At 72.2% G+C, this 57398-nt stretch carries 50 protein-coding genes and 1 tRNA gene (1 of these 51 only partly in view); 21 read left to right on the top strand and 30 right to left on the bottom strand.

The window, feature by feature from the left end; translation table 11 throughout:
- On the top strand, positions 1-352 hold the end of the coding sequence (locus tag F1615_RS29815; protein WP_149552156.1) for a nitroreductase family protein. Its footprint begins 380 nt before the window's first position; 352 of the gene's 732 nt are visible here — the last part of the coding sequence; its start codon lies off the left edge, out of view; the stop codon is at positions 350-352.
- Positions 353-415: 63 nt separating this feature from the next.
- Here F1615_RS29815 and F1615_RS29810 read toward each other — a convergent pair whose 3' ends face one another.
- Entirely contained in the window at positions 416-955 is a 540-nt protein-coding gene (locus tag F1615_RS29810) for a GNAT family N-acetyltransferase (RefSeq protein ID WP_149552155.1), read from the bottom strand.
- 147 nt (positions 956-1102) lie between these two features.
- Between F1615_RS29810 and F1615_RS29805 the strand changes: the two genes are divergently transcribed.
- Positions 1103-2554 (top strand): membrane-associated oxidoreductase, encoded by a 1452-nt coding sequence (locus F1615_RS29805; protein ID WP_149552154.1) that lies wholly within the window; start codon positions 1103-1105, stop codon positions 2552-2554.
- 138 nt (positions 2555-2692) lie between these two features.
- On the opposite strand, the gene F1615_RS29800 is transcribed toward F1615_RS29805, so the two are convergent.
- Genes F1615_RS29800 through F1615_RS29785 form a run of 4 tightly spaced genes read right to left on the bottom strand, consistent with a single transcriptional unit; the run spans position 2693 to position 8151 of the window.
- Positions 2693-5068, bottom strand: coding sequence for a glycoside hydrolase family 3 N-terminal domain-containing protein (locus F1615_RS29800; protein ID WP_149552153.1), 2376 nt, complete (start codon positions 5066-5068; stop codon positions 2693-2695).
- Positions 5065-5883 (bottom strand): carbohydrate ABC transporter permease, encoded by an 819-nt coding sequence (locus tag F1615_RS29795; protein WP_149552152.1) that lies wholly within the window; start codon positions 5881-5883, stop codon positions 5065-5067. Before F1615_RS29795 ends, F1615_RS29800 begins: the two co-directional genes overlap by 4 nt.
- Positions 5880-6836: a carbohydrate ABC transporter permease gene (locus F1615_RS29790; RefSeq protein WP_149552151.1), complete on the bottom strand. Its 957-nt coding sequence runs from the start codon at positions 6834-6836 to the stop codon at positions 5880-5882. Before F1615_RS29790 ends, F1615_RS29795 begins: the two co-directional genes overlap by 4 nt.
- 10 nt (positions 6837-6846) lie before the next feature.
- Positions 6847-8151: an ABC transporter substrate-binding protein gene (locus F1615_RS29785; RefSeq protein ID WP_149552150.1), complete on the bottom strand. Its 1305-nt coding sequence runs from the start codon at positions 8149-8151 to the stop codon at positions 6847-6849.
- Positions 8152-8289: 138 nt separating this feature from the next.
- Between F1615_RS29785 and F1615_RS29780 the strand changes: the two genes are divergently transcribed.
- Positions 8290-9312 (top strand): LacI family DNA-binding transcriptional regulator, encoded by a 1023-nt coding sequence (locus F1615_RS29780; protein ID WP_149552149.1) that lies wholly within the window; start codon positions 8290-8292, stop codon positions 9310-9312.
- A gap of 130 nt (positions 9313-9442) precedes the next feature.
- Positions 9443-10276 (top strand): SDR family oxidoreductase, encoded by an 834-nt coding sequence (locus F1615_RS29775; protein ID WP_149552148.1) that lies wholly within the window; start codon positions 9443-9445, stop codon positions 10274-10276.
- A 47-nt stretch (positions 10277-10323) separates the two neighbouring features.
- On the opposite strand, the gene F1615_RS29770 is transcribed toward F1615_RS29775, so the two are convergent.
- A complete protein-coding gene (locus F1615_RS29770) occupies positions 10324-10659 on the bottom strand; it encodes a DUF6343 family protein (protein WP_167533895.1) in 336 nt (111 codons plus the stop codon).
- A gap of 183 nt (positions 10660-10842) precedes the next feature.
- Here F1615_RS29770 and F1615_RS29765 point away from each other — a divergent pair, with 183 nt between their 5' ends.
- Positions 10843-11241, top strand: a complete 399-nt coding sequence (locus tag F1615_RS29765) for a DUF2267 domain-containing protein (RefSeq protein ID WP_425385668.1) — start codon at positions 10843-10845, stop codon at positions 11239-11241.
- Positions 11242-11255: 14 nt separating this feature from the next.
- Positions 11256-11897, top strand: coding sequence for a dienelactone hydrolase family protein (locus F1615_RS29760; RefSeq protein WP_149552146.1), 642 nt, complete (start codon positions 11256-11258; stop codon positions 11895-11897).
- 51 nt (positions 11898-11948) lie between these two features.
- Here the strand turns inward: F1615_RS29760 and F1615_RS29755 are convergent, their stop codons facing one another.
- The 8 genes from F1615_RS29755 to F1615_RS29720 form a co-directional block, all read right to left on the bottom strand.
- Positions 11949-12947, bottom strand: coding sequence for a polysaccharide deacetylase family protein (locus F1615_RS29755; RefSeq protein WP_149552145.1), 999 nt, complete (start codon positions 12945-12947; stop codon positions 11949-11951).
- A gap of 25 nt (positions 12948-12972) precedes the next feature.
- A complete protein-coding gene (locus tag F1615_RS29750; protein ID WP_149552144.1) occupies positions 12973-13977 on the bottom strand; it encodes a glycoside hydrolase family 11 protein in 1005 nt (334 codons plus the stop codon).
- 307 nt (positions 13978-14284) lie between these two features.
- Positions 14285-15712, bottom strand: a complete 1428-nt coding sequence (locus tag F1615_RS29745) for a flotillin family protein (protein ID WP_149552143.1) — start codon at positions 15710-15712, stop codon at positions 14285-14287.
- A 135-nt stretch (positions 15713-15847) separates the two neighbouring features.
- The gene (locus F1615_RS29740; protein ID WP_149552142.1) at positions 15848-16357 is read right to left on the bottom strand and encodes a hypothetical protein; all 510 of its coding nucleotides are present in this window, start codon (positions 16355-16357) and stop codon (positions 15848-15850) included.
- A gap of 261 nt (positions 16358-16618) precedes the next feature.
- Entirely contained in the window at positions 16619-17242 is a 624-nt protein-coding gene (locus tag F1615_RS29735; protein WP_149552141.1) for an Rv1733c family protein, read from the bottom strand.
- Between the two features lie 43 nt (positions 17243-17285).
- Positions 17286-18089 (bottom strand): rod shape-determining protein, encoded by an 804-nt coding sequence (locus F1615_RS29730; RefSeq protein WP_167533894.1) that lies wholly within the window; start codon positions 18087-18089, stop codon positions 17286-17288.
- Positions 18086-18451 (bottom strand): TraR/DksA family transcriptional regulator, encoded by a 366-nt coding sequence (locus F1615_RS29725; RefSeq protein ID WP_244328897.1) that lies wholly within the window; start codon positions 18449-18451, stop codon positions 18086-18088. The genes F1615_RS29730 and F1615_RS29725 overlap by 4 nt, the downstream gene beginning before the upstream one ends.
- Positions 18452-18499: 48 nt before the next feature.
- Complete coding sequence (locus tag F1615_RS29720) at positions 18500-18826, bottom strand: TraR/DksA family transcriptional regulator (RefSeq protein WP_149552139.1); 327 nt, start codon at positions 18824-18826, stop codon at positions 18500-18502.
- 271 nt (positions 18827-19097) lie between these two features.
- Between F1615_RS29720 and F1615_RS29715 the strand changes: the two genes are divergently transcribed.
- Genes F1615_RS29715 through secD form a run of 4 tightly spaced genes read left to right on the top strand, consistent with a single transcriptional unit; the run spans position 19098 to position 23557 of the window.
- The gene (locus F1615_RS29715) at positions 19098-20084 is read left to right on the top strand and encodes a HAMP domain-containing sensor histidine kinase (RefSeq protein WP_149552138.1); all 987 of its coding nucleotides are present in this window, start codon (positions 19098-19100) and stop codon (positions 20082-20084) included.
- Positions 20081-20767, top strand: coding sequence for a response regulator (locus F1615_RS29710; RefSeq protein ID WP_149552137.1), 687 nt, complete (start codon positions 20081-20083; stop codon positions 20765-20767). The genes F1615_RS29715 and F1615_RS29710 overlap by 4 nt, the downstream gene beginning before the upstream one ends.
- On the top strand, positions 20764-21183 hold the full coding sequence (locus F1615_RS36555) for a hypothetical protein (protein WP_244328896.1): 420 nt from the start codon (positions 20764-20766) through the stop codon (positions 21181-21183). Before F1615_RS29710 ends, F1615_RS36555 begins: the two co-directional genes overlap by 4 nt.
- A 43-nt stretch (positions 21184-21226) precedes the next feature.
- The gene (gene secD / locus F1615_RS29700; RefSeq protein WP_167533893.1) at positions 21227-23557 is read left to right on the top strand and encodes a protein translocase subunit SecD; all 2331 of its coding nucleotides are present in this window, start codon (positions 21227-21229) and stop codon (positions 23555-23557) included.
- Positions 23558-23603: 46 nt separating this feature from the next.
- Here the strand turns inward: secD and F1615_RS29695 are convergent, their stop codons facing one another.
- Entirely contained in the window at positions 23604-25496 is a 1893-nt protein-coding gene (locus tag F1615_RS29695; RefSeq protein ID WP_149552183.1) for an ABC transporter ATP-binding protein, read from the bottom strand.
- 174 nt (positions 25497-25670) lie between these two features.
- On the opposite strand from F1615_RS29695, the gene F1615_RS29690 reads away from it, so the two are divergent.
- Both F1615_RS29690 and F1615_RS29685 read left to right on the top strand, forming a co-directional pair.
- Positions 25671-26570: a lysylphosphatidylglycerol synthase domain-containing protein gene (locus F1615_RS29690; protein ID WP_149552181.1), complete on the top strand. Its 900-nt coding sequence runs from the start codon at positions 25671-25673 to the stop codon at positions 26568-26570.
- Between the two features lie 265 nt (positions 26571-26835).
- Positions 26836-27933 (top strand): mechanosensitive ion channel family protein, encoded by a 1098-nt coding sequence (locus F1615_RS29685; protein ID WP_149552136.1) that lies wholly within the window; start codon positions 26836-26838, stop codon positions 27931-27933.
- Between the two features lie 161 nt (positions 27934-28094).
- On the opposite strand, the gene F1615_RS37195 is transcribed toward F1615_RS29685, so the two are convergent.
- The gene (locus F1615_RS37195) at positions 28095-31715 is read right to left on the bottom strand and encodes a SpoIIE family protein phosphatase (protein ID WP_425385667.1); all 3621 of its coding nucleotides are present in this window, start codon (positions 31713-31715) and stop codon (positions 28095-28097) included.
- 3 nt (positions 31716-31718) lie between these two features.
- A complete protein-coding gene (locus tag F1615_RS29675; protein WP_149552135.1) occupies positions 31719-31925 on the bottom strand; it encodes a hypothetical protein in 207 nt (68 codons plus the stop codon).
- Positions 31926-32397: 472 nt separating this feature from the next.
- Here F1615_RS29675 and F1615_RS29670 point away from each other — a divergent pair, with 472 nt between their 5' ends.
- Complete coding sequence (locus F1615_RS29670) at positions 32398-34617, top strand: NADP-dependent isocitrate dehydrogenase (RefSeq protein ID WP_149552134.1); 2220 nt, start codon at positions 32398-32400, stop codon at positions 34615-34617.
- A gap of 77 nt (positions 34618-34694) precedes the next feature.
- Here the strand turns inward: F1615_RS29670 and F1615_RS29665 are convergent, their stop codons facing one another.
- Positions 34695-35036 carry a DUF5713 family protein gene (locus F1615_RS29665; RefSeq protein WP_149552133.1) on the bottom strand — a complete coding sequence of 114 codons (342 nt, stop codon included), beginning with the start codon at positions 35034-35036 and terminating at the stop codon, positions 34695-34697.
- A gap of 86 nt (positions 35037-35122) precedes the next feature.
- On the opposite strand from F1615_RS29665, the gene F1615_RS29660 reads away from it, so the two are divergent.
- Entirely contained in the window at positions 35123-35920 is a 798-nt protein-coding gene (locus F1615_RS29660; RefSeq protein ID WP_149552132.1) for an N-formylglutamate amidohydrolase, read from the top strand.
- A 306-nt stretch (positions 35921-36226) separates the two neighbouring features.
- On the opposite strand, the gene F1615_RS29650 is transcribed toward F1615_RS29660, so the two are convergent.
- Genes F1615_RS29650 through F1615_RS29640 form a run of 3 tightly spaced genes read right to left on the bottom strand, consistent with a single transcriptional unit; the run spans position 36227 to position 38768 of the window.
- Complete coding sequence (locus tag F1615_RS29650; protein ID WP_149552130.1) at positions 36227-36706, bottom strand: hypothetical protein; 480 nt, start codon at positions 36704-36706, stop codon at positions 36227-36229.
- Entirely contained in the window at positions 36703-37278 is a 576-nt protein-coding gene (locus F1615_RS29645; RefSeq protein ID WP_149552129.1) for an RNA polymerase sigma factor, read from the bottom strand. The genes F1615_RS29650 and F1615_RS29645 overlap by 4 nt, the downstream gene beginning before the upstream one ends.
- Positions 37279-37337: 59 nt before the next feature.
- Positions 37338-38768, bottom strand: a complete 1431-nt coding sequence (locus tag F1615_RS29640; protein ID WP_149552128.1) for a S8/S53 family peptidase — start codon at positions 38766-38768, stop codon at positions 37338-37340.
- A 165-nt stretch (positions 38769-38933) separates the two neighbouring features.
- Here F1615_RS29640 and F1615_RS29635 point away from each other — a divergent pair, with 165 nt between their 5' ends.
- Positions 38934-41507 carry a CHAT domain-containing protein gene (locus tag F1615_RS29635; protein WP_149552179.1) on the top strand — a complete coding sequence of 858 codons (2574 nt, stop codon included), beginning with the start codon at positions 38934-38936 and terminating at the stop codon, positions 41505-41507.
- Positions 41508-41684: 177 nt separating this feature from the next.
- Here F1615_RS29635 and F1615_RS29630 read toward each other — a convergent pair whose 3' ends face one another.
- On the bottom strand, positions 41685-43400 hold the full coding sequence (locus F1615_RS29630; RefSeq protein ID WP_149552127.1) for a LuxR family transcriptional regulator: 1716 nt from the start codon (positions 43398-43400) through the stop codon (positions 41685-41687).
- Between the two features lie 96 nt (positions 43401-43496).
- On the opposite strand from F1615_RS29630, the gene F1615_RS29625 reads away from it, so the two are divergent.
- Positions 43497-44582: a M12 family metallopeptidase gene (locus tag F1615_RS29625; protein ID WP_149552126.1), complete on the top strand. Its 1086-nt coding sequence runs from the start codon at positions 43497-43499 to the stop codon at positions 44580-44582.
- A gap of 150 nt (positions 44583-44732) precedes the next feature.
- On the opposite strand, the gene F1615_RS29620 is transcribed toward F1615_RS29625, so the two are convergent.
- A tRNA-Pro gene (locus F1615_RS29620) sits at positions 44733-44806 on the bottom strand.
- Between the two features lie 210 nt (positions 44807-45016).
- On the opposite strand from F1615_RS29620, the gene F1615_RS29615 reads away from it, so the two are divergent.
- Positions 45017-46174, top strand: a complete 1158-nt coding sequence (locus tag F1615_RS29615; protein ID WP_149552125.1) for a Gfo/Idh/MocA family protein — start codon at positions 45017-45019, stop codon at positions 46172-46174.
- Positions 46175-46343: 169 nt separating this feature from the next.
- Here F1615_RS29615 and F1615_RS29610 read toward each other — a convergent pair whose 3' ends face one another.
- Both F1615_RS29610 and F1615_RS29605 read right to left on the bottom strand, forming a co-directional pair.
- Positions 46344-46949: a TMEM175 family protein gene (locus F1615_RS29610; RefSeq protein WP_244328895.1), complete on the bottom strand. Its 606-nt coding sequence runs from the start codon at positions 46947-46949 to the stop codon at positions 46344-46346.
- Between the two features lie 75 nt (positions 46950-47024).
- On the bottom strand, positions 47025-48059 hold the full coding sequence (locus F1615_RS29605) for a LacI family DNA-binding transcriptional regulator (RefSeq protein ID WP_149552124.1): 1035 nt from the start codon (positions 48057-48059) through the stop codon (positions 47025-47027).
- A gap of 109 nt (positions 48060-48168) precedes the next feature.
- On the opposite strand from F1615_RS29605, the gene F1615_RS29600 reads away from it, so the two are divergent.
- From F1615_RS29600 to F1615_RS29585, 4 genes are read left to right on the top strand one after another with little or no spacing between them, the layout of a single operon-like run.
- Positions 48169-49344, top strand: a complete 1176-nt coding sequence (locus F1615_RS29600) for a phytanoyl-CoA dioxygenase family protein (RefSeq protein ID WP_149552123.1) — start codon at positions 48169-48171, stop codon at positions 49342-49344.
- Positions 49345-49375: 31 nt separating this feature from the next.
- A complete protein-coding gene (locus F1615_RS29595; RefSeq protein ID WP_149552122.1) occupies positions 49376-50152 on the top strand; it encodes an SDR family oxidoreductase in 777 nt (258 codons plus the stop codon).
- 52 nt (positions 50153-50204) lie between these two features.
- Positions 50205-51209, top strand: a complete 1005-nt coding sequence (locus F1615_RS29590) for a Gfo/Idh/MocA family protein (protein ID WP_149552121.1) — start codon at positions 50205-50207, stop codon at positions 51207-51209.
- Positions 51206-52225: a Gfo/Idh/MocA family protein gene (locus tag F1615_RS29585; protein ID WP_149552120.1), complete on the top strand. Its 1020-nt coding sequence runs from the start codon at positions 51206-51208 to the stop codon at positions 52223-52225. Before F1615_RS29590 ends, F1615_RS29585 begins: the two co-directional genes overlap by 4 nt.
- Positions 52226-52284: 59 nt before the next feature.
- Here F1615_RS29585 and F1615_RS29580 read toward each other — a convergent pair whose 3' ends face one another.
- Genes F1615_RS29580 through F1615_RS29560 form a run of 5 tightly spaced genes read right to left on the bottom strand, consistent with a single transcriptional unit; the run spans position 52285 to position 57243 of the window.
- Positions 52285-53304, bottom strand: a complete 1020-nt coding sequence (locus F1615_RS29580; protein ID WP_149552119.1) for a Gfo/Idh/MocA family protein — start codon at positions 53302-53304, stop codon at positions 52285-52287.
- A gap of 22 nt (positions 53305-53326) precedes the next feature.
- Entirely contained in the window at positions 53327-54229 is a 903-nt protein-coding gene (locus F1615_RS29575; RefSeq protein ID WP_149552118.1) for a sugar phosphate isomerase/epimerase family protein, read from the bottom strand.
- Position 54230: 1 nt separating this feature from the next.
- Positions 54231-55142: an ATP-binding cassette domain-containing protein gene (locus tag F1615_RS29570; RefSeq protein WP_149552117.1), complete on the bottom strand. Its 912-nt coding sequence runs from the start codon at positions 55140-55142 to the stop codon at positions 54231-54233.
- A 5-nt stretch (positions 55143-55147) separates the two neighbouring features.
- Complete coding sequence (locus tag F1615_RS29565; protein WP_167533892.1) at positions 55148-56224, bottom strand: ABC transporter permease; 1077 nt, start codon at positions 56222-56224, stop codon at positions 55148-55150.
- Positions 56224-57243, bottom strand: a complete 1020-nt coding sequence (locus tag F1615_RS29560; RefSeq protein ID WP_149552115.1) for a sugar ABC transporter substrate-binding protein — start codon at positions 57241-57243, stop codon at positions 56224-56226. The genes F1615_RS29565 and F1615_RS29560 overlap by 1 nt, the downstream gene beginning before the upstream one ends.
- Positions 57244-57398: the final 155 nt, after the last annotated feature.

Here is a 57398-nt window from a genome sequence, read left to right as displayed (position 1 = left end):
CCGGTTCCCGGAGCCGAGGATCGAGGAGGAGGGGCTGCGCGTCTACGCCGAAGCGCTCGGGGCGGAGGCGACGGAGCGCATGGGGCGGATCCAGGACCGCTTCTCCGCCCTCGCGGAGGGTTCCTGCGTCTACCCGGGCGTGCAGAACCTGCTGCTCGCCGCGCGGGGCCTGGGCCTGGCCGCCAACATCACCATCTGGCACCTGTTCCTGGAGAGCGAGTGGAAGGCGGTCCTCGGCATTCCCGAGGACATGAACACCTTCGCGGCCATCCCGGTGGGGTGGCCACGCGGCAGGTTCGGTCCGGTGAGCCGCCGTCCGGTCGAAGAGGTCGTGCACCGCGACCGCTGGTAGGTCCATCGGACACCGGTGCCCCGGGCGGGGGCGCCCCGCCCGGGACACTTGTCGGGCGTGAGCTCAACCGGAGGGCTTGGCCGGGGAGCACCGGCCGAGCCACTGTTCGGCGTCCCAAGCCCGGAACCGCTCCACCTCCGTGAACCCCAACCGCGCGGCGAGGCGCATTGAGCGGACATTGGCAGTCTGGGTGGTGAGCACTACCGGCTCGCCGGGAAGGGCGCCGGCGAACCAGGCGAGTGCCGCTGCGCACGCCTCGGCGGCGTACCCGTACCCCCACACTCGCGGCAGGAACAGGTAGCCGAGATCGACGTTCCCCGCGGCGGCCGGGCGACAGTGCTCCGTTGCTCTCCTGAGCAGTATCTGGCCGATCATCGCCCCGTCGAGATCAACGACGAAACTCCCCGGCCACCGCTCGGGCACCCTGGGCATCTCGCGCTCAAGGTCGTCCCGCGGGCGTGCGCCGCCGAGGTAGGTGTGCACCTCCGGGGACGCCAGCAGTTCGATGAACACCCCACGGTCCCGGGCCTCGGGCTCACGGAGTACGAGCCTCTCGGTCCTGATCGGGGCAGGTGGCCAGGAGACGGATCCGAGCTCGGTCATGCCGGCCATGCAATCAGCGGGCTCAGCAGCGATCAAGGGGCAGGAGAAGGCGATGGACGGGCGTCACGAATTGTGCCGGTTACGGAAGTGGCCTGTGCCGACCGCCGGTTCACCTGGCAGCCGTACTCGACGGATAAGGTCCTGCAGATGGACAGCACAGACCTGACGCCTCTGGAACGTCGCATCTGGCAGGCGTTCCCTCGCGGTGCAGCGGTCGACGTCCGACGGGACGCGCGGGAGGATCCAGCGACTGTTCGGGGCACCGAGCGGACGGTTCGGGCCGAGGTCATCCGGACTCTCCTCCTGGGAGGTGCGTCGGAACCCGGTGAGGCGCCCGCTCTGCGCGTCGCCGGAGCGAGGATCACCGGCGTTCTCGACCTCCAGCACGCGGAGATACGCCATCCGATCCGTCTGACCTCCTGTCACTTCCGTGGCGCGCTGGAACTTGACGGGGCGCAGATCCGTCTGCTCGACCTCAGCGGGTCCTGCCTTCCTGCTCTGGCGGCTACGTCCCTCCGCGTCGACGGCGCACTCCGGCTCACGAACTGCCGTGCAGCGGGAGGCGTTCAGCTGAGCAACGCCCAGGTCTCCGGCGGGATCTTCCTGGATCACGCCCATGTCGGGACGGGTGACGGATGGGCGCTCCAACTCGATCACGCTTCCGTGGGTGCCGGGATACGGGCACCCGGCCTCGTGGCACTGGGTGGGGTCAGCCTCAGTACGGCGCATGTCGAAGGGGCGGTCGATCTGGAGGACGCCCACCTCAGGAACGCGAACGGCGATGCCCTCGACGCCGCGCGACTCGCCGTCGGAACCGTCCTCAACGCCGGCGGCCTCATCGCCGAGGGCCGCGTCAGGCTCACCGGCGCCAGGGTGGCAGGCTGGATTTCCTTCATCGAAGCCGAACTCAGCAACCCGGGCGGTGTCGCACTGGGCATCAGCAGCTGCGAAGCCACCCAGTTGACGTTGCGAGATGCACGACCGGTAACCGGCGACGTCAGAATGCAGTACGCCGGCTTCAAGGTCATCGAGGCGGCGCCACAGGTCTGGCCCGCCAGGGTACGCCTGGAGGGACTGACGTACGAGGCGCTTGCCCCGCGCCTTCCCGCCGCGGACCGGCTCGCCCTGCTGGATCGCGATGCGGACGGCTTCGTCCCCCACAGCTACGAGCAGCTCACAGCCTCCTACCGCCGCGTCGGTGATGACGCCGACGCCCGCACCGTCCAGCTTGCCCAGCAGCGTCGGCGCCGGGCGACTCTCTCCTGGTATGGCAAGCTGTGGGGCTATCTCCAGGACGCGGCTGTTGGCTACGGCTTCCGTCCCACACGTGCCGGCGGCTGGCTTCTCGCCCTGCTCATCATGGGCTCGGTCGCGTATGGAACGCACGAGCCACCTCCGGTCGAGCAGGGCAAGGGTCCGGAGTTCATTGCTCCCGTCTACACCTTGGACCTCCTGCTGCCGATCATCGATTTCGGTCAGCAGCGTGCCTTCGCACCCACAGGTGTGCACCAGTGGGTGTCCTACCTGCTGATCGCCGTCGGTTGGGTTCTCGCCACTACCGTCGTCGCCGGGATCACGCGCACCCTCAGCCGCCCGTAGCGCCCGCTCGCATGCTCAAGGACAGGGCTCGGCACGGTCTTCTCTTACGGCCGCCGCTGCACCAGGAGACGGTCCGAACCCCGGCCGGCCGGGACCGCGGGTGCGGTCCCGGCCGGCCGGGCGGAGTCCGGGCCGGTCCTACGCCGTCGGCTCCTGGGTGAACGCCGCGTGGAGGCGGCGGGTGTGGTCCACTCGGCGTTCCGGGCCCGTCAGGGTGACCGTCGCCGTGAGGCGCGCGTCCGTGCTCGATGCGGCCAGGCGGAGTTCCAGGTCCCCGGGTTCGACGACCCGGCGGCCGTCGCGGCCGGTGAAGGACGCCACGTCGGCCGGGACGGTGACGCGGACGCGGCGCGCCTCGCCCGGCTCCAGCGGCACCCGGGCGTAGCCGACGAGCCGCTGCACCGGCTGGACGACGGAGGCGACCGGGTCGTGCAGGTAGAGCTGGACGACCTCGGTGGCGGACCGGTCCCCGGTGTTGCGGACGGTGAGGGCGAGGGCGAACTCGCCGTCCGTCGGCGCCTCCCCGGCGTCCACGGCGAGGTCGCTCCAGGCGAACGTCGTGTACGTCAGGCCGTGGCCGAAGCCGAACGCCGGGGTCGGGTCGATGTTGGAGACCTCGCTGGCCTGGGCGAGCCGGGCACCGAGGTAGGTGGTCGGCTGGGATCCGGGGCCGCGCGGCACGCTGACCGGAAGCCGTCCGGAGGGGGCGGTGCGGCCGCTGAGCACTCCGGCGATCGCGTGGGTGCCCCCGACTCCGGGGAAGAAGGACTGCACGATCGCCGCGGACTCGGCGACGGCCCGGCCGAGCGCGTACGGCCGTCCGGCGAGCAGGACGGTCACCACCGGCCTGCCGGAGTCGAGCAGCGCGTCGAGCAGGTGCTGCTGGGCGCCGGGCAGGGCGAGGGACTCCGCGTCGCAGCCCTCCCCGCTGGTACCGCGGCCGAACAGGCCCGCGCGGTCGCCGAGGACCGCGATAACGATGTCCGCCTCCCTGGCCGCGTCCACCGCTTCGCCGATGCCGGAGAGGTCCCCGTCGTCGACGCCGGTGCCGCGCGCGACGGTGATGTCCGCGTCGGGGAACTCGGCGGCCAGGGTGTCCCGCAGGGTGGGCAGGTCGATCCCGACCGGGACGTCCGGGTGCTGCACGCCCACGTGCTGGGGGAAGGAGTAGCAGCCCAGTACGGCGGTGGCCTCGGTCGCGTTGGGGCCGACGAGGGCGATGCGGCGGGGCCGGGCGAGCGGCAGGGTGCCGTCGTTGGTGAGCAGGACGACCGCCTTCTCGGCGATCTCGCGGGCCAGTTCCCGGTTCTCCGGCCCGTCCAGGTCGATCCTGCCGCGCAGGGTGTCCGGGTCGTCCAGGTCGGCGCCTTCGAGCGCGGGCGGCACCGGGCTCCAGTCCGGGTCGAGCAGTCCGAGCATCGCCTTCTGGCCGAGGACGCGCCGCAGGGCGCGGTCGATGACCGCCTCCGGTACCCGGCCGTCGGCGACGGCCTCGGCGAGCGGTGCGCCGAACGTCTTGACGGTGGGCAGCTCGATGTCGACACCGGCCTTCAGCGCGGCGCCCGCGGCCTGGGCCCAGTCGCCCGCGACGCCGTGCAGGGTCTTGAGGAAGGCGATGCCGAAGTAGTCGGCGACGACGGTCCCCCCGAAGCCCCAGGTGTCGCGGAGCAGTCCGGTCAGCAGGCTCTCGTCGGCCGCGGCGGGGACGCCGTCGGTGTCGGTGTAGGAGTGCATCACGGAGCGGGCGCCGCCCTCGCGGATCGCCATCTCGAACGGCGGCAGCAGGACGTCGGCCCGTTCGCGGGCGCCCATGGGCGAGGGGGCGAGGTTGCGTCCGGCGCGGGAGGCCGAGTAGCCGACGAAGTGCTTGAGGGTGGCGACGATGCCGGTGGACTCCAGGCCCTGGACGTAGGCGGTGCCGATGGTGCCGACGAGGTAGGGGTCCTCGCCGATGGTCTCCTCCACCCGGCCCCAGCGGGCGTCGCGCACGACGTCGAGGACGGGCGCGAGCCCCTGGTGGACACCGACGGACCGCATGTCGCGGCCGATGGCGGCGGCCATGCGGCGCACCACGTCCGGGTCGAAGGTGGCGCCCCAGGACAGCGGGACGGGGTAGGCGGTGGCACCCCAGGCGGCGAAGCCGGCCAGGCACTCCTCGTGCGCGACGGCGGGGATGCCGAAGCGGTTGGCCGAGGCGATGCGGGACTGGGTGCGCAGCAGGGAGAGCGCGCCGAGCGCCGGGTCGACGGGCGCGGTGCCGAAGGGGCGGGTCAACTGGCCCAGTCCGTGGGGCAGAAGCGCGTCGAGGTCGACGGCCTCCTCCATGTCGTGCTGATGGGGGGCCACTTCGCCGCCGTTGGCGGACGCGCCGACCCACACGCCGTACAGCTGGGCGATCTTCTCGTCCAGGGTCATCGCGCCGATGAGCGCGTCGACTCTGGCGGTGACGGGGCGGTCGGGGTCGTTCCACAGGGGGATTTCGGGGGTGGTCTCTACGGCCACGTCGGCAGTCACTTTCCTCCGACACCCATCAGGCCCTGGACCAGGGCGCGACGGGCGAACAGGTAGACGAGCAGGATGGGCACCATGGACAGCACCACGGCTCCCAGCAGACCGGGGATGTCGATACCGTGTTCGGTCTGGAAGTTGTACAGACCCAGGGTGACCACCTTGGTGGAGTCGGACTGGGTCAGCACGAGCGGGAACAGGAAGCCGTTCCATGCCTGGAGCGCGGAGAAGACCACGATCGTGGACAGTCCGCCCCGGGACAGCGGCAGCACGAGCTGGAAGAACATGCGCCGCGGGCTGGCGCCGTCCATGGCCATGGCCTCGTACAGCTCCGGGGAGATGTCACGCATCGCGCCGCTGAGGATCAGCGCCGACATGGGCAGGCAGAACGCGGCCGTGGGCAGGATGACGCCGAGCAGGTTGTCGTACAGCCCGGCCTCGCTGATCAGGTAGAACATCGGCACGATCACGGCCTGGGCGGGGATGGCGAGTCCGAGCAGGAACAGCCGGAAGATCGCCGACGTGGTCCGGCCGCGGCTGCGGACGATCGCGTAGGCGAGCGGCGGAACCAGCAGCACCACGATGCCGATCACGCAGGCGGTGACGACGAGCGTGTTGACGAAGTACTGGCCGAAGCCCGAGTCGAAGGCGCCGGTGTAGTTGTCCAGGGTGAAGCTGTCCGGGATCGAGACGGGACCGTTCTCGGCGTAGTCCTGTCGGGTGCGCAGGGTCGCGGCGAGCATCACGTACAGCGGCAGGCCGACCAGGAAGAGCCAGAAGAGGGAGCCGGCGCCGGCCAGGTAGTTCGGTCGGCGCCTCATGACACACCCTCCATGGAGCTGCGCATCTTGTCGTAGCCGGAGACCCGGACGACGATCAGCGAGATGATCGTGGCCGCGACGACCAGCACCAGGGCGATCGCGGAGCCGGTGCCGTAGTCGAAGCTCTTGAACGCCTTGTCGTACATGTAGTAGGCGCTGATGGTGGTGTCGGTGCCGGGGCCGCCCTGGGTCAGGATGAGGACGGTCTCGAAGGTGGTCAGGCCGCCGACGATCATCAGGATCATCGAGGTGATCATCGCGTTGCGCAGCTGCGGCAGGGTGATGTGGAAGAACTGCCGGTAGCGGCCCGCGCCGTCGATCTCCGCGGCCTGGTAGAGCACGTGCGGGATCGCGCGGGCGGCGCCCTGGTAGATCAGGGTGTGGAACGGGGTGAACTGCCAGGTGCTGACGAACGCCAGCACTCCGATGGCGGTGGCCTGTTCACCGAACAGGTTGCCGTCGCCGAAGAGCCAGGAGGCGTCGGCCGGGATGCCGAAGTTCGGGTCGAGCAGCGCCCGCCACAGCACGGAGACGGCCGTCGCGGACAGCAGCAGCGGGATGAAGTAGATGACGGACAGGACGGCCCGGTTGCGCTGGTGGCCGGCGGCCCAGACGCCGAGCACGATGCTCAGCGGCGTCTGGACGACCACGCCGAGCACGGTCAGCAGCAGGGTCAGCCAGATGCTCTTGAGCATCACGGGGTCGTCCATGAGGCGCGACCAGTTGTCCATGCCGACGAACTCGGGCGAGCTGAGCCCGTCCCAGCTCATGAAGGACAGCACCGCGACCATGATCAGCGGGGTGATCGCGAAGAGGGCGAAGAACACTGCGGCGGGCAGTGCCCAGGCGAAGCCGGGGCGGCCCACGTTCGTTGCGGACGAGGCGGGCGGCCGCCGCCGGGACCCCTTACGGGGGCCGGCGGCGGGCCGGGCGCTCGTGATCTGTGTGGTCATGAGCCGTTCGTCACTCGGTCGGGAGGGCCTGCATGGCCTTGATGAAGCCGTCCGTGTCGAGCTGTCCGTTGAAGAACTGCTGGACGGCCTTGTGCATGTCCGAGCTCGCCTTCTGCGGGTACGCCTGGTCCCAGGACAGCTGGAACGACGGGGCGTCGGCGACCAGGTCGTACTGGAAGCGCGAGTACTCGGGGGTGCCCGAGGTCTCGATGAACTTGTCGGTGTTGGTCGTGGTCGGCAGGTTGCCGATGTCCAGCTGCGCCTTGACGAACTCGTCGGAATACATGAGCTTCAGGAACTCGGCGACGGCCTCGGGGTGCTTGGTCTTCTTCATCACCGAGTAGTAGTTGTTGGTGTTGCCGGCGACGTTGGCCGGGTCGCCCTTGCCGCCCTCGACGGTCGGGAAGGCGGTGTAGCCGAGGTCCTTCTCGGCGAACTCCTTGTGGTCCGTCAGCTGCTGGGAGTAGTACCAGGAGCCCATCAGCTCGAAGCCGGCCTTGCCCGAGGACACCAGCTGGACCGAGCCGCCGTTGGTGTACTTGACGGAGTCGTAGTTCTTGCCGAAGGCGCCGGTGTCGACGAGCTCCCTGATCATGTCCAGGGCCTTCTTGCTGTCCGCGCTCTCCCAGGCGCTCTTGTCGCCCCCGACGGCCTTCGCGAACAGCTCCGGTCCGGCGATGCGGTCGTAGAGGTACTGGAACCACATCTGCGTCGGCCAGACGTCGCCACCGCCGAGCGCGATCGGCGTGACGCCCTCGTCCTTGAGCTTCCCGACGGCGTCGAGCAGCTCGTCCCAGGTCTTCGGCGGCTGGACGCCCGCCTTGTCGAGGACCGCCTTGTTGTGGAAGAGCAGGACGGGCTGGGTGCCGCGCATCGGAACGCCGTACGGCTTGCCGTCGACGGTGGCGTTGTTGAAGACGGACGGCAGGAACTTGTTCTCCAGGTCCGGGTTCTTCTTGATGAAGTCGTCGAGCGGCATCAGCAGGCCGGCCTTGACGAACGGCTTGATGCTGCCGCCGCCCCAGTTGAAGAAGACGTCCGGGGCCTGCGGGGTGTTGATGATCGTCTGCAGCTTCTTCTGGTAGTCCGCACCGGGGATGGTGTCGAGGACGACCTTGACGTCGGACGTCTTGTTGAACGTGTCGACGAGCTGCTTCTCGACCTTGTTGGTGGCGTCCCCGTAGACCAGGACATGGATCTTGCCGTCGTCCGCCGACGCCCCGCCGTCCCCGTCACCGCAGGCCGTCAGGGTCAGGGCCAGGGCGAGCGTCGCACCGCAGGCGACCAGTCTGGGCAAGCGCGCACGTGTCTTCATCGTTCGCCTTTCGAAAGTTTCGGCATCATCACCGAAAGTCCATGCCATGGGACAGTAGGTCAGACGGGAGTTTCGGTCAACGGTCGAGTCCGTACTCACCCAAACCGTTATCGACGCACGGTGCCGTATCCTGCGTCTATGCACGATGACGACGAGACGAGCGGCAGAGTCACCCTGGCCACGGTAGCGAAAGAGGCCGGCGTTTCGATGCCGACAGTTTCGAAGGTCCTCAACGGCCGATCGGATGTCTCTCGCGCGACGCGTGCCAAGGTGGAACGGCTGCTGGACGCCCACGGCTACCGCCGCCGTGCCCAGTCGGCGTCCCGCTCCCCGCTCGTCGAGATCGTCTTCCACGAGCTCGAGAGCGTCTGGGCGATGGAGCTGATCCGGGGCGTGGAGAACGTCGCCAAGGAGAACCGCGCGACGGTGGTGCTCACCGAGAGCGGCACCCGGCACACCCCCGCGCCGGAGTGGCTCCCGGGCGTGCTGCAGCGCCGGCCGCTGGGCGTCGTGCTGGTCTTCTCCACACTTCCGGCGGACATCAAACGCCAGCTCAGGGCGGCGGCCATCCCCTTCGTCGTCATCGACCCGGCGGGCGACCCCGACCCCGACGTCCCCTCGGTCGGCTCGGCGAACTGGGCAGGCGGCCTGGCCGCCACCCGCCATCTCACCGATCTCGGGCACCGGCGGGTCGCCATCATCACCGGCCCCGAGGACATGCTCTGCTCGCTCGCCCGCCTCGACGGCTACCGCTCGGCCATGGCGATGGCGGGCCTGGAGACCGACCCGGGCCTGACGCGCTTCGGTGACTTCCACGTGCAGGGCGGCTTCGCACACGCCATGGACCTGCTGGACGGCCCCGGCCGGCCGACGGCCGTCTTCGCGGGCAGCGATCTCCAGGCGCTCGGCGTCCTGGAGGCGGCCCGGGTCAGGGGACTGCGCGTACCGGAGGATTTGTCGGTGGTCGGCTACGACGACGTCCCCCTGGCCCAGTGGTCCAGCCCACCCCTCACCACGGTCCACCAGCCGCTGCGCCACATGGCCGAGGAGGCGGCCCGCATGCTCCTGCGCCCGGACGACCCGGGCACGGCGGCGCAGCGCATAGAACTGGCGACCCACCTGGTCGTACGGCAGAGCACGGCTCGCTTCGAAGGGTCGTGAGCCCGGCGCGCGCGAGTCTGCCCCTGCCCCGGCGGCTCCCCCGTGCCGGCCTCCCCTTGACCTGAACCTTGATCGAGGTCCTAGCGTCTCGACGGGCGTGATCACCGACCGACGACAGGGGAGGACATCGATGATCCTTGTGACGGGTGCCACCGGAAACATCGGAAGCGCTCTGGTGCGGCAGTTACGGACGTCCGGGGCCCCGCCCGTGCGAGGCCTGACCCGTGACGCCGCCCGGGCCTCGTTCCCCGACGGGGTCGAAGCCGTCGAGGGTGACCTCGCCCGGCCCGCCTCGCTGAAGCCGGCGCTGGACGGAGTGCGCTCCCTGTTCCTCGTACCGGGCGCGGGCGCGGACGCGGACGTCGTCACGGCCGCCCGGCGGGCGGGGGTGGAGCACGTGGTGCTCGTGTCGTCCATCACGGTGCGGACCCATCCGCACCTGCCCGCCGCCGCCGAGAACCTGGCCCTGGAGCGGCTGCTGCAGGACAGCGGGATGAGCTGGACGATCCTGCGCCCGACCCAGTTCGCGTCGAACGCCCTGTGGTGGTCCGCGTCGGTCCGGGAGCACCGGTCGATCCGGGTGCCCTACGCGGACGTCGGCCTTCCCGCCGTCCATCCCGCCGACATCGCGGCGGTGGCCCGGGCGGCGCTGACCGGGCCGGGTCACCGCGGCCGGACGTACGCACTGACCGGACCGGCACGGATCACGCCCCGGCAGCAGGCGCGGGCGATCGGGGCGGCCCTGCGGCAGGAGGTGTCCGTCGAGGAGATCGGCCGGGAAGAGGCGCACCGGCAGATGGCCCCCTTCATGGGCGAGCAGACCGCGCACGCGGTGCTCGATCTGATGGGCGGGGACGTCAACGACGAACTGCTCGAGGTGCACGACACGGTCCCGCACGTCACCGGCTCCCCCGCCAGGCCCTTCCGGCAGTGGGCGGCGGAGAACGTCGCCGCGTTCCGCTGACGGCCCTGCCCCGCCGCCGGGCGTGAAGGAGGGAGGCAACGCGGCGGTCAGCGGGCGGTGCCCCGTTCGCGGCTCAGGCGGCGCAGGATCACGAGGAGGTCCAGGAGGGCCGTCAGGGCGAGGACTCCGCAGACGATCGAGAGGAAGATCAGCGGGCCTCGACCGGGGCTGTCCCCGGGACCGGCGTCCGCGGCCCGGACGCCGAAGAGCGCGCAGCCCGCGAGGAGGAGGGGCAGGAAGACCCCGGCGAGCAGGAGACGCAGGCGCAGCGGGCTGCGCGCGGTGACCGGCTCGGTGCCCGTCCGGGGGAAGCGGCGGCCGATCGTTCCGGAGCGGGCCCGGGAGACCGGCTTCCGGCCCTGGCCGGTACGTTCGTCGCGCACGCCACACACCTCCTCGGCCACGTCCGTCGTGGGCCGGGTAGCCCTCGGCGACCAGGGCAAACCGGCGCTCGTTGGGGGCACGCATTCCGGGTACCCGGCCGGTGCCCGACCGCCGACCGTCGCGGACGACCGCACCATGAGGAAGGACGACGCCTCATGCAGCACGATCAGATCATCGGAAAAGTGCAAGCTCTCACCCGGCTGCCGGACCGGGGATCGGCCGAGACGGCGACCCGCGCCGTGCTGACCACGCTGGCCGAACGGCTGCCGTCCGGGCTGACGGACCACGTGGCGGCCCAGCTGCCGCCGACCCTGGCCGCGCCCATGCGGCAGGCCAGGGACTCCGTCGCCGAGGGCGCGGCGACCACCTCGGGCGAGCGCTTCGGCCTGACCACGTTCGCGGGGCGGATCGCCGGCCGCGCGGAGACGGACGAGGACGCGGCCCTGCGGGAGGCCGCCGCCGTACTGGAGGTGCTCGACGCCGCGCTCACTCCGGAGCTGACGGAGAAGGTGGCCGCCGCGCTGCCGAAGGACATCGGTGCTCTGCTGCCCGTCGGCCGTGCCGCCGAGGACACCGACTGAGGAGGTGACCGGGCATGGTCTCCGCATCGGTGACGATCCCCTCGGACGGGGCGGCTCTGGCCGGTGATCTCGAGATCCCCGCCGGGGTGCGCGCGATGGTGCTGTTCGCGCACGGCAGCGGCAGTTCACGGCACAGTCCCCGCAACCGGGCCGTAGCCACCGCCTTGCAGCTGGCCGGGTTCGGCACGCTTCTCCTGGACCTGCTGACCGAGGAGGAGAGCGAGGACGCCGTGACCGGCCGGCACCGCTTCGACATCGGTCTGCTGTCCCGGCGTCTGGCGCACGCCGTCGACTGGCTCGAGCGGCGTGCGGACACCGCGGACCTGCCGGTGGGCCTGTTCGGGGCCAGCACGGGAGCCGCCGCCGCCCTGGTGGCGGCGACCGAGCGTCCCCAGCGGGTGTCGGCGGTGGTGTCCCGGGGCGGACGCCCGGACCTGGCCGACGACGCGCTGCCCCTGGTCTCCGCCCCCGTGCTGCTCATCGTGGGCGGGGACGACGAGGTCGTCCTCGATCTCAACCACCGGGCCGCCGAGCGGTTGTCCGCCGCCGCCCACCACGTCCACGTCGTGCCCGGCGCGACCCATCTCTTTCCCGAACCCGGCGCGCTGGAGCAGGTGGCGGAGCTCGCCGCCGGCTGGTTCCGCGAGCACCTGTGACAGGACGTGCGGCGGGCCGCGGCGCACACCGCGCCGCGGCCCGCCCCTTGCTCAGGTGGTGCTGCAGGAGACGGTCGGCCAGTTCCAGTTGCCGTTCGTCTGGATCGTCACCCCCCAGTTGTCGCCGCTGCCGTTGGACTTGGCCACGAGCGTCTGGCTGTCGGGGTAGGAAGCGCTGACGTTCCAGGTCGAGGAGACCTTCGCCGGGGACGGCACGTTCATGGTCACGGTCCAGTTGTCCGAACCGCTGACCGAGACGTTGAGGTTGTAGCGGTCGCTCCAGCGGCTGCCCGCGGACAGGGTCGCGGTGCAGGCACCGCCTCCGCCGCCCCCTCCCCCGCCGCCGGAGCCGTCGGGGGCCACCGCGCGGCCGGTCGCCGGGGAGATCATGCCGGCGCACAGGCCCCGGGAGGCCAGGTTCTGCGCGATGCGCGGGATCGCGGCGATGGTGTTGGCCGGCCAGTCGTGCATCAGGATCACCTGCCCGTTGGTCAGCCGGGAGGCGGCCTGCACGATGGCGTCGGTGCTCGCGTTGTTCCAGTCCTGCGAGTCGACGTCCCAGATGACCTCGGTCAGGCCGTACTTCGCCTCCACCGCGCGCAGCGTCGAGTTGGTCTCGCCGTAGGGCGGGCGGAACAGCTTCGGTGTGCCGCCGCCGGCCGCCGCGATCGCCTGCTGGGTGCGGGCGATCTCCGAGTCCATCTGGGACTGGCTCAGCTGGGTCATGTGGGGGTGGGTGTAGCTGTGGTTGGCGACCCACATGCCGGCGTCCACCTGGGCCTTCACCAGGGAGGGGTGGGCGGCGGCGTACTGGCCCTGGTTGAACATCGTGGCCCGCAGCCCGTTCTGCCTGAGCGCGTTCAGCAGGCTCATGGTGGTGCTGGTCGAAGGGCCGTCGTCGAAGGTGAGTCCGACGTAGCCGTTGCAGTCGGCCGCGCGCGCCGGGGTGGCGTCGACGGCCGAGGTCACGGTGCCTGCCACGGTCAGTGCGGCGACGGCCAGACCCGGGATCAGGTACCGGGTGACGGGCTGTCGCTTTCCGGTGCTCATGTGAGGGGTCCTCCTCGTACGCGGGTCAGCCGGCGCTGCAGGAGACCGTCGGCCAGGTCCAGTTGCCGTTGGTCTGGATCGTGGCTCCCCAGTTGTTGCCGCTGCCGTTGGGCTTGGCGACCAGCGTCTGGGCGTCGGGGTAGGAGGCGCTGACGTTCCAGGTCGAGGAGACCTTCGCCGGGGAGGGGACCCGCATGGTCACGGTCCAGTTGCTGGAGCCGGTCACCGAGACGTTGAGGTTGTACCGGTCGCCGAACCTCTCTCCGGCGGAGAGCGTCGCGGTGCAGCCGCCGGTGTCGCCACCGCCGCCACCGCCACCGCCACCGCCACCGCCGGAGCCTTCACTCACGGTGATGTTCGAGCTGCCGCTGCTCTGGTAGCCCTCGGTGGCCATGATCATGTAGTTGTGGTTGCCCAGGTTCATCCCCTTGCCGGCCCACGCGTCGAAGTGGTTGCCGCTGGTGATGGTGCCGCCGGTGCGCTTCGACTGCCGGACGCTCCAGTACTGGTCGAAGGTCCTGGTGCCCTCGATGGAGGGGGCGTTGTACCGGGTCGTCTTGTAGATGTCGTACGTGCCGCCGTCGGTGGTGACGGTGCCCTTGTACTCGCCGGTGGGCCGGTAGGTGCCCCAGTTGTCGACGATGTAGTACTCGATGAGCGGGCTGGTGGTCCAGCCGTAGAGCGTCAGGTAGGCGTTGCCGGACGGGTTGAAGGAGCCGGAGTAGTTGACGGTCTTGCGCCCGCCGGTGCTCCAGCCCTTTCCGGCGACGAAGTTGCCGGTGTTGCTCCACCGGGTGCTGTAGTTGCCGCCGGAGCCCAGGTCCATGGAGACGGTTCCCTGGGCGTCGGTCCAGAACGAGTACCACCAGCCGTTGTTGGTGCCGGTCTGGTTCGTGGTGACGGCGGCGGTGGCGGTGGTGGCGGTCAGGAGCAGCGCGGTGACGGCGGCCAGCGCGATGGTCCAGACACTCCTGACGCTGAGCAGCAGGCGGCCGCGTCTGCGGGCCTTCGGGGGTGCGGACACGTTCATGTGGTGCGCCTCCTGTGACGGCTCGATGGGGAGGTCGATGCCGGACAGTGTTGGCCTGTGCGCGTCAACCGTCAACAGTTTCGGTGAATGTTTCGAAATCTTCGCTTGATCGAACCAGGGCCCCGGTGTGCGTCATCCCAGTTCAACCGGCTCACTAAACGGGTTCCCTTGAGGGGTGCGGCACCAAGCGACAGTACAGCGCCGAAGCGTGATGGGCAGTCATCGAATGTTTCGAAGGGCATTCCGTCGCTGCACAACACCGGAGCCCGGACGCCTGTCCGGCGTCCGGGCTCCCTGGGCGTGCGACTCACTCCGTGATGTCGACCTTCCCGTTGCCGGCCTCCACGGGGGCGGGCGTCGCCGGCTTGCCCCGCTGGGCCAGTCCCTGGAGGAGCTGGGCGAGGTCGACGCCGGTGGTGGAGCTGAGCAGTTCCATGCCCTGGGCGACGTTGTCGGCGACCGCGCGCGGGAGTTGACCCGCGCCGTCCGTGGAGATGACGGTCAGCTTGTCCACGGCGGCCAGCGGCTCTGCCGCCTTGCCGACGACCTGCGGCAGCACCTCGACCACCATCTGGAGCACGGCCGCGTCGCCGTACCGCTCGAAGGCGTCGGCCTTCTTGTGCATCGCCTCGGCCTCCGCCGCGCCCTTCGCGGCGATCGCGGCCGCCTCGGCGTCACCCTCCATGCGCACGGCGTCGGCGAGGGCCGCGCGCTGGGCCTTCTCACCCTCACCCGTCAGCCTGGCCCGCTCGGCGGCCGCCTCGGCCTCCTTGACCAGGGCGATACGGCGGGCCTCCGCCTCCTGCTCGGCCTGGTAGCGGGCGGCGTCGGCGGGCTTGCGGACCTTGGTGTCCAGCTCACGGTCGGTCAGCGCGGCCTGCCGGGTGGCGACCTTCTCCTGCTCCTGCAGGACCTCCTGCTGCCGGGCCGCCTCGGCGAGCGGGCCGGCGGCGTTGGCGCGGGCGGCCGCCTCGTCCGTCTCGGCCTTGATCTCGGCCTGCTTCAGGGCGAAGGTGCGCTGCGCGATCGCGATCTCCTCCTCCGCCTTGAGCCGCGCCTGCTCGGAGGCCCGCCGGGCGACGGCCTCGGCGATGTCGGCCTCCTGCTTGGCGCGGGCCGCCTCGGGCCGGCCGAGGTCCTCGAGGTAGGAACCCTCGGTGGTGATGTCCTGGATCTGGAACGCGTCCAGCACCAGGCCCTGCCCGGACAGGCTTGCCTCGGCCTCCTCCGCGACCTGGCCGGCGAAGGCCGCGCGGTCACGGATGATGTCCTCGACCGACATGCGTCCGACGATGGAGCGCAGGGCGCCGGACAGCACCTCCTGGGTGAACCCGACGATGCCGTCCTGCTGCTGCAGGAAGCGCTGGGCGGCGGCGCGGATCGAGTCCTCGGTACCGCCGACCTTGACGATGGCGACGCCCTCCAGGTTGGCCTTCACCCCGCGCAGGGTGACGGCGCCCCGGACGGCGATCGGGATGTGCCGGCTGGACAGGTCGAGGGTGAACTTCTGCTGGACGAACGGCACGACGAAGACGCCGCCGCCGACCACGACCTTCTGGCCGCTGTTGTCGGTGAAGATCCGGCCGGTCTCGGGATCGGTGGACTTCTTGCCGCGCCGTCCGGTGACGATGAACGCCTCACTGGGGCCCGCCACCTTGTAACGGGTGACCACCACCAGGGCCAGCAGGACGACGAGTACGACGACTCCGACCACGGCGATCAGTACTGGGCTCATGCTCGTGTATCTCCTCAGCCCTCCCGGGGGACGGCGGTTCGGATCGGTTCGGGAACGGTCGCGGGAAGGGACGCGGGCGCGGCACGGCAGTGTGCGCCGCCGTGCCGGGCGCTGTCGTGCGGTGCTCCGGCGGTGTCAGCGCTCGACCGGGCGGACCGCCACCGAGGTCGCGGACAGCGCCGATTCCACCCAGATCTCGGCGCCCCGGGCCACGGGCACCGGGCACTTGGCGGCCAGTTTCAGCGGCTGTCCGGCGAGATGCACCAGCACCTCGCCGTATCCGTCGGCCGGAATGGCGGTCACCACGGAGCCCGAGGTGCCGATGAGATCGCCGCCCCGCGGCGTGGCATCGGTCTGGTCCCGCATCAGGAGCCGGCTCAGCTTCCAGGTCAGCCAGCCCGCGCCGGCCCCCGCCAGCACGCCGGTCGCCGTCGCCCCGGTGACTCCGATGTCCGTCGTGCCGAGCACGATCGCTCCGCCGAAGCCGAGCATGGAAACGAACCCGGCGATCACCGGAAGGGACAGCAGCCCGTCGAACAGCCCGTCCAGCACGCCGTCGAACACGCCTTCAAGGATCCCGTCGAAGACCAACGAGAGCAGCAGCAGAACCAGTCCCGCCACACCGAGACCCACGAACCACTCCACAGGGCCCCCGCTTTCGCTCGACGTCCTCCCCCGCGCACACATGTTCCCATGTGGCCGGGGTGCGGCACATTGCCCGAACCCGGCAATCTTTACGCGCCCTTGATGCCGCCTTCCACCGGATGCCGCGATTCCGCTCCTGTTCGGGGCACCGGGCGGCAATGTGGAGCGCGACCGGCGAGGCCGTACGCGGTCGCGGACTCCGGGGAGGTCGGACAGATCTGATGTCTTGCCCGACTCCGGCAGTACTCCAGTGACCGTGCCTCATGTGGGTGTCGTCCAGCGCGGGGCCGTCTCCGCCCAGGCCGTGTCCCAGTGGGCCAGATTGCGGCGGCGCAGCGCGAGGCCGGTCAGGGCGTGGGCGGCGGCGCCGGTCAGGGCGACACCGATGGCGGCGACGAGGGCCCAGCCCATGGTGCGGCTGCGGATCTCCCCGGCGGTCAGCGGCGCGTCGGTCGCCTCGCCGTCGGCGGTGACCCAGATGCGTACGGTGTTGCCGGCCGTCAGCCCCGGCTGGACCTCGGTCCGTGTGGTGCGGGTCCGTCCCTCGCGGGTGACGACGCGCACCTCGACGGGGTAGCGGGTCCTCTTCTCCTCGTCCGAGCCGGGCTCCGGGTGGCGGGGAGCGTCCTCGGTGAGTGCCGCGTCGGCCTCGTACCGGGTCTGCTTCTGGTGGCGGGCGGTGTCCTCGTAGTGGCCGCGGGCGGTGTCCGCCACGAGGACGGCGACCACGGGAGCCACGGCCAGTACGGTGATCAGCACCCCGAGGCCCAGCCATGCCTGGAGCGCGTCGGTGCGGCGGCGCAGGGGGTTGCGCCGCCAGCGCCACAGCAGGGGGCGCGGGGGTGGGCCGGGGGGCGGCTGGGCCGGAGGTATCTCGCCCGCCACGTCGTCTCTCCCTTCGTGTGGGGTCGCAGGCACCCGGGACGGTTCAGACGGTTCCGGTGACCGAGGGGTGGTGGTGCGCCGCGGCGAGGAGGCCGGCGGCACCCCGCACGGCGGCGGTGTGCGGGGAGGGCACCGGCTGGACCGGGCAGCCGAGGCGGTCGGGAAGGCCGCGGGTGATGTCGGGGCGCAGCGCGCCGCCGCCGGCCAGCAGGACGCCACGGCGCAGGGCGGTGCGGGTGAGCGCGGTGCGGTCCTGCCGCAGCATCGCAGTCACCATCCCGGTCACCGCCTCGGCGACGCGCTCGGGTGGCGTGCCGTCACTCAGGTCGCCGGTGCCCAGTGCGGTGCGCCGGGCGTCGGTCACGGCACCGTCGGCGAGGAGCACCACCTCGGTGAGGTGGGCGCCGATGTCCACGACGAGCAGCGGCCTGATGTGGTCGGCGCCCGCTGCCAGGGCCACCGCCCGCGCGCCCGGAACGGTCAGTACGGCGCGTGGCCGGAGGATCTGGACGGCCGTGCGGGCCGCGGTGCGGAAGGCGAGCCCGTCCAGGACCGGTGCCGTGAGCACGACGAGCGGGCGGCCGATCCTGGGCATCCGGTGTCCGAGGAGCCGGTCCAGCATGCGGGCGGTGCCGGGGGTGTCGACGATGGTGCCGCGCTGGATGGGGTGGACGGCCCCGGTGCCCGGGAACGTCACGGTGGGCACGTCGAGGACCATCCCCCGCCCGGCGATCCACGCGCGTGTGCGGGCGCTGCCGAGGTCGAGAGCGATACCCGAGCAGCGCCGGCACAGCGGCCAGTGCCGGTGACGGACGGGTGCCGGCCGGGGGTGCCGGATCACGGTCACCGGCCGGCCTCCCTCACCTGCTGGCAGCGCCCGCAGTAGCGGGCCTGGGGGACGATCAGCAGGCGGTGGCGTTCGACCGGGCGGCGGCACAGATGGCACGTGCCGTACTGCCCGGAGTCCATCCGGGCGAGCGCCGCCTCGACGTCGGCGAGCACCATGCGGGCGGAGGCGGCGAGTTTGACACCGACCTCGATCCGGGCGGCGTCCGCCTGCCGGCGCCGGTCGTCGGCACGGGACGCCGAGGCGAACTGCCGCAGCTGCTCCTGCCGGAACAGCCGCTGCTCGTGCAGGTTCTCGCGCAGCGCGGCGAGGTCCTCGGGGGTGAGGGCCGTGTCGCGCTCGCCGATGGTCTGGTGGGTCACCACTGCACCCCTTGGGCAGAGCGGGAGAGGAGGAGGGCCGGGCGGGGGTCAGGCCGCGCGGCGCTGGCAGGCGACGCAGTACCGGGTGTGCGGGAGGATCTCCAGACGCTCCGGCGGGACGGCCTTGGAGCAGCCGAGGCAGGTGCCGTAGGTGCCGTCGTCGACGCGGGCGAAGGCCTCGTCGATCTCCGTGAGGACGCGCCTGATGGCGTCGATCTGGTTGGACATCAGGTGGTCACCGGGACTCTGCCCGGTGTCACCGAGGGCCTTGAGCTGTGCCAGCCGGGTCGTGCGGGCGTGTTCGAGCCGCTGACGGACCTCGTCCGCGGCCGGGTGGGCGGTGCGCGGTTCGGTGCGGGGCAGGTCGAGCGACACGGGGGTCCTCCTCGATGACGTACGGGTGATGTCCTCACCATCGCCCGTCCCCGGCTCCGTGCCCATCGGGCGCGGTACCCATCTGTGCGGGGTCGAAGGACCCACCCCGTCCGGGATGGGTCGGGCGGGCCGCCGGAAATGGGGTGCGGGGCCCATCGACCCGGACCGTGCGCGCCGTGCACGCTGGCCGCTGTCCGCCGCGACCAGGGGGTCGCGGCCGCACGACGGGGCACGGTGACCGACAGTAGAGGCAGACGAGGAAGAGGAAGGCGTGACCTCCGTGTCCCTGTACTGGCGGATCTTCGGGCTCAACGCGGTGGTGCTGGGCAGTGCCACCGCGCTGCTGCTGTGGGCTCCGGTGACCGTGTCCGTTCCGGTGCTGCTCACCGAGGCGGTGATCCTGGTGGGCGGGCTCGGCGTCATGCTCGTCGCCAACGCGGCCCTGCTGCGCATCGGACTCGCCCCGCTGGACCGGGTGACCCGGCTGATGACCACCGTGGACCTGCTGCGCCCCGGTCAGCGGCTGCCCGTGCGGGGCGGGGGCGAGGTCGCCGAGCTGGTCAGCACCTTCAACTCCATGCTGGAGCGGCTTGAGGGGGAGCGCGCCGCGAGCAGCGCCCGCGCCATCCTCGCCCAGGAAGGCGAGCGGCGCCGGATCGCCCAGGAGCTGCACGACGAGGTCGGGCAGAGCATGACCGCCGTGCTGCTGGCCCTCAAGCGGGCGTCGGACGAGGCGTCCGAGCCGCTGCGCGGTGAGCTCCAGCAGGCGCAGGAGATCACCCGGGAGAGCCTGGACGAGGTCCGTCGGCTGGTGCGCCGGCTGCGGCCGGGGGTGCTGGACGACCTCGGGCTGGTCAGCGCGGTGACGTCGCTGGCCACCGAGTTCGCCACGCACACCGGGCTGCGGGTGCTGCGCCGGTTCGACTCGGATCTGCCGGTACTGGACCACGAGACGGAGCTGGTGATTTACCGGGTGGCGCAGGAGAGTCTGACCAATGCCGCGCGGCACGCCGAGGCACGGTGCGTGGAGGTGAGCCTGCGCGGCGCCGACGGGCTCGTCGTCCTGGAGGTGAACGACGACGGGCGCGGCCTCGGTGCCGCGCGGGAGGGCGCCGGGCTTCGCGGAATGCGGGAACGCGCGCTGCTGATCGGGGCCATGCTGGACATCTCGAGCCCGCGCGGGACCTCCGCAACCTCCGCATCAGGGAACGGGACACGTGTCCGGCTCAGCGTGCCCGCCGTCAGGAAGCAGTCATGACCCATCAGGACATCCCCGCCGACCACCGGACGCAGCCCACGATCCGGATCCTGCTCGCCGACGACCACGCGCTGGTGCGGCGCGGCGTCCGGCTCATCCTGGACCGGGAGCCGGACCTGGAGGTGGTCGCCGAGGCGGGTGACGGTGCGGAGGCGATCGCCATGGCCCGCTCCCACGACGTCGACCTGGCGGTCCTGGACATCGCCATGCCGCGGCTGACCGGTCTGCAGGCCGCGCGCGAGCTGACGGCGCTGAAGCCCGGGCTGCGCATCCTGATGCTGACGATGCACGACAACGAGCAGTACCTGTTCCAGGCGCTGAAGGCGGGAGCGGGCGGCTACGTGCTCAAGTCCGTCGCCGACCGTGATCTGGTCGCCGCCTGCCGGGCCGCGATGCGGGACGAGCCGTTCCTGTACCCGGGTGCGGTGACGGCCCTGATCCGCAACTACCTCGACCGGGTGCGGCACGGGGAGGAGGCTCCGGAGCAGCTGCTGACGCCGCGCGAGGAGGAGGTGCTGAAGCTCGTCGCCGAGGGCCACTCGTCCAAGGAGATCGCCGAGCTGCTGTTCATCAGCGTCAAGACGGTGCAGCGGCACCGTGAGAACCTGCTGCACAAGCTGGGGCTGCGGGACCGCCTCGAGCTGACCCGTTACGCCATTCGCGCCGGGCTCGTCGAGCCTTGACCGCCGGCCCGCGGGGACGTTCCACCCGCCTTCCGTTCCGCGGTGCCGCCGCGGTCCTCGCCGCCTTCGCGGCCGTACTGCTGACCCTCGGGGTGACCGGCGGTGCCGGGCTCGTCCCCGGCGCCCTGTCCGCGTCCTCCCCCGCGGTGTCCCCCGCCCCTTCGTCGTACTCCTCCGACACCCGTCCGTACGGCGACGACGCCTACGTCGGCGCCCGCACCGTTCTCACCAGGCCGGAGCGGGACGCGGGTGAGCGGACGGTGTCCGCCGGGCATCCGCTCTTCACCGCGGCGTACACGCCGCCCGTGCCGCCGCGGCCGGCGCGTCCCGCGCCGGTGGCCGGGCACGTGCCGTCCACCGCCGCGCACATGCCGTCGGATCTGGGGCGGGCCCCGCCCGCCGCCTCCAGCACCTGAAGACTCCCCTTTCCCCATCTCCGCGTGCCTGCTGGAGGCATCTGTGAAACGTCCCGCCCGCGTCAGGGCGTTGTTCGCGCTCGCCGTGATCGCCGCATCCGTGTTCATCGCCGTCACCGTTCCGGTCCGTCTGGGGCTGGATCTGCGGGGCGGCACCCAGATCGTGCTGGAGACCCGTTCCACCGAGACCGTCGAGGCCGACGGGGAGGCCACCGACCGCACCCTGGAGGTGCTGCGCGGCCGTGTCGACGCGCTCGGCGTGGCCGAACCGGGCATCGTCCGCTCCGGTGAGAACCGGATCATCGTCGAACTGCCCGGACTGCAGGACCCGCGGCAGGCGGCCGACGTCCTGGGCCGTACCGCACAGCTCTCCGTCCACTCCGTGCTCGGCACCGCCACCGGGACCGACAAGCCGCAGGACAAGGGCGAACGGGTGCTGCCCGACGAGTCCGGCGAGCGGCTCCGCCTGGGCGCCGCCGCGCTCACCGGCCAGGACGTGAAGGACGCCGAGGGCCTCTTCGACCAGCAGAGCGGCGCCGGCTGGCACGTCACCGTGGACTTCGAGGACGGCAAGGGCTGGGCCCGGCTGACCGGTGAGGCGGCGTGCCACCCGGCGGGCGACCCGAAGCGCCGGGTCGCGATCGTGCTCGACGACAAGATCATCTCCTCGCCCCAGGTCGACCCGTCCGTCGCCTGCGGCGCGGGCATCACCGGAGGGTCCACCCAGATCACCGGTTCCTTCACCAGCGACGAGGCCAAGGAGCTCGCGTTGCTGATCAAGGGCGGAGCCCTGCCGGTGCCGGTCGAGACGGTCGAGCAGCGGACCGTGGGCCCGACGCTGGGCGCCGAGGCCATCGAGGCGAGCGCCTGGGCGGCCGTCGTCGGCACCGCCCTGACCGCGCTCTTCATCATCGTCGTCTACCGGCTCATGGGCGTCCTGGCCACCCTGGCCCTGCTCTGCTACGGCCTCATCTCCTACGCCGGTCTGGCGGCCCTCGGCGCGACGCTGACCCTGCCCGGTCTCGCCGGTTTCGTGCTGGCCATCGGCATGGCGGTGGACGCCAACGTGCTGGTCTTCGAACGGGCCCGGGAGGAGTACGGCAAGCGCAACCGGCCCAGCAGCCGCTCGGCCCTGACCGCCGGCTTCAAGGGCGCGTTCAGCGCCATCGCGGACTCCAACGTCACCACGCTGATCGCGGCGGCGCTGCTGTTCCTGCTCGCGTCCGGTCCCGTGAAGGGATTCGGCGTCACGCTGGGCATCGGTGTCCTCGCGTCCATGATCAGTGCCCTGGTGATCACCCGGGTGCTCGCCGAGTTCGCCGTGACCCGCCGCTGGGTGTACCGCAGGCCGGGGCTCACGGGTCTGGCCTCGGTCGGCCGGGTCCGCGCGTACCTCACCCGCCGCGACCCGCAGCTGATGCGGCGCCCGCGCCGCTGGCTGGCCGTGTCCGCCCTCGTGCTCGCCGTCACCGGCGCGGGCATCGCGGTGCGCGGGCTGAACTTCGGTGTGGAGTTCACCGGCGGCCGCCTGATCGAGTACTCCACCGGCACCACCGTCGACCCGGACCGGGCCCGGGAGGCGCTGGCCGACGCCGGCTTCCCGCAGGCGGTCGTGCAGTCCTCGGGCGACGACAAGCTGACGGTGCGCACCGAGGAGCTGACCAACGCGGAGGCGGTCGAGGTGGCCGACGCCATCGCCGAGGTCGGCGGCGGGGCGGAGAAGGTCCGTGACGAGCTGATCGGCCCGAGCCTCGGCGACGAGCTGCGGCGCAACGCGCTGATCGCGCTCGGTCTGGCACTCGGCGCGCAGCTGCTGTACCTGGCCGTGCGGTTCCGCTGGATGTTCGGTGCGGGGGCGGTGGCCGCCCTGGCGCACGACGTGGTGATCCTCACCGGCATCTTCGCCTGGCTGGGCAAGCCGATCGACGGCGTGTTCCTGGCGGCGCTGCTGACCGTGATCGGTTACTCGGTGAACGACTCGGTGGTGGTGTTCGACCGGATCCGCGAGCTGTGGCGGAAGGACGGCAAGGCGCCGCTGGCCCAGGTCACCAACCGGGCGATCCTCCAGACGGTGCCCCGTACGGTCAACACCGGTATCGGTGTGCTCTTCATCCTGGCCGCACTGGCCGTGCTGGGCGGTGACTCGCTCACCGACTTCGCGCTCGCCCTGCTGATCGGCATGCTCGTGGGCACGTACTCGTCGGTGCTGACCGCCTCGCCGCTCGCCATCGAGCTCGACGCGTACGCCGGTGGAGGCAAGGGCGACAAGGGCGGCGGCAAGCGCCGCGGTCGCGACCGCGGCGGTTCCGGGCGGGCGACGTCCGGCGCCGGGGAGGCCGCGGACCGGGCCGGGGCCACCAGCCGGGGACGGTGACGCGGGGCGGTTCCCGCGAGGGAGCCGCCGTGCGGGTGCGACGTGGTCAGGCCGCCGCCGGTGCGTCGCGGTCCTGGTCGTCCTGCCGGGTGGCGAACTGGGTGCGGTACAGCTCGGCGTAGCGGCCGCCCGCGGCGAGCAGCTGCTCGTGCGTGCCCCGTTCCACGATCCGGCCGGCCTCGACGACCAGGATGAGGTCGGCCGCGCGGACGGTGGACAGACGGTGGGCGATCACCACCGCCGTCCTGCCCTCCAGCGCCTCGGTGAGTGCCTCCTGGACGGCGGCCTCGGAGGTGTTGTCCAGGTGGGCGGTGGCCTCGTCGAGGATGACGACCCGCTGACGGGCCAGCAGCAGCCGGGCGATGGTCATGCGCTGGCGTTCGCCGCCGGAGAGCCGGTAGCCGCGTTCGCCGACCACCGTGTCCAGGCCGTCGGGCAGGGCCCGTACGAGGGTGTCGAGGCGGGCCCGCCGCAGGGCGTGCCACAGGTCGTCCTCGCTCGCGTCCGGCCGGGCCAGCAGCAGGTTCGCGCGGACCGTGTCGTGGAAGAGGTGACCGTCCTGGGTGACCATGCCGAGGGTGGCGCGCAGCGACCGGGCCGTCAGGTCGCGGACGTCCACGCCGCCCACGCGGACGGCGCCCGCGTCGACGTCGTAGAGCCGCGGCAGCAGCGCCGCGATGGTCGACTTGCCGGCGCCGGAGGAGCCGACGAGGGCGACGGTCTGCCCCGGCTCGGCGCGGAAGGAGATGCCGTGCAGGACCTCTTCGCCCCCGCGTGTGTCGAGGGCGGCGACCTCCTCCAGGGAGGCCAGGGAGACCTTGTCGGCGGACGGGTAGCCGAAGCGGACGTCGTCGAACTCGACGGACACCGGGCCGTCGGGCAGCTCACGTGCGTCCGGCTTCTCCCGGATGAGCGGCTCCAGGTCCAGGACCTCGAAGACGCGCTCGAAGCTGACCAGCGCACTCATCACCTCGACGCGCGCCCCGGCCAGCGAGGTGAGCGGCGCGTACAGCCGGGTGAGCAGCAGCGCGAGCGCCACCACCGCGCCCGGTTCCAGGGCGCCGGTCAGGGCGAGCCGGCCGCCGAGGCCGTAGACCAGGGCGAGGGCGAGCGCGGAGACGAGGGTCAGCGCGGTGATGAACACCGTCTGCGCCGTGGCCGTGCGGACGCCGATGTCCCGCACCCGGCGGGCGCGCGCCGCGAACTCCTCCGACTCCTCCTCCGGCCGTCCGAACAGCTTCACCAGGGTGGCGCCGGGCGCGGAGAACCGCTCGGTCATACGGGTGCCCATGGCCGCGTTCAGGGCGGCGGCCTCGCGCTGCATGCCGGCCATGCGGCGGCCCATCCGCCGGGCCGGGATCACGAACACCGGCAGCAGCACCAGCGCCAGCAGGGTGATCTGCCAGGACAGGGTGAGCATCACGGCGAGGGTGAGCACCAGGGCGACCACGTTGCCGACCACGGTCGACAGCGTGTTGCTGAAGGCGCGTTGGGCGCCGATGACGTCGTTGTTGAGACGGGAGACGAGCGCTCCCGTACGGGTGCGTGTGAAGAACGCGACGGGCATACGTTGGACATGGTCGAACACCGCTGTCCGCAGATCGAGGATGAGTTCCTCGCCGAGCGCCGCCGACAGCCGCCGGCCCAGTACGCCGAGGGCGGCCTCCACGATCGCGATCAGCGCGATGAGAAGGGCCAGGCGGACGACCGTGGCCTCGTCGCCGCCGGACACGATCGTGTCCACGACGCGTCCGGCCAGTACGGGGGTGGCGACGGCGAGCGCCGCGGTCGCGGTGCCGAGCAGCACGAACAGGACGAGCCGGCGGCGGTGCGGGCGGGCGAAGGCGCCGATCCGGCGCAGGGTCTCCCTCGTGACGGGGCGGTGCTCGTCCTCGGCGGACATGACGCTGCGCAGCTGTGTCCACGCTGTGGTCTCCATGCTCATGCCGACGACGGTAGAACCTTGACCATGATTGAGGTCAAGAACGAGGCGGCTCCGCTCCACGGGCCGCTTCCGTGCCGTGAGGAGCCGTCGGGGCTGCCGCAGCCCGCCGCCGGCGCGCGGCGGACACGCCCGGTGGATGCGACGCGGACGATCCGCCGGGTCCTGTGCGTGCTGCCGCTGCTGTTCGTGACCGTGATCGCGGTGCGGCACCGGTCGGTGCTGGCCGAGGGTTTCGCCCTGCTGGCGACCGCCCGGTGGCCCTGGCTGCTGGCCGCGGCGGGTGCGACCTGCCTGACCTGGGTGGCGGCCGCCTTCACCCGGCAGGGCGCGGTGGTGGAACGGCTGCCCGGACGGCGGCTGCTGGCCGCGCAGTTCGCGGCGGGCGCGGCGAACCACATGCTGCCGACGGGTCTGGGCGCGAGCGCGGTCAATCTGCGGTTCATGACGGTGTGCGGGCTGACGCCGGCCCGCTCCTCCGCCGCTCTGGCGCTGTACCTCCTCGCGGAGTCCGTCGGCCGGGTGGGGCTGCTGGCCGCCCTGCTCGTGGCGTTCCCGGGCGCACTGCGGTTCGGCTCGCTGCTGCCCGAGGGGGCGTTCGGCCCGCTGCTGCTCGCGGTCGCCGCGGTCCTGGCCGTCGCGGTGGGCGTGCTCGCGGCCGTACGGCGGCTGCGCGGGGCGGTCCGCTCGTTCCTGCGCACGGCGCTGGGCGAGGCGCGGTCGGTGCACGCCGTGCCCTCCCGGGCGCTGGCGCTGTGGGGCGGGGCGCTCGCCTTCCCCGCGTTGCAGGCGACCGCGCTGGTGCTGGTGGGCACGGCGTTCGGGCTGTCGGTGCCGCCCGCCCACATGGCGGTGGCGTATCTGGCGGCGACGGTCGCGGTGGCGCTGGTGCCCACTCCGGGCGGGCTGGGCTCGGTGGAGGCGGCGCTGGTCGTCGCGCTGGTGGCGGTGGGCGGGGCGGCCGCGCCGGCCACGGCGGTGGTGCTGGTCTTCCGGGTCGTCACGGTGTGGCTGCCGCTGCTGCCGGGGGCGTTGACACTGGGCGCGCTGGTGCGGCTGAAGGTGATCTGACCCGCGGCGCGGACGGCTCCGTTCCGGCCCGCCGAAGGCCCGGCCGGCCGGGTGGTGCCCGTGGGTGGGACGGCATGGCCGGTTCACGGACCCCTGGCCCCGGGCGTGGTACGAACTGCCCCTCGGCATACGGCAGGATGAGCGGTCGTGCCGGCTTCGGGCCAGGGCGGCGCGGCACTCGTAGACCCGTAGAACTCGAGCAGGTGACACACGTGACACGACTTCACATACGGCCGTCGGCCGGGGATTTCGCCGGAGGTGAGCGGTGACCCGCTCCCTCACCATGGACGATCTGGTGTTCGCCGGCATCGCCCTCGCCGCCGGCATCCTGGCGGCGTTCCTGCTCCGGATGCTGCTGCGCTGGCTGGGCGGGCACGCCGAACGCACCAACTGGCGCGGGGACGACGTCCTGGTGGACGCGCTGCGCATGATCGCGCCGTGGGCCGCCGTCGCGGCCGGGGCGGCCTCCGCGGCGGCGGCGCTGCCGCTGACCCGGACCGTGCAGCACAACGTCAACCAGACGCTGACCATCATGGTCATCTTCGCCGCGACCGTGTCGGCGGCCCGGGTGGTGGCGGGCCTGGTGCGCTCGGTCACCCAGTCCCGCTCCGGCGTCGCCGGGTCGGCGACCATCTTCACGAACATCACCCGGATCCTGGTCCTGGCGATCGGCTTCCTGGTGGGGCTCCAGACGCTGGGCATCTCGATCGCCCCGCTCCTCACCGCCCTCGGCGTCGGCGGTCTGGCGGTGGCCCTGGCGCTCCAGGACACGCTCGCCAACCTGTTCGCGGGCATCCACATCCTCGCCTCCAAGACCGTGCAGCCCGGCGACTACATCCGGCTGAGCAGCGGTGAAGAGGGCTACGTCGAGGACATCAACTGGCGGCAGACGACCGTCCGTGAGCTGTCCAACAACCTGGTGGTCATCCCGAACGGGCAGCTCGCCAAGACGAACATGACCAACTTCATGCGTCCCGAGCAGCAGCTGACCATCCTGGTACAGGCCGGCGTGTCGTACGACAGTGACCTGGAGGAGGTGGAGGCGGTGACGAAGGAGGTCGTCACCGAGGTGATGACCGAGATCACCGGCGCCGTGCCGGAGCACGAGCCGGCGGTGCGCTTCCACACCTTCGGCGACTCCCGCATCGGGTTCACCGTGATCCTGGGCGTGGGCGAGTTCAGCGACCAGTACCGGATCAAGCACGAGTTCATCAAGCGCCTGCACCGCCGCTACCGCCAGGAGGGCATCCGCATCCCGTCGCCCGCGCGGACGGTGGCACTCCAGCAGGGCGCGGCGCTGATCCCCCAGCAGCGGGGCGCGGAGTCCGCGCCGGACGACATGACCACGACCCGGCCGATCTGAGGACCGGGCGCGCGGCCCTGGGCGGTCCGCCTCGACGGCGCGCTCGACGCCCGTCCTGGCGGTCCGTCCCGGCGACGGGCTCATCACCGGCCTGTTTCCCGTGAGCATCCCGAGGAGCTCACGCACGCCCGGCGTGCGGCCGGGTCCGCGGGCGGCGCCGGTCAGCCTCCGCGCGTCCCCGGTGTTGTCTGCTCCGCCCAGATGACCTTGCCCTCCTTGGTGTAGCGCGTGCCCCAGCGCTCGGCGAACTGGGCCACGAGGAAGAGGCCCCGTCCGCCCTCGTCCGTGCTGGCCGCATAGCGCAGATGCGGCGAGGTGCTGCTGTGGTCGGAGACCTCGACGAAGAGCGCACGGTCGAGGACCAACCGCGCCTTGATCGGCCCTGTGGCGTGGCGCACGGCGTTGGTGATGAGTTCGCTGCAGATCAGCTCCGTGGTGAAGACGAGATCCTCCAGCTCCCACTCCATGAGCCGGGCGGAGACGGCAGCGCGTACACGGCTGACGGCGGCGGGGTCGCGCTCCACGTCCCACTCGGCGACCTGCCCCGGCCCCAGCACCCGCGTACGGGCGACGAGCAGTGCGATGTCGTCGCTCCGGAACTCGGGGAGCAGGGCGTCGAGCACGGCGTCGCAGGTCCCCTCGGGCGACGGGTCCGCGCGCGCCAGCGTCTCGCCGAGCAGCCGGAGACCGACGTCGATGTCCAGGGCGCGGCGCTCGACGAGGCCGTCCGTGAACAGGACGAGCCTGCTGCCCTCGGCCAGACTCAGCTCGGTGGCCTCGAAGGGCAGCCCGCCGATGCCCAGGGGAAGGCAGGGCGGCACGTCCAGGAACTCCACCCTCCCGTCGGGATGTACGAGCGCGGGCGGCGGGTGACCGGCGCTGGCGATGACACAGGTGCCGGACACGGAGTCGTAGACCGCGTACAGGCAGGTGGCTCCGGTGACGGTGGTCTTGTCGCCGGCCGTGATCGCGTCCTGGTCGATCAGCGTGACCAGCTCGTCGAGATGGCTGAGGAGTTCCTCCGGCGGCAGGTCCAGTGGCATGGAGAAGTTGTGCACGGCGGTGCGCAGCTGCCCCATGGTGGCCGCGGCATGCAGTCCGTGCCCGACGATGTCGCCCATGACCAGCGCCACCCTGGCGCCCGGCAGCGGGATGACGTCGAACCAGTCGCCGCCGACTGCCTGGGCGGGGAGGTATCGGGAAGCGACCTCGACGGCGTTCTGTCGGGGCAGCCCGCGGGGCAGCAGCCTCCGCTGCAGCGCCACGGCCAAGCCGTGCTCGCGGGTGTAGCGGCGCGCGTTGTCGACGGAGACGGAGGCCCGGGTGGCCAGTTCGGCCGCGAGGGAGAGGTCGTCCTGGTCGAAGGGCTCGGGCTTCTCGGAACGCCAGAAGTGGACCATGCCCAGCAGCACGCCGCGGGCGGACAGCGGCGCCGTGATGAGCGAATGGATCCCGTAGTCGATGACACGGGAGCCCCGCGCGGGGTCGAGGTCCACTTCCCGCCACTGCGTGGAATCACGCAGATGCGGCACCAGGACCGCCACGCCGCTCTCGACGGCGCGGGCCTGTGGGGAGGACGGCGAGAACGTCAACCGGTCGCCGACGGCGAACAGGGGGGCGTCGTCGCGGATGCCGCTGACGGCCGCGCGCTGCATCCGCTTGATGCCGGTGCTGGTGCCGTCCGCCCCCAGTTCCTCCTCGCGCAGCACGGACTCGGCCAGGTCGACGGTGACGTAGTCGGCGAAGCGCGGAACCGCGACCTGCGCCAGCTCTTCGGCTGTACGGGTCACGTCCAGCGTGGTGCCGATGCCGCCGGTCGCGTCGTAGAGCAACTTCAGTCGCCACCGGACCAGCTCGACCCTCTGTGACGCCTCTCCGATCATCTGCATCACTTCTTCGGTGCCGACCTCCTCCTCTCCGGCGACCGCGGCGACCGCGAGCCGCGCGGACGCGGCGCCCACCGAACCGGCGAGCTGGGCCTCCACGTGGTGGACCAGCTCCGGCGGCGCTTCGGCTGCCGGTGAGTCGGGTCTCCTTCCGGGGGAGGAGCGCAACACGCGCTGGGCGCCCTCCGGCCCCAGGAAGCGCTCCAGCAGGGTCTGCAGCTCGCCGACCGTGGCACGGACCTGCCAGCGTCGCTCCCTGATCGGTTCCTCGAGGACCTCGATGAACTGCACCGCCTGCGCCCGCTCCGCAGCGCCCGGTCGGTCCGCGAGCGAGACGACGACATACCCGCCGACGTTCACCAGCGCACTCCAGAACATCGCATGACTGATCGGGTCCATCGCCGGCATGCCGAACAACTGCTCCGGCCGAAGCAGCCCGATGCCGAGCGGGCCTTCCCGCAAGAACGCGGCAGACAGCAGCCCGGCATCGGCGAAGGTCGGCAGCACCAGGGTGTACGCCCACACGACGAACCCCGCCACCAGGCCGGCCAGGACGCCCCGGCGGGTTCCCCCCTTCCAGAACAGGCCGCCCAGGATGGCGGGTGCGAACTGTGCCACAGCCGCGAACGACACCAGGCCGATCGACACCAGTGCCGTCTCCCCGCCCGCGACCCGGAAGTACCCGTAGCCGAGCAGCAGGATCAGCATGATGGCGGCCCGGCGGATGCCCAGCACCAGCCCGGCGAGGTTGTCCCGGTGCGCCAGCCTGGACTTGCTGCGCAGCAGCAGCGGCATCACGAGTGAGTTCGACACCATGGTGCTGAGCGCGATCGTCTCGACGATGATCATGCTGGTGGCCGCGCTGAGGCCACCGATGAAGACGAACAGCGCGAGTGCCTCCTGGCCTCCGGCCATCGGCAGGGTCAGCACAAAGGTGTCGGCGTCGGCCCCCGTCCCGAACCGCAGAAGCCCGCCGGCCGCGATCGGAAGAACGAAGACACTGATCACGAGCAGGTACAGCGGGAACAGCCACAGCACCCGTTTGAGGTGCCTCTCGTCGACGTTCTCGACCACGCTGATCTGCCACTGGCGGGGCAGCAGCACGATCGCCAGCATGGACAGCACCAACAGCCAGACCCAGGAGCCGTAGCCGGTCTGCCCGTGCAGCGTGAACAGCGTGGTGTGGCCGGCGTCCGCGGCCCGGGAGAACAGGTCGTCGAACCCCCCGAACATCCAGAAGACCACGAAGATCCCGACGGAGAGGAACGCCACGAGCTTGACCACGGACTCGAACGCGATGGCGGCGACCATGCCCTCGTGGCGTTCGGTGGCGTCCAGATGACGGGTGCCGAAGAGGATGGTGAACGCGGCCAGCACCAGCGCCGCGTACAGCCCGGTGTCCTGCAGCACCGGGATATGGCTCAGTTCCGCGGCGGAGGTGATCTCGGGGTGGCGCCGAAGGGTCGCGAAGGTGATGGAGACCGCCTTCAGCTGCAGTGAGATGTAGGGAATGACCCCCACCACGGCGATGATCGTCACCAGAGCGCCCAGTGCGGTGCTCTTGCCGTAGCGGGCGGAGACGAAGTCGGCCAGCGAGGTGACCCGGTGCCGGCGGCTGATCCGGATGATTCTTCGCAGCACCAGCCAGCCCAGCGCGAGCATGATCGTCGGCCCCAGGTAGATCGGCAGGAAGCCGACTCCGGCCCTGGCGGCCCATCCCACGCTGCCGTAGTACGTCCACGAGGTGGCGTACACGCCGAAGGACAGCGCGTAGACCGTGGCATTGTTGATGATGCTCCGGCCGGAATCCGCCCGCCGGTCACCGTAGTAGGCCACGGCGAAGAGCAGGCCGAGGTACGCGGCCGAGACGGCGACGACGAACCAGGTCTGGAGCACTGCCTACCTCGATCTGCCGCCGATCACGGCGACCAGGCCGATCATGATCGCCCACACGAGAAACAGGTAGGCCGCGAGGACGGGGACGCCGAACACCTGGCCCACTCGATCGAACCGCGCCAAGAACGGCGGAATGATCAGCACGAACCCCAGCACCGCTACCGCCGTCAGGCGCCGACCGAGCTGCTCGTCGTCCCGCGACTCCGCCATGAGTCGCCTCCACATCCACGTCACACACCGTGACGTACGCCTACATGGTGGTCATGTCACACCGCGGCCTCGATCGGTGCCGCGGTGACGCGCACTCCGCTCAGTTCAACACGGCACCGGGACGCCCGCTACCTCGCTGAACCGGCACTCCCATCACCCGCTGCGCACGACAGACAGCCGGTCGGCGGGTGGGTGACGCGGCGTTCCGGAACCGTCGGCGGAGGCTTCCGGTATGCGGCGCGCCGGTGGACCGGGCGGGCGCGGCTCCTCGTGCCGGTTCGACAGGCGAGGCCGTCGTCTGTTCACGCTGCGGCTGTCGTACTCCGGCAAGGCCGAACACAGCGTGGTGGTGTCGCTGACGGCCCGACGGGCCGTGCCCGGGGACAAGCGGCCTCTGCCCCCTGTCGAGCCGGGGGCCGTCACAAGATATCTTGATGTCGAGCAATGTTGCAGACGTGGAGCGGAGCACCCGGTGACTGACTCGACCATCATCTATACGCACACTGACGAGGCCCCGGCCTTGGCGACGTATTCCTTCCTGCCGGTGGTCCAGGCGTACGCCTCGCAGGCGGGTGTCGCCGTGGAGACGCGGGACATCTCGCTGGCCGGGCGCATCATCGCCCTGTTCCCGGAGTACCTGACCGAGGACCAGCGCATCCCGGACGCCCTCGCCGAGCTCGGTGAGCTGGCGAAGACACCCGCGGCCAACATCATCAAGCTGCCGAACATCTCGGCGTCGATCCCGCAGCTCAAGGCCGCGGTCGCCGAGCTCCAGGGCCAGGGCTACGCGCTGCCGGACTACCCGGACGACCCGCAGAGCGACGAGGAGCGCGAGGTCCGCGCCCGTTACGACAAGATCAAGGGTTCGGCCGTGAACCCGGTCCTGCGCGAGGGCAACTCCGACCGCCGCGCCCCCGCTTCGGTGAAGAACTACGCCAAGGCCCACCCGCACCGCATGGGCGCCTGGACCGCCGAGTCGAAGACCAACGTCGCCACCATGGGCGCGGACGACTTCCGCTCCACCGAGAAGTCGGTCGTCATCGCCGAGGACGGCGCGCTGCGCATCGAGCTCAAGGGCGACGACGGCACCACCACCGTGCTGCGGGAGTCCGTACCCGTCCTCAAGGGCGAGGTCGTCGACGCCTCCGTGATGCGCGTCGCCGCGCTGCGCGAGTTCCTGACCGCGCAGGTCGCCCGCGCCAAGCAGGAGGGCGTGCTGTTCTCGGTGCACCTCAAGGCCACGATGATGAAGGTCTCCGACCCGATCGTGTTCGGCCACGTGGTGCGCGCCTTCTTCCCGAAGACGTTCGCCCAGTACGGCGACAAGCTCGCCGCTGCCGGCCTCACCCCGAACGACGGTCTGGGCGGCATCTACAAGGGCCTGGAGTCGCTGCCCGAGGGCGCCGAGATCAAGGCGTCCTTCGACGCCGAGCTCGCCGAGGGCCCGGAGCTGGCGATGGTCGACTCCGACAAGGGCATCACCAACCTGCACGTCCCCTCGGACGTCATCGTCGACGCCTCCATGCCGGCCATGATCCGCACCTCGGGCCACATGTGGGGCCCGGACGGCCAGGAGGCCGACACCCTCGCGGTGCTGCCGGACTCCAGCTACGCCGGTGTCTACCAGGTCGTGATCGAGGACTGCCGTGCCAACGGCGCCTACGACCCGTCCACCATGGGTTCGGTCCCGAACGTCGGTCTGATGGCGCAGAAGGCCGAGGAGTACGGCAGCCACGACAAGACCTTCGAGATCCCCACCACGGGCACGGTCCGCCTGGTCGACGGCAACGGCGACGCCGTCATCGAGCAGGCCGTCTCCGCCGGTGACATCTTCCGCGCCTGCCAGACCAAGGACGCCCCGATCCGCGACTGGGTGAAGCTGGCCGTCACCCGTGCCCGCGCCACCGGCGACCCGGCGGTGTTCTGGCTGGACGCCACCCGCGCGCACGACGCCAACCTGATCGCCAAGGTCGAGCAGTACCTGCCGGAGCACGACACCGAGGGCCTGGACATCCGCGTCCTGTCCCCCGTCGAGGCGACCAGGCTGTCGGTGGAGCGCATCCGCCGAGGCGAGAACACGATCTCGGTCACCGGCAACGTGCTGCGCGACTACCTCACCGACCTCTTCCCCATCCTGGAGCTGGGCACCAGCGCCAAGATGCTGTCGGTGGTCCCGCTGATGGCGGGCGGCGGCCTGTTCGAGACCGGCGCGGGCGGCTCGGCGCCGAAGCACGTGCAGCAGCTGGTCAAGGAGAACTACCTGCGCTGGGACTCGCTCGGTGAGTTCTTCGCGCTGGTGCCGTCGCTGGAGCAGTACGCCGAGACCACGGGCAACGCCCGTGCCAAGGTCCTCGCCGACACCCTCGACCGCGCCACGGCGACGTTCCTCAACGAGGACAAGTCCCCGACGCGCCGCGTCGGCGGCATCGACAACCGCGGCAGCCACTTCTACCTGTCCCTGTACTGGGCGCAGGAGCTGGCCGCGCAGACCGAGGACGCGGACCTGGCGAAGGCCTTCGCCGCGCTCGCCGAGACGCTCGCCGCCAACGAGGCGAAGATCGTCGAGGAGCTGAACGCGGTACAGGGCAAGCCGGCCGAGATCGGCGGCTACTACCAGCCCGACCCGGCCAGGGCGGCCGAGGTCATGCGCCCGTCCACGACGTGGAACGAGGCACTGGCGTCCCTGAGCTGACCCGCGCAGTACTCGTGCTCCGCCCCGGCCGGCGATACGCCCGGCCGGGGCGGAGCCGTATCCGCCGGCAGGGCGGCTCACCACTCGCGTGGGGCGACCAGCTCCTCGGCATCGGCGTCCGCGAAGCCGTAGACGCGGGCGACGAACCAGAACTCCTCGGCGATCGCCTCCCGGGCCACCGTCTCGATCTCGCTGCCGGCCGCCTCGAACGCGGCCTCGAGTTCGTTGAACTCCTCCGTGGCGGCATGGGTCAGGGCGTAGAGCGCGGTGAGGTCCGCGGGCTGGTCCGCCTCGATGCGTTCGCACAGGGCGAGCAGCACGGCCCTGCCCAGGTCCACGACGTGGTCGGGGTAATAGGCGTCCCGGTACAGCGCCCGCAGGAACGGATGGGCTGCGACGTGCTCGTTGCTGATCGGCATGAAGGGCTTCGGTCCTCGGGCGTTGTCAGTGGCATGTGGCACCTTGATCCTTCCGTACACCACTGACAACGCACCGGAGCAGCCGTATGACCGACGTCCCGCCGTCCTACGAGTTCCTCGCCGGCCACCCTGACTCCCCCGTGATCCTCCACGTCCCGCACTCCGCGCGGGAGATACCGGCCGGCGTGCGGTCCGGGATCGAGCTGGACGACGCCTCGCTGGAGTGCGAACTGGACCACATCACGGACGCGCACACCGCGTCGGTCGCCGAGGCCGCGGCCCGGGCGGCCGGTGTCACGCCGTGGCGGTTCGTGAACCGGCTGTCGCGGCTGGTCGTCGATCCGGAGCGGTTCCCGGACGAGCGGGAGGAGATGCTGGCCGTCGGCATGGGCGCGGTCTACACGCGGACCACGCACAAGGAGGTGCTGCGGCCCGACGGGTTCGACGCGGAGCCGCTGATCGAGCGGTACTTCCGGCCGTACGCGCGGGCGATGACGGAGGCCGTCGCCGGCCGGCTCGCGGCGACCGGGCGGGCCGTGATCATCGACGTGCACTCGTATCCGAGCGTGCCGCTGCCCTACGAACTGCACGGCGAGGGGCCGCGGCCGGAGGTGTGCCTGGGCACCGACTCCTTCCACACGCCGCCCGGGCTGCTCGACGCCGCACGCGAGGCGTTCGCGCCGTGCGGGCGGACCGGGCTGGACAGCCCGTTCGCCGGTACGTACGTCCCGCTGGAGTTCTACGGCAAGCGGGCCGAGGTGTCCGCGCTGATGGTGGAGATCCGCCGCGACACCTACATGACCGAGCCGGGCGGTCCCGCGGGACCGGGCCTGCGCGGGCTCGCCTCGGCACTCGCCACCCTGATCGACGCGGCCACCCGCTGACGCCGCCGCCAGGGCCGCAGGGCCCCGGAAAATGCCACCCCGACCCGGCGGAAATCAGCCCCTGCGGCGTTCGAGGAGCGGGGGTCCGGGGGCGGCGCCCCCCGGGGACGGGACGGGTAGGGGCGGCGGGGGCGGAGAACCGGGCCCGGCACAGCGGCGGCTGCCGGTCCGCCGCGCAGGGCTCCCGCAGGGCCGGGAGTCCGTGGCAGGGGCGCGGTCGAACCCCCGGCCACTCCGGGCCATGCCCGGCTCGTGTCCCGCGCGGTCGGGCCGAGGACCCGGAAAGGGCCTCCCCGCCCGGAGGGGTCACGCGCGCAGCCACTCCGTGACCACCACGTCGTCGCCGGTGCGCAGGCGCAGCGCGAACGGGCCGGAGGGTGCGGTGTCGGCGGTGAAGCGGCCCATGTCGTCGGCGGTGAGCGCGGCGGTCGGATGCGGGCCGCCGAGCAGCTCGATGCGGGCGGGCCGGGGCGGAAGCACCTGGCCGATCAGCCCCTGGGCGGTCACCTCGACGTCCAGCGTCACCTCGCCGGCGGTGAACGTCAGCATGCGCGGCGCGTCCGTCGCCCCCCTGACCGGGATCGCGTCGACCAGCGAGTCGAAGGTCAGTTCGGCCACGCGGGCGTCGAGGTCGTGCAGCGCGTAGGCGTCGACGGCGCTCTGCAGCAGCGCCGGGGGCAGCGGGTCCAGGACCGCGGCCGCCTGCCGGAGCTCCTCCTCCAGCAGCCCGGTGTCGAAGTCGTCGTCGAACTCCGTGCCGTCGTTCGTGCCGTCCCTGTCGCTCACGCCGCCCCCCGTGCCTCGAGCCGGGCCCGCAGCCGGCGCAGACAGCGCTGGCGCAGCGGTCCGATGCTGCCCACCGCGATGTCGAGCGCGGCGGACACCTCCTGATAGCTGGGCGGCGGCGAGGCGATCAGCACGCGCAGCAACTGCCTGCACCGCTCGCCCAGTTCCTCGAACTCCTGCCACAGCCGCCGCACGCGTTCGCTCTGCGCGGCCGCCTCCTCCGCCTCCAGCAGCGACTGCTCCGGCGTGCCGTCCTCGCTGACCCGGTCCAGCAGGTGCGGATCGTCGGTCAGCGTCAGCCGGCGCGCGTTCCTGTGCACCTTCAGGCACTCGTGCCGCGCGGTACTTGCCAGCCAGGAGCCCGCCTTCTCCGGTTCCCGCAGCCGCCCCAGGTGCTGGGCGAAGCGGAACCACACGGTCTGGTAGACCTCGTGCGCGTCGGCGTCGGAGAGCCGGTGCGCGCGCACCACGGACCACACCAGGGGGCCCAGCCCTTCCACGATCGCCTTCCAGGCCGCCGCGTCACCGTCGACAGCGGACCGGACCAACGCGCCGACTTCACTACGCTCCACGGTCCCACCCCTCGTGTACGGCACGTCATGGTACGCCGCGGCGGGGACGGCTCCGGTCCTCATGCCCGGGCCGGGGGTGGTGAGACCTGCGTGGGACGCCAGGTGGGCGGAAGGAGCGCCGGGACGTGCGCCCCGCGCACTTCGGCGAACTCGGTGGTCGCGTCCATCACTTGCCGGCGCGCCTTGCGCGGGTCGGTCTCCGCCTGCGCGGTCATGTGGGCGGCGATCATGCCGACGGCGACGGGGGTGGCGAACGAGGTCCCGCTCCACTGGGCGAGCCCTTCGAACATCACCTGGTCCGGTTTGCCCGAACCTCCCTCCTCGCTCAGTACGCCGGTGTGGCGCGGGTGGTGGCAGGTGCAGGCGTAGGTGAAGCCGTAGCGGCAGGCGTCGTAGGTGGAGTGCTGGTACACGTACGGTACGGGGCTGTCGAAGCCGGTGAGGGCACTGACGAGACGCTCGCCGGGGGCGTAGGCCTTCACCCAGCCGCCGTGGTTGCTGAAGCAGGCGCCGAACTCGCCGTCCCCGCGCAGCGCGCCGACGGACAGCACGGCGTTCTCGTAGCCGGGGAGGTCGGCGTACGCGGCCGGCCAGAAGGGTGTGGCGCTGCCGTTGTTGCCGGCCGCGGCGACCAGCAGGGTGGGCCGCCCGCGCAGTTCCCGCATGAAGGCGTCGACGCCGAGGAGACCGTCGGTACGGCCGTTGGAGGTGCCGGCGGAGAGGCTGATGACGTCGGGCCAGCCGTCCCGGTCGACGGCCTCGAAGAGCTTCTCGCCGAACTCGGACTCCAGGATCGCGCCGGCGTCGTTGAGCGTGCCCCGGACGGTGATGTCGGTGTTGGGGGCGACGGCGGCGACGAGCCCGGCGATGAACGTGCCGTGGCCGCAGTACTGCTGGAGGATCCCGTCGTCGTCGCACTCCGCGACCTGGGCGTCGCCGCGGGTGTGGGCGAGCAGCGGGTAGGAGCGGTGGTCGTGCATGAGGCCGGTGTCGATGACGAGGACGCCGACGGCGCTCTCCGGGTCGTGGGCCGCATCGGCGACGGCCGGGTTGGGCCGGCCGCCGGGCGCCACGGGCACGGGCTCGTCGCCCGGGCAGGCGTTGACCGCGATGGACACCACGTGATTGCGGCTGATCAGCCGGCGCCCGGCCCGGCCCTCGGTCGCGGAGAGCGCCCGCAGCGCTCCCGCGACGGCCGGGTCGCCGCCGCCGTCGCCCTCGCCGGGGTCGGCGACCCGGATCCGGGTGATGCCGGAGCGGTTGGTCTCCGGGCTCGCGCGGCGCACATGGTCCGGGGTGAGCCCGGCGAAGGTGGTGAAGTGCTGTCGCACGGCGTCCTCGACGACGCGGGCCTCCTCTCCGTCGCGGGCGAGGACGACACCCTTCTCGTAGAGGAACTCGCCCGCGTCGTCCGGTCCCACCGCCAGGGGGACGTCGGGCATCGAGCGCTGGATCTGTGTGAACTGCTCACGGAATCTCTGTGGTGCCATGGCATGTCCTCCACTCGGGCGACGGCGACCGGAGCCGCGGAGCTGTCGTGATACAGAGCCGCGGGACGGGCATTTGATACAACGTCGAACCTGTGGGGCGTGGTTGCGGACCACTACCATCGTGGGGTGACAGCGGGAAGCGACACGGTGCTGGAACTGCTGCCGATGGTGTTCGCCGCCCCGGGTGAGGCGCTGGCGAGGGCGGAAGAGGTCCTGGGTGACCGTCCCGCGCCGCTGCACGCCTCCGTCGCCCATCAGGTGATCGGCATCTGGCAGCGGGACTTCGGCGACATGCGGCTCGCCCTGAGCCATCTGCGGCGGGCCAGGGCCTGGGCGGCGCGCGCCGACTCCGCCGAGCGGGAGGCGGACGTCCTCGCCACGCTCGGGGTCGCGCTGGTGCACGCGGGGCGTACCCGGCAGGGCCTGGACGCGCTGCGGCGGGGCGTCGAGCGCGGTACCGGGCACACCCGCGCGAGGGTGCTGTTCCGGCGGGCGTACTCGTGGTGGGTGCTGGGCCACCACAGGGAGGCGCTGGAGGACGTACGGCGGGCGATTCCCGTACTGCGGCAGGCCGACGACGTGATCTGGACGGCGCGGGCGCTGACACTGCGGGCGACGGTGCATCTGGCGCTCGGCGCGGTGGAGCGGGCGGACGCCGACTTCACGGCGGCGGAGACCCTGTGGGACACCACCGGCCAGGAACACGACAAGGCGGACGCCGTGGAGAGCCGGGGGCTGGCCGCGTTCCGCTCGGGCGACGTCCCGGCGGCACTGCGGCTGCTCGACGAGGCGGAGGAGCGGTACGCCAAGCTGGGCACGCCGACGTTCATGCTGAACATCCGGCGCTGCGAGGTGCTGATGGCCGCGGGGCTGGCCGCGGAGGCGCTGGCCGAGGCGGACGCGGCGATCCGGGCCCTGGACGGGATCGGCGGGCAGTCGACGCGCAAGGCGGAACTGCTGCTGGCCGCCGCGCGGGCGGCGCGGCTGGCGGACGAGCCGCAGACGGCGATCGCGCGCGCGGCACTGGCCGTGCGCCTGTTCGCGGGACAGCGGCGCACCTGGTGGGAGACGCACGCCCGGCTGGTGCTGATCGGGGCGAGGCACGCGGCCGGGCGCGGGTCGGGCCGGCTGGTCGCGGACGCGGCGGCGGTGGCGGAGAAGCTGGTCGCGCTCGGTGCCCCGGCCGCTCCCGAGGCGTCGCTGCTGGCGGGCCGGATCGCGCTGGACCTCGGCTGGACGGCGGACGCGGAGCGGCACTTGGCGGTGGCCGCGCGCAGCAGGCGCGGCGGTCCTCCGCTCGCGCGGATGACGGGCTGGGCGGCGCAGGCGCTGCGCGCGCAGGCCGCCGGTTCCGCGCGCGGTGTGCTGGAGGCCTGCCGACGGGGGCTGGACGTGCTGGACGACCACCGGATGACGCTCGGGGCCTCGGAGTTGCGGGCCCGCGCCACGGCGCAGGGCGCGGAACTGGCCGCCCTCGCGCAGCAGGCCAGTCTCGTCTCCGGCGGGCCGCGACAACTGCTGGTGTGGAGCGAACGCTGGCGGGCCACCGCGCTGTCCGCACCGCCCACCCGGCCGCCGGCCGACCCGGCGCTGCTCAGCGGCATGACCGCCTACCGGGAGATCGCCGCCCGCGCGGAGGAGGCCCGTATGGAGGGCAAGCCCGTGCCTGCCCTGGAGCGGGAACAGCGGCGCCTGGAACGCGAGATCCGCTCCCGGACGCTTCACATGCGCGGTGAGGCTCCCGACGGCGGTGACCGTTTCGACGTCGGCCGGCTGCTCGCGCGGCTGCGCGACGGCGGCGACGGGCAGCTGGTGGAACTCGCCGTGCTCGACGGACGGGTGCAGGTGCTGCTGTGCGGGCGGGGCAGGGTGCGGCGGTTCGAGGCGGGGCTGCTGGCGGCCGCGGAGACCGAGGCCGAGCACGTGCAGGCGGGGCTGCGGCGGCTGGCCCATCCGGGGGCGGACTCCCGGCTGCCGGTGGTGGAGGCGGCGGGCCGCCGGCTGGAGGAGCTGCTGCTGGGCCCGGCCGCGGCCCATCTCGGGGACGGCCCGGTGGTGATCGTGCCGCCGGGGCGGCTGCACCGGGTGCCGTGGGCGCTGCTGCCCTCGCTGCGGGAGCGGGTGCTGAGCGTGTCGCCGTCGGCGAGCAGCTGGCTGCGCGCGAAGGAGACCGCGCCGCCGCGCGGGGGCCGCCAGGTGCTGGTGCGCGGGCCGGGTCTCGCGACGGGCGGCGCGGAGGTGTCCGTGCTGGCGGGCCGCTACGGCGGTGCGACGGTCCTGGAGTACGAGGACGCGACGGTGCCGCGGGTGCTGACGGAGCTGGACGGGGCGGCGCTGGCGCACATCGCGGCGCACGGCGCGTTCCGCGCGGACGGCCCGCTGTTCTCCTCGCTGCGGATGACCGACGGGCCGCTGATCGTGCACGACTTCGAGCGGCTGGACCGCAGCCCCTACCGGATCATCCTGTCCTGCTGCGACACCGCCCGGTTCGCCACGGTGGGAGCCGACGAACTTCTCGGCCTGGTCACGGCGTTGCTGCCACTGGGCACGGCGGGGGTGGTGGCGTGCAGTGCCCCCGTCAACGACGCGGCGGTCGTGCCGCTGATGCTCGCCCTGCACGAGGGTCTCGACACCGGTCTCTCCTTGGCCCAGGCGCTGCGTGACGCCCGCGCCTCGCTCCCGGCGGACGCGCTGCACCGGGCGACGGGGTGGGCCTTCACCGCCTTCGGGGCGGCCTGACCCCCGCGGGCGGGCAGTTGACCGTCGTGGGCGACTGTCGGTCCTCCGTGGTTGCCCGCGCGGTTCCCCGCACCCCTTGATGGATGGTGCGGCCGGCCCACCTCCAGGGGCGCGGGGAACCGCGCGACCAGCCACCGACCGCCCGCGGCCAACGACGAAACGGCACCGCCCGAGCTGTCAGGCCACCACCACCGCGCGGCGGCCGGAATGGCCCAGCCGCGTGTACGCGGCGTACAGGTGATTGCCGACCGTACGGACGGAGAGGGTGAGCCGCTCCGCGATCTGGCGATTGCTCAGCCCCGCCGCGGCGAGTGTGACGATCTGCCGTTGACGGGCGGTGAGTTCACCGAGGACGAGGCCGGCGAGGGCCGGTGTACGGGCGTCCTCGCAGCGGCGTGCGAGAGCGACCGCGCGCGTGCGGGCGGTGCGGGCGGCGAGCGGTTCCCGGTGGACGGACACGGCCTGGGCGTGGGCCTCGGCGGCGAACAGCAGGAAGCCGCGCCGCCGCAGTTCCTCGGCCACCCGGTCCAGGGCGGGTCCGTCTCCCCGTGCGAGGGCGTCGGCGTGGTCGGCGAAGACTCCGGTGAGCCGGCCGGCGGCCCGTTCGGGGGCGCCGAGGCGTACCGCGTCGTACGGGTCCCGGCCCGGCTGAGGGACCCCGTCGGCGCGGACGAGTTCCTCCCGGCAGGAGGTGTCGTCGGGGTCACCGTGCAGCCCCTCGAGCGCCCACGCGGCGGCCTCCCGCAGTTCCCCGCGCAGCCGCGCGCAGCGGGCGCGCACGGCCGCGTACCCGGCCGGGACCGGCGCCCCCTCCCCCACGAGCCAGTCCCCCACCGGCGCGGGGACCGTCGCCACGTCCGCCCGTGCGATCCGCCGGGTCAGCTCCGCCGACTCGGCGTCCAGGGCGGGGATGTGATCCTCGGGCGGGCGGGCGAGCCGGCGGGCGCGCAGCCGGCCCGCCGCGGCACGCAGGACGGGGCCGTGCAGGGGGTGGGCCAGACGGACGCGGTCGTGGTCGTCGACGTGGACCAGGCCGTCGGCCTCCAGGTGTTCCAGGGCGGTGAGGTCGAGGTCGTCCGCGTCGAGCGGCAGGGGTTCGGCGAAGGCGAGCCGGTCGAGCGTCTCGCGCTCCTCACCCCGGGGGCGGTCCAGGAGGCGGGCGGCGCGTTCGCGTACCGCCGGGGTCAGCGGTACGGGGCCCCGCCACCTCCAGGCACCCGGGACGCCGGTGGCCCGGCCGGGCCGTACCGCGTCCACGAGTTCCCGCAGCAGCCGCAGGTCCCCGTCGCACAGGCGGTGCAGCCGGTTCGCGGTGAGCGGTTCCGGGGTGCCGCCCGCGTCCGCCGGGAGCAGCCGCGCGGTCTCCTCGCGGGGCAGCGGTGCCAGTGCCAGCCGGGGCAGCAGCTCCCCGGTCCACAGCCGGGACACGGCGGCGGGTACCGGCTCGTCGTCGGTGACCACGACCAGCAGCCGGGTACGTCCGTGCGCGGCGAGCTGGTGGACCAGCGCGGCGGAGGCGTCGTCGAGCAGATGGGCGTCGTCGATCAGCAGGGTCCGCACCCCGGAGAGGTGGTGCAGCGCGCGGTGCAGGGTGACGGGCTCGGGCAGCAGCGGGGCGAAGGCGGCGAAGGGGAGGTGCCGGCTCCGCGGCGTCCCCGTGACACGGAGGCAGTCGGTGCCGCGCACGGCCTCGGTGACGAGCCGGGTCTTGCCCCGGCCCGCCGGGCCCGTCACCACGACGCCGCGTCGTGCGCCGCTCAGGGACCGCCGTACCACGTCGAGTTCGTCCTCCCGGCCGGTGAACGGCCAGGGCTGCCGCGGTGCCGCCGCGTCCGTCGTGTGCGTCCGGTGCGTCCCGCAGGGCCCGGTGGTGTCCCGTCGTGAAGTCGTCACGCGAACAGGAGCGCGGCTACTCACATCTGATACAGGGGCACTTGAGCAGACCCCGGCTCAGGCGGCCCGGCCGGGCCGCACGGCAGTCTGTCGTGCATGACCGCTCGCCACTGCTCGCTGCCGCAGCAGCCGGACCCCGCGTATCCGCGGGGACTGGCCGCCGAGCGGCTCGGCGCGCTGACGGCCGGGCGGCGGCTGTGGGTCAACGGCACGGTGCTGCACTACTCCTTCTTCGACGGCGACGACGACGGTTCGGAGATCGCCGTACCCGGGGCCGGGCGGACCCGCTGGGTGCCCTGGGGCGGGGACGGGGAGCAGCAGGCCGTGGTGCGCGCGTGCTTCGAGGAGTGGCGGGGTCTCGGGCTCGGGGTGACCTTCGCCGAGGTCCGTGACCGCACCGAGGCGGAGCTGCGCATCGGGTTCCAGCACGGTGACGGTTCCTGGTCGGCGGTGGGCCGGGACGCGCTGCGGACCGGCGTGCACGAGCGGACCATGAACTTCGGCTGGGACCTGAGCGCGCCGGGCGGACGGGCGACGGCCCTGCACCAGATCGGGCACGCCCTCGGCATGCTGCACGAGCACCAGAGTCCGTACGCCGGCATCCACTGGGACGACGAGGCGGTGTACGCCGAGCTGGCGGGTGCCCCGAACCACTGGAGCCGGGACAGGACCTACCACAACGTGCTGCGCAAGCTGGGTCCGGACGAGGTCAACGGCTCCGTCTGGGACCCGCAGTCGATCATGCAGGACGCGTTCCCGCCGGGGCTGATCCTGGAGCCGGAGCAGTACCGCGGGGGTGTGCACCCGCCGGGGGCCCTGTCCCCGGCCGACAAGGAGTTCGTGCTCCGCCGGTATCCGCCGGCGGCTCCGTCCGCCTCGCCGGCCCTGGAGCCGTTCCGCTCGGTGCCGCTGGGGCTCGGCCCCGGTGAGCAGGCGGACTTCCGCATCGATCCGCCGGAGACCCGCGACTACACGGTGGGCACCTTCGGCGACGCCGACCGGGTCGTCGTGCTGTTCGAGGAGCGGGACGGGGAGCCCCGCTTCCTCGCCGGCCACGACGACGGAGGCACCGCGCACGACGCGACGATCGCGGCCCGGCTGGTCAAGGGCCGCCGCTATCACGTCCGCATCCGCCTGTACTCCGCGTGGGGGCCGGGCGAGACGGCGGTCATGTGCTGGTGACGGCACCGGCCGACGCGGACACCAGAGCCATTTCCGGCGCCGGGGGGCGGCCGGGGGCGTCACCTTCGGGGGAGGGTGACGCCCCCCGGCCCACGCGCGACAAAGGGAGCCGTACCGGATGAATCCGGTACGGCTCCCTGTCGGCTTCCGTCGGGACGACAGGATTTGAACCTGCGACCCCTTGACCCCCAGTCAAGTGCGCTACCAAGCTGCGCCACGTCCCGATGCCCTCACGCGGCGAACCGCGTGATCAAGCAGGTCAACCCTACCTCATGTGAGCGGTGGCCCCGGGACGCCGGGGACGGTCGACGGTGGAGGAGCGCCGACCGGGCAGGTCCGGGCGCGGGTATTGTCCTGTCAAAAGGTTGACATGACGCACGGTGGGCGCAGAGGGTGGGCGGACAGGAGTCGGACCGGGCCGGAGAGAGGCGTTCATGGTGGATGCGCTGGGTGTCGCCGTCGTGGGATTCGGCTGGATGGGGCGGGTGCACACCCAGGCCTACGCGCGCGTGGCGCATCACTATCCGCTGTTGCCCCTGCGGCCTGAGCTGATCACGGTCGCCGAGGAGGTGCCGGGCCGGGCCGAGGAGGCCGCCGCGCAGTTCGGGTTCGCCTCGGCGGCCCGCGACTGGCGCGAGGTGGCCGCGGATCCGCGTGTGCGGGCGGTCAGCATCACCGCCCCCAACTTCCTGCACCGCGAGATCGGCGTCGCGATGGCCGAGGCCGGCAAGCACGTCTGGATCGAGAAGCCGGTGGGCCTCGGCCCCGAGGACGCCCGCGCGGTGGCCGACGCGGTTACCCGGGCAGGGGTGCAGGGCGCGGTCGGCTTCAACTACCGCAACGCGCCTGCCGTCGAGGCGGCCCGCGAGCTGATCGCCTCCGGCGAGATCGGCACGGTCACGCATGTGCGCATCCGCCTCTTCAGCGACTACGCGGCCCATCCGGAAGGCGCCCTGACCTGGCGTTACGAACGGGAGCGCGGCGGCAGCGGGGTGCTGGGCGACCTGGCCTCGCACGGCGCCGACCTGGCCCGCTTCCTGCTCGGGGACATCGCCTCCCTGACCGCCGACACGGCGGTCTTCCTGCCCGAGCGGGCCCGTCCGGCGGGTGCCACCGCCGGCCACTCCCGCGCGGCGGGCGGCGAACTCGGCCCGGTGGAGAACGAGGACTACGTCAACTGCCTGCTGCGGTTCGCCTCCGGCGCGCGCGGGGTGCTGGAGGCCTGCCGGGTGTCGGTGGGCGAGCAGAACAACTACGGCTTCGAGGTGCACGGCACCAGGGGCGCGGTGTTCTGGGACTTCCGCCGGATGAACGAACTCGGCGTCAGCCGCGGCACCGCCTACCAGGACCAGCCCGTCAGCACCGTCCATGTCGGGCCCGGCCACGGCGAGTTCGGCGCCTTCCAGCCGGGCGCCGCGAACGCGATGGGCTACGACGACCTGAAGGTGATCGAGGCCTACCGCTTCCTGCGTTCCGTCGCCGAGGGCGTCCCGCACGGCGCCACCCTCGCCGACGCCGTGTACAGCGCCACGGTGCTGGACGCGATGACGCGGTCCGCGGAGAGCGGGGCGTGGGTGCCGGTGGCGTACTGACGTCTCTCCTCGCCCCGTCCCCGGGAGCTTCCCCCCAGACCCCCTTCGCGCAGTTCCGCGCGCCCCTGAAGGGGCGCGCGGAACTGCGCGAGAACCCCCACCCACCCGCGCGCCCGGGACGGGAGGGGGCGGCGAGCGCGGGAAAACCCTTCGGCCCCCACCCGTCGCGTCAGGCGTTCTCCCTTCGCCCCAGCCACCACTTGACCGGCACCAGCACCAGCCACCACCACATCGCGGCGGTTCCGATGAGCAGGGTCAGGGGGATGGTCACGAGGAAGACCACCACCGTCGCCCCCAGGTCCGCGGTGGAGAGCACCTCGTCCCGCACGGGTGCGGCTCCGCCGCGCAGCCAGGGGCGCCGGGCCACCAGGGCGGCGAGCGCGAGGTGGACGGCGCCGAGCGAGGCGACCACCGCCGAGTAGATGACCACCGAGACGCGTTCGTCTCCGTACTCGGAGACCAGGGCGGTGGGGAACGGCACCAGCGCCGCCAGTCCGAGACCGAGCACGGTCAGCGCGATCACGTCGCCGTCCACCTGCTGGACGCCGCGGAAGATCGCCCGGTGCTCACGCCAGAAGCCGGCCAGCACCGCCAGGCTGATGCCGTAGGCGCCCAGGTTGGGCAGCGTGTCGCTCAGCGCCTGGTGGTACTGCTCGGGGTTCAGCCCCTGGGGCACGGAGATGTCCAGGACCAGCAGGGTGATGGCGATGGCGAACACGCCGTCGGCCAGCGTCACCAGCCGTTCGGGCCCGCCCTCCGGGGTCGGTTTCCTCATGCGCACGACGGTAGGCAGGCCCGGCCCGGCGGGCGGGGATACACGCCCGGTCCGGGGTGCGCTCCCCGCGGACCCTCACCCGGCCAACGCCGTGGGGGGCATGTTGTAGGGGGTCACCACCTGGATGGCGGAGGGCAGGGTGGGCCCGGCGGGGGGCAGCGCGCCGTGGGCGCGCATCACGAGGTGGCAGGCCTCGCGCATGTCGTGCCGCAGATCGTGGTGGAGCACCGCGGACAGCCGGTGCTCGCGCAGCAGCCGGGTGTTGTCGTGGTCGAGGTCGTGCGCCACGAAGACGGCGCACTCGCGCCCGGCGTCCTCGAAGGCCCGCAGGGTGGCGATGTTGCCGCCGCCGATCGAGTACACCGCGCGGATCTCCGGGTCGCGGTCCAGTGCGTCCCGGACCAGGTCGTACTGGGTGGCGTCCAGGCCCTGCCCCTCGGTGATCTCGACCAGGGCCCGCCCGGGGTACCGGGCGCGCATGGCGCTGCGGAAGCCCATCTCGCGCTCCTCCTCGTTGCGGAAGAAGCCGCTGGACAGGCTGGTGAGCACGTTGCCGGGGCGGTCGCCCAGCCACTGCCCCATGAGGTAGGCGGCGGTGGCGCCCGCCGCCCGGTTGTCGCTGCCGACATGGCCGAGCCGGGCGCTCGCGGGCAGGTCCGTCACCAGGGTCACGACCGGGACGCCCGCCGCCGCGAGCCGGCCGACGGCCGCGGTGATCTCGGGGACGTCGGGCGCCTTGAGGATCACGCCCTGCGATCCGCGCCGGCCGATCCGGTCGAGGACCGCGACCAGTTCCCCCGCCGGGCCCGTCTCGCGGAAGTGGAAGCGGGAGCGGACCACCGCCGGGTGCAGGGAGGGCAGTTCGGCCTCCAGGGCGGCGCGGACGGCGGTGGAGAACCGCTCCGGCGACTGCATCACGATGTCCACCATGAAGGTGCGGCCGACGAGACGGACCTGGGTGCGCTGCCGGTCCAGGTCGGCCATCGCCCGGTGCACCTCTCGCGCGGTGCTCTCCCGCACTCCGCCCCGGCCGTTCAGGACGCGGTCCACGGTGGCCTCGCTCAACCCGGCCTGACGTGCGATTTCCCTGATCGGGAAGGGGTGGCCCATGCGGATGCTCCTGAGGGGTTTTTGATGGCTTCCTGCTGGTTGTTCGAAGGGTTTGTACTGACAAGAATGACATCAGCCGCGTCGCTCCGTGACCCGAAGGGACGACTTCATGTCCGCATCCTCCTCCGTGCAGGACCCCGCGCCGGCCGCCTGGCTCTCCGAGCGGGACTGCGACCTGGAGACCTTCCGCGCGCTGGTCGAGCAGGAGACCGGCCTCGCCGCCCACCCGCACGCCAGTGCCGTCGAGCGGAACGTGCTGCTCTACGACGCCGAACGGCTCGCCCTCGCCGACCGCCGCGCCGCACAGGCCGAACTGGTGCGCGCCCTCGCCGAGGGCCCCGGCATCGTGGTCGTGCGGGGTGCCTTTCCCGACCCGGCGGTCGTGGACCGGACCACCGCCGTGTTCGACGCCCTGATCGCCGAGCAGCGCGCCTCGGGCGCCACCGCCGGTGACCACTTCGCCAGGCCGGGTGCCAACGACCGGGTGTGGAACGCCCTGGAGAAGGCGGCCCTGTACGATCCGCAGGCGTTCGCCGACTACTACGCCAACGATGTGATCGCCCTGGTCTCCTCGGCCTGGCTCGGCCCCGGCTACCAGGTCACCTCCCAGGTGAACGTGGTCAACCCGGGCGGCGCCGCGCAGACGGTGCACCGCGACTACCACCTCGGGTTCCTGTCCAACGACGTCGCCGCCGCCTACCCGGCGCAGGTGCACCGCCTCTCCCCCGCGCTCACCCTCCAGGGCGCGGTGGCGCACTGCGACATGCCCGTCGAGTCCGGGCCCACGCTGTACCTGCCGCACTCGCAGAAGTACGAGCCCGGCTATCTCGCCTGGCGGCTCCCGCGGTTCCGGGCGTACTTCGAGGAGCACCACGTCCAGCTGCCGCTCGCCAAGGGTGACGCGGTGTTCTTCAATCCGGCGCTGTTCCACGCCGCCGGCGCCAACCACTCGGCGGACATCCGGCGCATGGCCAACCTGCTGCAGGTGTCCTCCGCGTTCGGGCGGGCCATGGAGACCGTGGACCGCGAGGCGGTGGCGAGCGCCGTGTACCCGGTGCTGCTGGGCCGCAAGGCCGAGGGCGCCGGAGAACAGTGGCTGGAGAACGTGATCGCGGCGAGCGCCGAGGGCTACCCCTTCCCCACCAACCTCGACAACGACCCGCCTGTCGACGGTCTGGCCCCGCCCTCGCAGGCCGACGTCGTGCGCCGGGCGCTGCGCGAGGGGTGGACCCCGCGGACCCTGCGGGGCGAACTGCGGGCCGGCACCAAGCGGCGCGAGAGCTGACGCGAGAGCTGAAAGGAATCCGGAGCAGATCATGGGACTTCTCGACGACAAGGTCGTCCTCGTCAACGGCGGCAGCCAGGGCGTCGGTGCCGCCATCGCCCGCGCCGCGGTCCGTGAGGGGGCGGTCGTGGCCGTCAGCGGGCGGCGCCCGGAACCCGGTGAGGCGCTGGTCACCGAGCTGACGGCCCGGGGCGGCAAGGCGTTGTTCGTACGGGCCGACCTGGCCGACGCCGAGCAGGCCCGGGCCTCGGTCGCCCGGGTGGTGGAGGCGTACGGCCGGGTCGACTGCCTGGTCAACTCCGCGGGCCTGACCGCGCGCGGGACGCTCCTCGACACCACGCCCGAACTGTTCGACCAGCACGTCGCGATCAACCTCAGGGCGCCGTTCTTCGCGATGCAGGCCGCCGTCGCGGACATGGTGCGGCGCGAGGAGCCCGGCACGATCGTCAACATCATCACCTCGTCGGCGCACGGCGGGCAGCCCTTCCTCGCGCCGTACGTCGCCGCGAAGGCCGGGCTGATCGGCCTGACCCGCAACGCGGCGCACGCCCACCGCTGGGACCGGATCCGGATCAACGGGCTGAACATCGGCTGGACCGCCACCGAGGGCGAGGACGCCACCCAGCGCACCTTCCACGGTGCCGGGGACGACTGGCGCGAACAGGCCGCCGCGCGGCTGCCGATGGGCAGGCTCGGCCGGCCGGACGAGATCGCCGACTTCGTGGTCCTGCTGCTCTCGGACCGCTCCGGTGTGGTCACCGGGTCCGTGATCGACTGGGACCAGAACGTCCTCGGCGGCCTCGACTGAACCCCCCTCACCCGCTCGTCCGCACCACCCGCACCCAAGGAGCACCGCCTTCATGCGTATCGGAATCCTCGGCCTCGGCCGCATCGGCGCCTTCCACGCCGAGACCCTGTCCGGGCTCGACGCCGTCGAGTCCCTCGTCGTCTCCGACCCGTTCACGGACGCCGCGAAGACCGCCGCCGAGCGGTTCGGCGCCGAGGTCGCGGACTCCCCCGAGGCGGTGCTCGCGGCCGGGGTGGACGGCGTGGTCGTCGCCGCGGCGACGGACGCCCACCCGGCGCTGATCCTGGCCTGCGCGGAGGCGGGCGTCCCCGTCTTCTGCGAGAAGCCCGTGGCCCGCACCATGGCCGAGGGGGTGAAGGTGCTGAAGGCGGTCGAAGGGCGGGACGTGCCGATCCAGATCGGCTTCAACCGCCGCTTCGACGCCGGCTTCGTCGCCGCCCGGGCCGCCGTACGGGGCGGGGAGCTGGGCAGGCTGCACACCGTGCGCTCGACCACGCTCGACCCGGCGCCGCCGCCGGCCGCGTACATCGCCGCGTCCGGGGGCATCTTCCGGGACTGCTCGGTGCACGACTTCGACATCATCCGCTGGGTGACCGGACGCGAGGTGACCGAGGTGTACGCGGTGGGCGGCAACCGGGGCGCCGACTACATCAGGGAGGCGGGCGACGCCGACACCACGGGAGCGGTCCTCACCCTGGACGACGGCACCATCGCGGTGGTCTCCAACAGCCGTCACAACGCCCGGGGTTACGACGTCCGCATGGAGCTCCACGGTTTCCACGACTCCATCGCGGTGGGTCTGGAGGACAAGCTGCCGCTGCGGTCGGTGGAGCCGGGCGTGACCTTCCCGGCCGGCACCCCCCACGACTTCTTCATGGACCGCTTCACGGCCGCCTACCGGGCCGAGCTGACCGCGTTCACCGAGGTCGTGGCCGGTTCCCGTCCCTCGCCGTGCACGGTCGCGGACGCCCTGGAGGCCGGCTGGATCGCCGAGGCGTGCACACTGTCGCTGCACGAGCACCGTCCCGTCACCGTCGAGGAGGTACGGCAGGCATGAGCGAACCCGGCCGGGAACCGCTGCGCATCGCGATCCTGGGAGCCGCGCGGATCACCGGGCGCTCCCTCGTCGCCCCGGCCCGGGCGGGCGGCCACCGCCTGGTCGCGGTGGCCGCCCGCGACCGCTCCCGCGCCGAGGCGTTCGCCGCGGCGCACGGCGTCGAGCGGGTCGTCGGCACCTACGCCGACCTGCTGGCCGATCCCGAGGTCGACGTCGTCTACAACCCCCTGGCCAACGGTCTGCACGGCCCGTGGAACCTCGCGGCGCTGGCGGCCGGAAAGCACGTGCTGACGGAGAAGCCGTCGGCGAGCAACGCCGCGGAGGCGGAGGAGGTGCGGGAGGCGGCCGCGAAGTCCGGCACCGTCTTCATGGAGGCCTTCCACTACCTCTTCCATCCGGTCACCCGCCGGCTGCACGAGCTGCTGGACTCCGGTGAGCTCGGCGAACTGCGCCGTGCCGAGGCCATGGTGGCGATCCCCGCCCCGGAGGCGGACGACCCCCGCTGGTCGCTGCCCTTGGCCGGGGGCGCCCTGATGGACCTCGGCTGCTACGGCGTGCACGCGCTGCGCATGCTCGCCCCGTGGGCGGGCGGCGCACCGCGCCCGGTCTGCGCGCGGGCGGGTGAGCGGGCGGGCGCTCCGGGCGTGGACGAGTGGCTCGACGCCGACTTCGCGTTCCCGGGCGGCGCGACGGGCACCGCCCGCTGCCACATGGCGTACGATCGGCTGGAGATGAGCATCCGGGTGGTCGGCGACCGGGGCGAGGCGACGGCCCCGAACTTCGTGCTGCCGCAGCAGGACGACCGGATCGTGATCCGCACCGCGGACGGCGAGCGCACGGAGCACCTCGGCACCCGGTCGTCGTACACGTACCAGCTGGAGGCGTTCGCCGCCCGGGTGCGCGAGGGCGCGCCGCTCGCGCTGGGCCCGGACGACGCGGTGACGACCATGCGGCTGATCGACGCGTGCTACGGGGCGGCGGGTCTCGCTCCGCGCCCGCGGACCACGAGGGGCTGACACCGCGGGGCTCACACGTGTGACGGCCGCCCCCGAGGGGGCGGCCGTCGCGCGTGGTGTCAGCGGTACAGCGGCGGCTTCTCCACCAGGTCGACCGCCACCCGGCCGCCGTCCTCCAGCGCCCGGACGCCGGCCTCGCAGACGGCCGCGGCGGCGTAGCCGTCCCAGGTGCTGGGGCCGGTGACCTCGCCGCGGAGGGTGGTGTCGACCCAGGCCCGGATCTCGTCGTCGTAGGCCTGGGCGAAGCGGTCGGTCCAGTCCTGGGCGATGGTGCCGCCCCAGCGGCCCGCCATGTGGGTGACCAGGGCGTGGCCGTCGCCGATGCGGGCGGTGCCGCGTTCGCAGACCGCCTCGGCCTGCACCTGGTAGCCGAATTGGCAGTTGACGAAGATCTCGACGTCCGACAGCGCGCCGCCGTCGGTCTCCAGGACGACGAACTGCGGGTCGCGCAGTCCCTCGGGGGCGCCGGCCGACGGAGTGGGGCGCAGGACGGTGACGGCGGTGATCTCGTGGCCGAGGAGCCAGCGGGTGGCGTCCACCTCGTGGGCGACGGAGTCGCTGATGAGCATGGCACTGGTGAAGAAGGGCGGGCTGGCCACGTTGCGGTGCCGGTTGTGCAGCATCAGGGGGCGGCCGAGCCGGCCGCTGTCCAGGAGGGCCTTGAGCGCCACGTACTCGGTGTCGTAGCGGCGCATGAAGCCGACCTGGACCCTTCGGTGGCCGAGGGCCTGTTCGGCTTCCATGACGCGCAGGGCGGAGGCCGCGTCGGGGGTGAGCGGCTTCTCGCACAGGACGGGCAGATCGTGCTCGAACGCGGCGAGCAGGGCGGCCTCGTGGGCCGGCCCCGGAGAGGCGACGATCACGGCGTCGACGTCGGCCGCCGCCATCGCGGCGGCCGGGTCGGTGTGGGCAGTGCAGCCGTCGACGCCCGCGGCGACGGCCCTGGCCCGTTCGGCGTCGACGTCCACGACGGCGGTGACCCGCGCGCCGCTGATGACCCGGTCGATCCGGCGTACGTGGTCCGCGCCCATGCGGCCGGTGCCGATGACGGCGACGCCCAGGGGCTCGCGCCGGTTCATCTCCCGCCTCCCTCCCGGGTCGTCAGGCGCCGCAGGAGCGGAGGAACCTGCGGGTGCGTACGGCGATCGGCAGGGGCTTGTCCGGCTCGCAGGGGTACATGTCCTGCTCGACGATGGCGAACAGGTCCACGCCGAGCTTCTGGGCGGCCGTGAGGACCGGTCCCAGCTCGGGGACGCCCGCAGGCGGTTCGCACATCACCCCGCGCTGGACGGCGGGCCCGAACGGGATCTGGTTCCTGACGACGTCGGCGAGGATCTCCGGGTCGACCTGCTTGAGGTGGAGGTAGCCGATGCGCTCGCCGTAGGTCTCGATCAGCTTGACGCTGTCGCCGCCGCAGTAGGCGTAGTGACCGGTGTCCAGGCAGAGGCTGACCAGGCCGGAGTCGGTCGAGTCGAGGAAGCGCTCCACGTGCTCCTCGGTGTCGATGTGGGTGTCGGCGTGCGGGTGGACGACGATGTCGAGCCCGTACGTCTCCTTCACCTCGCGGCCGAGGCGTTCCATGCCCCGGGTGAGGTGGCCCCACTGCTCGGTGGTGAGCTCCGGCGGCTCCAGGATCTCGGCGGTCTTGTCGTCGCGCCAGAAGGACGGGATGACGACGAGGTGCTTCGCGTCCATGTCCCGGGTGAGGGCGGCGACGCGGCTGACCTGCTCCCAGGTGGAGTCCCACTCGGACGGGCCGCGGTGCAGTCCGCAGAAGATGGTGCCGGCGGAGACCCTCAGGCCCCGCCGCTGCACCTCGTCGGTGAGGCGGGCCGGGTCGGTGGGGAGGTAGCCGTAGGGGCCGAGTTCGATCCAGGAGTAGCCGGCCTCGGCGACCTCGTCGAGGAAGCGCTGCCAGGGCACCTGCTGGGGGTCGTCGGGGAACCAGACGCCCCAGGAGTCGGGGGCGGAGCCGACCCGGATGCGGTCGAGCGCGACTGCCATGTCAGGACTTTCCTTCCGGAGTTGCGGCCACGGGGGCCTGCAGGTCGCCCTCCTCGGGGAGCCCCGCGGTGTCGACACCGCGGACCTGCGCCAGCTCGTGCTTGAGGGCGGCCAGTTCGGCGCCGCCGGCCATGTGGTTGGTCAGCTCCTCGAGGCTCACCTCGCTGCGGTCGGCGCTGAGCTCCATGGTGCCCAGGCGCAGCACGCTGAAGTGGTCGCCCACCATGTACGCGTGGTGCGGGTTGTGGGTGATGAAGATGACGCCGAGGCCGCGGTCGCGGGCCATCGCGATGTACTTCAGGACCACGCCGGACTGCTTGACGCCGAGGGCGGCGGTCGGCTCGTCGAGGATGAGGACGCGGGCGCCGAAGTAGACGGCGCGGGCGATGGCGACGCACTGGCGCTGGCCGCCGGAGAGCGTGCCGATGGGCTGCTCCAGGTCGTCCAGGACGATGCCCATGTTGCGCAGTTCCTCGTCGGCCGTCTTCTTCATCCGGTCGATGTCGAGGCGGCGGACGGGCCAGGGGCCCTTGGTCATCTCGGAGCCGAGGAAGAAGTTCCGCCACACCGGCATCAGCGGCACGACCGCGAGGTCCTGGTAGACGGTGGCGATGCCCTTGTCGAGGGCCTCGCGCGGGGTGGAGAAGCGCACCGGCGCGCCGTCGACGAGGAATTCGCCCTCGGTGTGCTGGTGCAGCCCGGAGATGATCTTGATGAGGGTGGACTTGCCGGCGCCGTTGTCGCCGAGGACGCAGGTCACCTTGCCGGGGTGGACGGTGAGGTCGACGCCGTGCAGGGCGCGGATGTTGCCGTAGGACTTGCCGGCCGCGCGCAGCTCGACCAGGGGGCGGTCGCCGTCGGCCGGGGTGTCCGTCAGGACGGCACCGTGGGTGCCGGTGGTCTTGTCGGTCATTGCGGTCACCTCCGGGTCGCCGTGCGCTGGACCCACAGATTGATGAGGACGGCGCCGAGGAGCATCACGCCGAGGAAGGCCTTGAACCAGTCGGGGTTCCAGCCGGCGTAGACGATGCCCTGCTGCACCATGCCGAACATGAAGGCGCCGAAGACGGGGCCGATCGCGGAGCCGTAGCCGCCGGTCAGCAGACAGCCTCCGATGACCGCCGCGGCGATGTAGATGAGCTCCTGGCCCACGCCCTCGCCGGACTGCACGGTGTTGAAGGAGAACAGGTTGTGCATGCCGACGAACCAGGCGCCGAAGCCGACCAGCATGAACAGCGAGATCTTGGTGAAGGTGACGGGGACGCCGACCGCGCGGGCGCTCTCCTTGTTGCCGCCGACCGCGAAGATCCAGTTGCCGTACTTGGTGCGCAGCAGGACCCAGGTGGCCAGGGCGGCGAAGACGAGCCACCACACGACGGTGATCTTCACCTGGACGCCGCCGACGTCGAAGCTGGAGGCGAAGAGTGCCTTGGCCTGTTCGAAGCCGTCCATGTCGCTGATGTCGTCGGTGGCGACGTTGCCGGTGACGAGCTTGGTCACCGCGAGATTGACGCCCTGCAGGATCAGGAAGGTGCCGAGGGTGACCAGGAAGCTCGGCAGTCCGGTCCTGACCAGCATCCAGCCGTTGAACATGCCGACGGCGAGGGACACCACCAGGGCGACGATCACGCCCACCCACACGTTCAGGGTGAGCTGGTAGCTGAGCATGCTCGCGGTCAGCGCCGAGGTGACGACGGCGACACCGGCCGAGAGGTCGAACTCGCCGCCGATCATCAGCAGGGCCACGGGCAGCGCCATGATCCCGATGGTCGACGACTGGTACAGGATGTTCGCCATCGAGCTGCCGTCCCGCACCGGCGGGGCGGCGAACAGGAAGAACACCAGGACGGCCACGGCGCCGAGGAACACGCCGACCTCGGGCCGGGCGAGCAGGCGCAGCGCCAGCGGGCGCCGCACCGTCCGGCCGTCGGTCTGCCGGTGGCCGGGGGCCGGCGGTGTGTTCACCGCCGGCTCAGCCTGTTGAGCCATGCTCATCACCGAGTGCCCTTCGCGGCGAACTCGGAGACCGCGTCGACGTTGGACTCGTCGACGAACGCCGGGCCGGTGAGCACCGGCTGCTCACCGCCGCCGCTGTAGTTGCCGTTGTTCTTGTAGAGCCACAGCCCGTCGACGGCGAGGTAGCCCTGGAGGTAGGGCTGCTGGTCCACCGCGAACTGGATGTCGCCGTCCTTGATCGCCCCGGTCAGCTGCTTGTTCAGGTCGAAGGTGGCGACCTTCGCCTTGCTGCCGGACTCGTCCACGGACTGCACCGCGGTCAGCGCGAAGGGCGCGCCGAGGGTGACGACGTAGTCGATGGAGGAGTCCTGCTTGAGCTTGGCGGTGATCGTCGACTTCACCGAGGGCATGTCCGTGCCGTTGACGTTGAGGACCTGGGTCTTGCCCTCGAAGGTCTTCTTCACTCCGTCGCAGCGCTGGGTCAGGCCGACGTTGCCCTGCTCCTGGACGACACAGACGGCGTTCTTCGCGCCGACCTCGTTGAGCTTCTTGCCGAAGGCCTCACCCGCGACGGACTCGTCCTGGCCGAAGAACTCCATCAGGCCGAGGTCCTTCCAGTCGCTCACGCCGGAGTTGAGGCCGACGACCGGGATGCCGGCCGCCTCGGCCTTGGCTATGACGCCCTTGAGCGCGTCCGGCTTGGCGAGGGTGACGGCGATGCCGTCGACCTTCTGGTCGATGGCGTTCTGCACGAGGTTGGCCTGGTTGCCGGCGTTGGGGTCGGCGGAGTAGACGAGCTTGACGTTGTCCTTGTCCGCGGCGGTCTGGGCGCCCTTGCGAACGATGTCCCAGAAGGTGTCGCCCGGGGACTGGTGGGTGACGAGGGCGACCGTCATGCGGGGCGTCGAGGCCTTGCCCGCCGAGGCGTCGGCTCCGCCTTCCTCGGACTTCTTGCCGCCGGAATCGCTGGAACAGCCGGCGAGGGTCAGGGCGGCTGCCGCCGCGACCGCGACGAACGGCGCGATTCTGCGGGAGCGGGTGAGAGAAGAGCGGTCCATCTGTCCTGCACCTCACTGTGCTACGCGGGGAAAGGGCGGGAGTCCGAGGATCCGGCGCCGGGGCCTCGGGATTCCGGGTGTGTGCCGTGGCACACGGCTGTCGTGCTGGGACGCGATCCAATCCCCAGATACGGCTGCTGTCAATACTTTGTTAA

It is taken from the genome of Streptomyces marokkonensis, assembly GCF_008312835.1.
Classification (GTDB): Bacteria; Actinomycetota; Actinomycetes; order Streptomycetales; family Streptomycetaceae; genus Streptomyces; species Streptomyces marokkonensis_A.
Note: the sequence above shows the minus strand (reverse complement) of the source record. Positions and strands in the feature narration are given on the sequence as shown.

Coding starts and splice junctions, on each gene's coding strand:
- F1615_RS29810 (WP_149552155.1), bottom strand. CDS start 955: ATGACCGAGCTCGGATCCGTCTCCTGGCCACCTGCCCCGATCAGGACC.
- F1615_RS29805 (WP_149552154.1), top strand. CDS start 1,103: ATGGACAGCACAGACCTGACGCCTCTGGAACGTCGCATCTGGCAGGCG.
- F1615_RS29795 (WP_149552152.1), bottom strand. CDS start 5,883: ATGAGGCGCCGACCGAACTACCTGGCCGGCGCCGGCTCCCTCTTCTGG.
- F1615_RS29790 (WP_149552151.1), bottom strand. CDS start 6,836: ATGACCACACAGATCACGAGCGCCCGGCCCGCCGCCGGCCCCCGTAAG.
- F1615_RS29785 (WP_149552150.1), bottom strand. CDS start 8,151: ATGAAGACACGTGCGCGCTTGCCCAGACTGGTCGCCTGCGGTGCGACG.
- F1615_RS29780 (WP_149552149.1), top strand. CDS start 8,290: ATGCACGATGACGACGAGACGAGCGGCAGAGTCACCCTGGCCACGGTA.
- F1615_RS29775 (WP_149552148.1), top strand. CDS start 9,443: ATGATCCTTGTGACGGGTGCCACCGGAAACATCGGAAGCGCTCTGGTG.
- F1615_RS29760 (WP_149552146.1), top strand. CDS start 11,256: ATGGTCTCCGCATCGGTGACGATCCCCTCGGACGGGGCGGCTCTGGCC.
- F1615_RS29755 (WP_149552145.1), bottom strand. CDS start 12,947: ATGAGCACCGGAAAGCGACAGCCCGTCACCCGGTACCTGATCCCGGGT.
- F1615_RS29750 (WP_149552144.1), bottom strand. CDS start 13,977: ATGAACGTGTCCGCACCCCCGAAGGCCCGCAGACGCGGCCGCCTGCTG.
- F1615_RS29745 (WP_149552143.1), bottom strand. CDS start 15,712: ATGAGCCCAGTACTGATCGCCGTGGTCGGAGTCGTCGTACTCGTCGTC.
- F1615_RS29710 (WP_149552137.1), top strand. CDS start 20,081: ATGACCCATCAGGACATCCCCGCCGACCACCGGACGCAGCCCACGATC.
- F1615_RS29695 (WP_149552183.1), bottom strand. CDS start 25,496: ATGGAGACCACAGCGTGGACACAGCTGCGCAGCGTCATGTCCGCCGAG.
- F1615_RS29675 (WP_149552135.1), bottom strand. CDS start 31,925: ATGGCGGAGTCGCGGGACGACGAGCAGCTCGGTCGGCGCCTGACGGCG.
- F1615_RS29665 (WP_149552133.1), bottom strand. CDS start 35,036: ATGCCGATCAGCAACGAGCACGTCGCAGCCCATCCGTTCCTGCGGGCG.
- F1615_RS29660 (WP_149552132.1), top strand. CDS start 35,123: ATGACCGACGTCCCGCCGTCCTACGAGTTCCTCGCCGGCCACCCTGAC.
- F1615_RS29640 (WP_149552128.1), bottom strand. CDS start 38,768: ATGGCACCACAGAGATTCCGTGAGCAGTTCACACAGATCCAGCGCTCG.
- F1615_RS29635 (WP_149552179.1), top strand. CDS start 38,934: ATGGTGTTCGCCGCCCCGGGTGAGGCGCTGGCGAGGGCGGAAGAGGTC.
- F1615_RS29625 (WP_149552126.1), top strand. CDS start 43,497: ATGACCGCTCGCCACTGCTCGCTGCCGCAGCAGCCGGACCCCGCGTAT.
- F1615_RS29615 (WP_149552125.1), top strand. CDS start 45,017: ATGGTGGATGCGCTGGGTGTCGCCGTCGTGGGATTCGGCTGGATGGGG.
- F1615_RS29610 (WP_244328895.1), bottom strand. CDS start 46,949: ATGAGGAAACCGACCCCGGAGGGCGGGCCCGAACGGCTGGTGACGCTG.
- F1615_RS29605 (WP_149552124.1), bottom strand. CDS start 48,059: ATGGGCCACCCCTTCCCGATCAGGGAAATCGCACGTCAGGCCGGGTTG.
- F1615_RS29600 (WP_149552123.1), top strand. CDS start 48,169: ATGTCCGCATCCTCCTCCGTGCAGGACCCCGCGCCGGCCGCCTGGCTC.
- F1615_RS29595 (WP_149552122.1), top strand. CDS start 49,376: ATGGGACTTCTCGACGACAAGGTCGTCCTCGTCAACGGCGGCAGCCAG.
- F1615_RS29590 (WP_149552121.1), top strand. CDS start 50,205: ATGCGTATCGGAATCCTCGGCCTCGGCCGCATCGGCGCCTTCCACGCC.
- F1615_RS29585 (WP_149552120.1), top strand. CDS start 51,206: ATGAGCGAACCCGGCCGGGAACCGCTGCGCATCGCGATCCTGGGAGCC.
- F1615_RS29580 (WP_149552119.1), bottom strand. CDS start 53,304: ATGAACCGGCGCGAGCCCCTGGGCGTCGCCGTCATCGGCACCGGCCGC.
- F1615_RS29575 (WP_149552118.1), bottom strand. CDS start 54,229: ATGGCAGTCGCGCTCGACCGCATCCGGGTCGGCTCCGCCCCCGACTCC.
- F1615_RS29570 (WP_149552117.1), bottom strand. CDS start 55,142: ATGACCGACAAGACCACCGGCACCCACGGTGCCGTCCTGACGGACACC.
- F1615_RS29565 (WP_167533892.1), bottom strand. CDS start 56,224: ATGAGCATGGCTCAACAGGCTGAGCCGGCGGTGAACACACCGCCGGCC.
- F1615_RS29560 (WP_149552115.1), bottom strand. CDS start 57,243: ATGGACCGCTCTTCTCTCACCCGCTCCCGCAGAATCGCGCCGTTCGTC.